The sequence below is a fragment of the Rheinheimera hassiensis genome, from assembly GCF_022436675.1.
GTDB classification, from domain to species: domain Bacteria; phylum Pseudomonadota; class Gammaproteobacteria; order Enterobacterales; family Alteromonadaceae; genus Alishewanella; species Alishewanella hassiensis.
In genome coordinates, this window is sequence record NZ_JAKUJZ010000006.1 from 1 (window position 1) to 57671 (window position 57671).

The window sequence follows — 57671 nt, forward strand, 5'->3', positions numbered from 1 at the left end:
TCCATTTTTTAATCAGACAACACTATTTGATCACAAACTCGATCGCGTGAAAAGAGGTTTTTCTACAGCCTCAACGCTTTGCTAATTGGCTGCCGCAGCGCAGCGTAGGCAGTCCAGTGGAGGCCATGTTTTTTTGTGGCCGGAACGAAATTAAGCAACTTGTTAAATTGCTTGCCCGATAAATACAAAAACTGTGATTACCAGAGCTATTAATGGCATTGGAAGCACCAATAACATAAGAATGGTCTTAACCCATTCTAAACCTCTGCTCACTAAGTACCACATTGGATCGGTAGATTCCCGAGAGCCTAAGCTTTTGAACGACAGCAAAAAACATACGATAAAAAAGCACTGTGCTGCGGCAAACCCCAACAGCAATCCGAACACTCCTGTTAAGCTTAATTGCTGACTTGTACTGCTGCCTGCAATATAAAAGAAACATACTAAGAAGAAGAAAAACGAAACTGCAAAAAACTTAGTTTTGTCAGAATGCTTTAGTGCAAGTTCATGCAATATTTCAGGTGATACCACTTACTACCTCGTGCAATTTAACGTTGTGTTCAACCGCAGTTTGTAAGTAGCGCATTGCGATAAACTTTGCGCAGCAATTCGCTAAATGCGCTACTTACAAACTGTCGAGTGGAGGCGCGGAGCGCCGGAGCGGTGTTGGAACACCTTGTTATGTGCTATTCAACAATATAAGCATTTTTTGATTTGAAGGAAATTCCTTCTACAGGCTCAAAATTGCTTACTTCAACACCGATGTTACACAGCTGATAAAAACTAATGTCTAAAATTTCCAACCCAGAAATGCACCCAGAAAAACCTTCTTCAATTTTAACTTCAGTTGGTTGATCAAAGCGTACTTTCTTAACCAAGCCGTTCTTTTCTAAATGTAGTTCAATAAACGATTGAGACTGATCTACTGGATTTATGCTCCATATAAAGCTAGCAAGATTGTATGAAAATGGCGCTTCTATTACTGGGTGTTGTTTTTTCAATATCGAAACCTCGGCAAAATGCTAAATCTAAGCGCCACATAACGCCAGTAGCAGGCACAAATATTGTGTTGTGGAGTTTGTGTAAAATGGGCGAAGCCCATACACAAACGGAGCGACGCAATATTTGTCGCTTGCCTACTTTTGTTAGGTGATTTACGCATATTTGGATTGCCTCCAAGAATTTGCAAATTCAAATAATTGTTGACGATTTACTGAAAAGTACTCTGACCAATATTTCTCGCACTTGTGAGGGTAGCCCAGCAAGTTGGCAAAACAACTACCTATAAGTTCGGAAACGAACACATCGGAAACATCCACATTTGGCCATTGTTTAGATATTTCCTGAACCTCCTCTGGAGAAAAGCCCAATAATGTTTGATATTCCCAATATGGATTATCTTTAGCTCCATTATCTACGAAGAAAGGACCGACAGCTGATGCATTTAGACATTCACCAATAACTGTTTCTAGCTCATTAGAAATTTCATGCTCTCCGCTTTTTTCAGGCGGAGTAATCCAAGGGCGGTACGAACGGAAATCACAAGTTGAATTCCAACAACAATATTGCCCTCCTGACATACCGAGATCACTCGAACATTTTGGACATTTATGAACTTCGCTCATATCTCTAATAGCACCTAACGCCAAGCTAAGCGGAAAAATACTGTTGGCCAAAATGCGCGAGGAACGAGCAGCAGCCAACTGTATTTTTTCCGTTTAAGCGCCTTGTTATATGTTGTTAACTATGCTGATAAATCAAACGTAACACAGCCCTGACCAGCAGCTGCGATTCTAACTAAATCTGCGGTTGATTTACCCGATGATAACGTCATTCCACCACCTGCGGCCGCAATGCGTACCAAATCTGCGGTTGATTTACTCATTTTTAAATCCTTCTTTGATGATTGAAAACATATAACGTTTGGTTAAGGGGCCGGCTTTAGCCGGTCCCGAGTGAGCGAAGCGAGCGACTTGAACCATTTGTTAGGCGTGTTCATTGGTGCTTGTAATGACTTTGAGCAAGTGGTTTAGAAGTGCAATGAAAACGGCTTTGTCTTCGTAATTGTTGAGACGATTACTAACTACTACAGTGGTTGGAAGGCACTCTATTTCATTTATGGTTTCTTGGATCAAGGCCCCAAGCTGGGAGTTATCGTTTTCTGATATCGCGCTGATGATGTCTTTAGGGTAAAAAGAAAAAGCATCAATGCCGCAGCAGCCAGCAACGCACTCGGTTTCCAAGGAGTTCCATAGGTCTGATGTTTTATGAATTATATGATCAATATTTATAGCTGACTCGTACCGCCCGGATAAATCAATGAATGCGATCCACTCGTTTTCTCCGATTCGGATGTCATTCTTATGCTCGTCGTGTGACATCTGGTACGCCTAACGCAAAGCACACGGGTGACGACCGCGCAGCGGTTGGCATCCCAGCGGCCACAGGCCGCGAGTGATGCGCCTTGTTAAATGGCTTCCAACTACAGTGCTCATGATGGAACCCACTCATTTTTTCCGTATTCAAAAGCCCACCAATCTGCATCACCTGGAGCAATCTCAACCAATATTTCTATCCGAAGATATTTTTCACTGGGCATATATTTTTGGGCTGCTTCTTTTGCCAATTCGAAAGTAGCATGAGATGAAACATTTTCCCCTGCGTAAAGCCTGAAACCGTCTGTGTTCATAATTGCCATTTAACGCCCGCCACAAACGCGAGCAACTTGTTGCGAGTCGAGCGGCCAAAGGCCGCGTTTTTGATGGCGTTTGTTATATTTTTTTCTGATGCTACGGTATGACGCATTTACCATATGCCTTAAAACCGTAACCTTTGTAGCCATAAGCTTGTTTAACCCACGCCGTATACCAAAAAACACTATTATGCTGCCTTATTTCAAGTTTTATAGAGTTACCAGCCAATTCAAAGCTTAGAAATGAAGCATTATCATTCGGCGGTGGTCGTTTAGGAACTATCGTTTCATCAGCTGTAAGCAAGCATTCAAGTAAATCTGAACTGAGCAACTTAGTTTCGCTATTTGCTATGGGCTCTTCTGTAACCTTACTGGTCTCGAAATAGTAAATAGGTTTATTAGTCTGACTTAGCCCACTTTTGAAATTTTCCAAACGTTCAAAAGATTCGTAGGTATCAGAAACAACAACATAAATAAAATAAAAAAATAGCAGCATAAACAGCCACCAGGGTGGCGCGCTTCTTCTCCACCATGGCAAATGTTTCTTTTCAAGCTTAGTTATCACACCAATACTCACAAAAAAATATAACGCATTACTAATGGGCTGCCGCTGCGCAGCGTAGGCAGTCCCGTGGAGGCCACGCTGTTTGTGGCCGGAACGAAATTAAGTAACTTGTTATATGGCATTTTTTTCACCAGCTTTCCGATACTCTGCTGTATCCATCTTTTTAATTTGCAAGTAACCTAAAAACAACGATATAGGACAAATAGTCATTATTAAAATTGTAGAAACTGTGCTCATTGACTCACCTGAGACGATGTATTCGATCCCAAGCACTACCATCAAGAAAACTAGTCCTCCATAGATGAAAAAATCTACCTTTCTCTGGATTTCTAATAGTGATGAATTGCTAAGTTTTTGCGAGCATTTAGGGCAATGAAATAATGTTTCCTTTTTTGTTTTTTCCAAGTCTTTCAATCGTAAGTAACCGAACTCCTCAGAACACACGGGACATTTCATCGAACTTTCCTAAATGACATATAACGCTCGCATTTGCGGCAAATTGGAGCGCAGCGGAAATTTGTCCGAAACATGCGCTTGTTAGGGCTTGCTCTTGATGCCGATTTGCTTTGCAAACTCGGGATCTATCCAAGCCGACTCTATTTGGCCAGGCTCTAGTTCAACTTCTTCTGGAGCGGAACACCTAGAAACAAAATCATCTACTGACTTAGAAAGAAACGCGTTCTCTCCTGTTTCGTGATCCCAGAAGCACACAGCCTCGTTACGCAGAACGAAATAGTTGCCGCAATCGTCTTCGGCAAGGACATTCGAAGTGGATAAGACTTCAGGAAATGGCTCCTTGGCTTTTCGGATTACGCCGTATTCAACGCCAGTTTCGCTTTTGAATATTTTACCAAATGCTCGATTCACATCTTAGCCCTAACGCCTTGCACAGCAGCATTTTTGGAAGAGCGCTTTTGTGGTACACAACCACAAAAAAAGCGATGGAAAAAATGTCAGCTGGTGCAACTTGTTAGGAGACACTGCTAATAGCCTCGAAATTTCGAATTAACTGCTCCAAAGGCAAATCGAAGCCAGTTAAATTTTTTCCGCTTAAATTTAGGTTAACGAGCCTGTTTTTCTGAACTAGTATTGGCACCACAACCTCCTTGAATTTTTCCCATGAGATACCTCTAGGTTCTACTTCTCCTAGAAGGTCAGGGTTAAGCTTCTTAAGTCTTTGTATTCTCGATTTGGAAGACCAAAGCGGCAAAGAAACACGGTTATCTTTTACATCAAACTCTAAGAAAGTCCCATCTGGATTTTCCGCAAACCAAAGATATTGATTGGCAGTAGCCTCCTGATAAAATTTCTCTATCTGCGCACCGACGCTCAACTTGAATATCTCCTAACGCCCGCCACAAACGCGAGCAACTTGTTGCGAGTCGAGCGCCCAAAGGGCGCGTTTTTGATGGCGCTTGTTAGGCATTTACAACACCTGAACTTGTTGCTGCTTGCTTGCCCAAGGCAACACCAAACAAAAGCGAAATAAACATACTCACATAATCAATTTGCCAGCCGCCCAAAAGAGCATCGCCAACCAGTAAAAACAGAATACATGATGAAATTAAAGAACTTAGAAAAATAACTATAAATGCATGTGTAAAAGCAAACTTACTCTGATTCTTCACTAAAAAATAAATGATCGTTGCTTCGACAAACATAGAAAGAAAAATAAAGCTCCAGTAAATCCAGCTTGGAATAATTTCACCAGCTGAATCATAGCGTCCCATTACATACCCCAGTGGAACACCCGAAGCAACAGAACATATAAAGAAGATCACTGTGTATCTAGCAATTCGTGCCCAGTTCACTTAACGTCCTTTTAAATGCCTAACGCTCGCAGCACAGGCCGAAACGCGCGCAGCGGTTGAGGTCCAGGCCACGCAGTGGCCGTTTGTGACTGCGTTTGTTATACGCATCATCGATGTCAAAATATGAAAACAGATTATTAAACATCACCCATTCCCATATCATCATCAAGAGCTTCTCCAACCTGATGAAGGCCAACAACTGTGCAGTTTTCTGCGATCCAATGTAAATCGGTTATCATCGCTTGAACAGCTTTACGATCTCCAGAAAGCTGCAGTAAAGCTGTCAATTCAGTAAGCTCGCTGCTTAAAATCATTACTCTATCGGCGATATCGTCGAACTTATTTTTGATTTCGTTCGGAGTCATATTTTGAATACCGTATAACGTTTGGTTAAGGGGCCGGCTTTAGCCGGTCCCAGTGAGCGAAGCGAGCGGCTTGAACCATTTGTTAGAGTGCTGTTAACGCGGAAAAATTATGGGCAATTTTTTGAAGCTCACCGGTTTCATGTGCCCAAATATAAATTTCTTGCCCGAATGATGTGCCTTCCTTTAGTAAAACTAGCTGGTCGCCGCTGCCATTACCTGCAATGGCTACTGCCTCTTTAGGGAACCCTGGCCAGCTTTTAAAGTGCTGTGTCTCTTTTATGATGTGATTTGCGGTGCGAGAGATGCGTTTTCTATCAGATGTGTCAGCTATTGGATACTGCTGCCAAACATCGTCTTCGAGCTCTAGCTCTCCACCATTTCGTTTGAGCATTGAGAGTCGGTACGAATCTGGCAGCGTTGCCCCTAATAGTTGCTCAGCTGTATGGATATAGCTTTCGGCTAAATCAAAGGGCATAAGAAAGTACTCTAACGCTTATTAGGCGGAACAATCCGTATTTAAACACGGACCTTTCCGCCTTTGTCAATTTAATGTAATGAACATTACACCGCTTACTTTGAACTTACAACAAGTTACAGGTACAACTGATGCTAAAGTTGCTGACAAATACGGATTAATCCGTCTAACAAAGCACAACCAGCTCTTGGGCACTACATGTATGCAAATACAGCATTTTTTCAGCCGAATATCAGCTAACTTACAGCTGTTGCCTGCAACAACATTCACGCACAAAAAAACCGCCAGCAGGCGGTTTTTCTAATCAACGGTTGTTAAATCAGCCTTTACGCCAGCTGGTTACGCCGTTTTTATCTTCTACGATAATACCTTTGGCCGTTAACGCATCGCGGGCGGCGTCTGCTGCTGCCCAGTCTTTATTAGCGCGGGCGGTGTTGCGCTTTGCGATCAGCGCTTCTATTTCAGCTACATCGTCATCAGATGCGCCTGATTGTAAGAAGGTCTCAGCATCGCCCTGCAGTAAACCCAGCACACCGGCTAACAGGTTTAATACGCCTGCCAGCTCGGCAGCCTTGACCGGTTCGGTTTCTTTAAAGCGGTTTACTTCACGCGCCAGTTCAAACAACACCGGTAAAGCTTCCGGCGTGTTGAAATCATCATCCATTGCCGCTTTAAAACGCACAATATACGGGCTGTTTAAATCAATACTGTGGCTTGGCGTGACATTACGCAGCGCGGTGTATAAGCGGCCTAAGGCAGCATGCGCCTGGGTTAAGTTCTCTGCCGAGTAGTTCAGCTGGCTGCGGTATTGGCTGGATAATAAAAAATAGCGTACCGCCTCGGCGTTGTATTCTGCCAGTACGTCTTTTACCGTAAAGAAGTTGCCTAAGGATTTAGACATTTTCTCTTTATCTACCTGCACCATACCGGTGTGGATCCAGGTATTAACGTACTTGTGGCCATGGGCACAGGTAGACTGGGCTATTTCGTTTTCGTGGTGCGGAAACTGTAAGTCTGAACCGCCACCGTGAATATCAAAATGCTCGCCTAAATGCTTAGCGCTCATGGCAGAACATTCAATATGCCAGCCAGGGCGGCCATTGCCCCACGGTGATTGCCAAAACGGCTCGCCCGGCTTGGCGCCTTTCCATAAGACGAAATCCAGCGGATCGTCTTTATTGTCGGCCACTTCTACCCGTGAGCCGGATTGCAGCATCTCCAGGTTTTGCTGGCTAAGCTCGCCATAGGCTTCGTATTTGCTCACATCAAACAACACATCGCCATCGGCCGCAACATAGGCATAGCCTTTGGCAACCAGGGTTTCAATCAGGGCGATAATTTCGGCCATATGGGTAGTAACGCGCGGCTCTATATCGGCCGGCATTAAACCCAGCGCAGCAAAATCGGCGTGCATGGCTTGGGTAAAGCGTTCAGTTAAGGCGTCGCAGCTTTCGTTGTTCTCGGCGGCACGCTTAATAATTTTGTCGTCTACGTCGGTAATATTACGCACATAGGTTACGTCGTAACCCAAAAAGCGCAGGTAGCGGTTTATTACGTCAAAGGCAACATAAGTGCGGGCGTGGCCGACATGACAGTAGTCATAAATAGTAATACCGCAGACATAGAGCCCTGCTTTACCGGGTTCAATTGGCGTGAACAATTCTTTTTTTCTGCTTAAGGTATTATAAATTTGTAACATGTCTTCCTCGAAGTCCTTTGACTAAAAAACGCTAAACCAGTGCAGCTGCTGCACCAGCGCGCTAGTGTATCACCGGCACCTTAACCCGGCTATCCTTGCTTTATGATTTGGCCTGACTACGTTAGAATAGCGCCACTTTGAACTAAGGACACCTTATTATGATTAGCTTACACACCAATTACGGCGTAATTAAATTAAACCTGTTTGCCGACAAAGCCCCTGCTACTGTGGAAAACTTTATCAGCTATGTAAAAGACGGTTTTTACGACAACACCATTTTTCACCGCGTAATTAACGGTTTTATGATCCAGGGCGGCGGTTTTACTGTCGATATGGAGCAAAAAGACACCAAAGGCCAGATTAAAAACGAAGCCAACAACAAAGTGCCAAATAAAAAAGGCACTATTGCTATGGCACGCACCAATGAGCCGCATTCAGCGACATGCCAATTCTTCATAAACATCGCCGATAACGACTTCTTAAACTTCAGCTCTGAAACCGGCTCCGGCTGGGGTTACTGCGTATTTGGCGAAGTGGTTGAAGGTATGGACGTGGTTGACGAGATTAAAAAAGTGGCCACCGGCCGCAATGCCGGCCACAGCGACGTGCCGGTAAAACCGGTAGTAATTGAAAAAGCTGAACTGCATGCTTAAGCCCTGTTAATGTCAGAGCTGATGCCAGAGCTGATGTCTGAGCAGCACACGCTGTTTATCGCCGATCTGCATTTAGCAGCAGATCGGCGTGATATTACCGCTGCCTTTTTGCGCTTTTTGCGTGAGCAAGCCATCCATGCTGATGCGCTGTATATTCTCGGCGATTTATTTGAAGTATGGATTGGTGACGATAACCCCGAGCCATTGCTTGATACCGTAGCTACCGCATTAGCCACGCTTAGCGCTCAGGTACCCATTTATTTTATTCACGGTAACCGTGATTTTGTTTTACGCCAGGGCTATGCCAACCGCGCCGGTATGCAGTTGCTGCCGCAGCAGCAGGTTATCGACTTGTACGGCACACCTACGCTGATTATGCACGGCGACAGCCTGTGTACGCTGGATATTGCCTACCAGAAATTTCGTAAATGGTGGAACCAGCCGTGGTGGCAGTGGTTATTGTTAAAAACGCCGATAGCCTTCCGCCAGGGTATCGCTGCTAAGGCACGGCGTAAAAGTGCTATGCACAAGGCACGCTACTCTTCTCAACAGCAGCAAGGGCAGCAACAGCCACAAATTATGGATGTTACCCCGGACGAAGTGCCCAAAGTGATGGCAGAGGCCGGGGTATTAAAGCTGATCCACGGCCATACCCACAGACCGGCGGTGCATAAGCTTGAGATAAATGGCCAGCCCGCAGAGCGCTATGTATTGGGCGACTGGTATACGCAAAGCAGTTATTTAAAAGTCAGCGCCAGCCAGTGGCAGCTGTATTTTAACCCCCTGGCAGACTAAACCCACTGCGACAAACTCATTACGGCACCGGCCACGGCTAACTACGGCAACTGCCGCGACTAAGCAGCCCGGCATGCTGATAGATCTGGTCGAGCAAACGCATATTATTAATCGCATCGGCGCCGCCGGTTAACGCTGTGGCACTGCCTTGCAGGCAATCTTGCACATGCTTTAGCTGATAATAATAGGTGCTATGGCCGGGCACACTGTATTGCCGCTCGGCCCCGGCAGTCATCACTTTTATACTGTTGCCCTGTTGCGGTGTAATCAGCCCGGTGACTTCAATACTGCCCAAACTACCTTCCAACACCAGGCTGGTATCGGGTGTGCGGCTTAAATGCTCTGCCATGCTGGTGCCGATATCGGCAATAGCGCCGTTGGCAAATTGCAGCTGCGCCTGCGAGGTTATATCAATTTGCTCACCGCCATTTGTCGCACTGGCTGTAATACAGTTAGCGCTTAACACTTGCGGCTCCTGCCCCGGCTCAGAGCCCATAACAGTACGCACCCAATGCAGCGGATAACAGCCTAAATCCATCATGGCGCCGCCGCCCAGTGCCGCTTCATGGCGCAGCGAACCGGCAAAATACGGGATCCGCACCGAAAAATTGGCACGTAGATGGCTGATAGTGCCAATAGTACCGGCCTGCACCAGGCGCATTACCTCAACAAACAGCGGATGAAAGCGGTAATGAAATGCCTCCAGCAGTACCTTGCCGGAGGTTTTTGCCGCCTGCACCATGGCTTTGGCTTCGGTTTCATCCATAGCAAACGGCTTTTCGCACAACACATGTTTGCCCTGTTGCAAGGCTTGTATGGTCCAATGCGCATGCTCTGAAGGTGGCAGGGCATTGTAAATCAGGTCGATATCGCTTCGCTCCAGCAAGGCCCGATAACTGTCGGCGACATGTAAGATGCCATGCTCGCCGGCATACTGCCGGGCCCGCGCTGTTGTCGATGCTGCCACGGCTTGCAGCACAAAGCCATCCAGTTGCTTCAGCGGCTGAAATATCGCTTTGTCGCTGATACGGGCAGCGCCTAATAAGCCAATGCGGATCATAGCTGTTCCTTATGCTGTTATTAAACCGGCGGTAGTAGCAGCTCTACCTGATAATGCTGGCCGGCAACAATGTCGCGAATAAGCGGCTCGGCCAATAAACGGCCATCGACACTTAGCTGTGCTACTTTGATGCCGCTTTGCCGGCGCATTAGGATAGAAAACTCTGCCCCACGAAATTGCCGCTTAAGCTTAACCTGCGGCCAATCGGTCGGCAGTTGCGGCTGCAGCAATAAGCCATCGGCACAACCTTTTACACCAAACAGCCCTTCAATTAATGCGCGATATACCCAGTGCACCGTGCCGGTATTAAATAACTGGCTGGAACGCCCGGCTGTGCGTGGGAATTGTTGGTAAGCACCGCGATAGTAATTCGGGATAAACACCGGTAACTGGCCGCGCTGCAGACAGTCTTGCTCTGTGCTGCCGGGTAGCATCTGGCGTAGCACCGCAAACGCCTTATCCGGCTGGTTAATCTGGTACAGCGCATACAGGTAAAACGCCGCCGCATGGTTATACACCGAGCCATTTTCAGCCGAGCCCGGGTGCTTTTGCGTTACACGGCCCACATCGTCGCGCATTGCAGTATAGGCCGGTGCCAGCATTTGCACGCCGTAAGGTGTGGCAAGTTGGTCATCAATTTCGGCCAGCATCAGCTGCAATTGTTCCGGATTAGCTGCACCACTTAACATGGCCCAGCTTTGTGGGTTCAGGTAAATACGGCCCTCGGCATCTTTACTGACGCCAAAAACCACATTGTCGTCGGTAATGCCGCGGCCATACCATTTGCCGTCCCAAAGATAATGGTTAACCGCCTGATTAAAGCTGTGTGCATCACTGCGGTATTGCTCAGCGCGCTGAAGCTCGCCCAGTTGCTGACAAATATCGGCCCAGCAGTTAAGCGCATACGCCGCAGCCAGTGACAACCAGCCTGATACACCACGACCTTTGTAGCCGACCATATTCATCGGATCGCACCAGTCGCCCTGCTCAATAAAGCTCAGGCCACGCTCGTCACGTTTATGCAGCAACCAGCTCATGGCGCGGCAAATATGTTCAAACACAGTGGCTTGCTCAGCGCTGTCGCCAAAGGCGAGCTGTTGCTGCAATAAGGCAGTGTCGTTGGTTTCGGCCAGATAAGCCGCTAAACACACCGGCAGCCAGACACATTGGTCGGTATGCGGCACCTGATTAATATATTTCAGCTCGGCGTCGGGGTGCAGCAAAATACCATCCGGCATTTCGCCGCTGCTGTGCTGCTGCGCCAGCGCCGTTAATAGCGCCGTGCGAAATGCCTCCGGCCGCACATAGCTCATGCCCATATTATCCTGCAGATAATTGCGGGTTTGAGGATCTGTGGTAAGCCGGTTTACATCGCCGTGGTAATACACCTGGCGCGGTAGCCAGTGGTTTACAAAGTTATCCAGCGCGCCATCCGGTGTTTCAATGGTTAAACAGCCCTGGCCCTGCGCAATATAACCACTGTACTGCTGCTGCGCTTTGCTAAAGCCATCCGGCGTTAAAAAATAACGCTGCCGCGCGGCGGCAATTTCGCTTTCATCCAGCGCCGGGCCAAATACAAAGCGGTAAACCTGCGTTGCAGCGCCTGCCAGTTGCAGCCGGTATTGCATCACACAAGCCGGGGTTTCATATAAGGCATCGCCGCCATCGAGTTCTGTTTGCTGCAAAGCAGCCGGTGCATGCAGGCCGCCCTCGCCTTCAAACGCTTGCTGCGCGCACTGCCAACTGGTGGGTACCTGCTCGGCCAATAAAAAGGTTTTATCTTTTAACTGTTTGTTTTTAAAGTAATCTGGGTATTTTTGATATGGCGTAACCGATGAGCATACTATGGCATTTAGCGCTGGCTCAAACTTTGCTGACTGATTCATCCACGACATATAGCCGACCGGAAAATACGGGTAGATGCTGAGCTCGCGTGGCTGTGCGCTCAGGTTAGTCACGGTAAGCTGCCACAGCTCATGCGGCTGGTCCGGGCTTAAACATAGCTGCCATTCCAGTTGCAGGCCCTGCTGCTGTAGCTGCCAGCGGATATCGCTTTTACCGGCAGAAAACACAAAGCTGTCGGCTTTGCTGCGCACCGGCTCGTATGGTACCGAGAACACCTCAGTACTTTGCTCGTCTTTAATATAGACAAAACGGCCAGGATGATGCGCGTAATACGGCTGCTCCGGCTGCATAAAGGTTTTGGCTTCAAGGTTAGGCGCATGAGCGTATTTGGCGGGCTCCGGCTGCATAAACTGCGCGGTGGCATAGCCACGGCAGTTAAGTTGTACCATTAACTGCTTGTTCCATAAAAACGCCGCCGCCAGCGGCATGGTAGTGGGGCTGAATAAGTCATAACGCTGATTATTATCACCAGGTTGCATGCCTGTGGCTGCCATCAAAATAGTACTCCGGATAAAATTAACTTATAGCGGTGCGGCTTCTGCCTTGCGCTGTTGCAAATCAAACTGAATTTTTGCCAACTGTGTATTGTCCAGGCTGTAATAGCGCATAACAAAGGCTGCCAGCAGCGCAATAACACCCGGGATCACCGAAATCAGCAGCACTATGCCGGTTTGCGAGCCACTGCTTTGTTGCTCGTTGGCTACATAACCAATCGCCGCCAGCAACCAGCCAATTAAGGCCGAAGCAATAGCGCCACCGAGTTTTTGCGAAAACGTGGCAGCAGCAAAGGTCATGGCGGTAGCCCTGCGCCCGGTGCGCCATTCATTGTAATCGGCCGTATCGGCATACATTGAAAATGCCAGTGGTGACTTTGGCCCCAGCACAAAACCAATCGCCAGATTCAGTGCAAAAATAGCGCCTACGGCATCAGCAGGTACAAAGTACAAACTGATGGAAAGCATCCCTGCTAAGGACATCAGTAGCACCATCAGGCGTTTTTTATCGATAAAGCGTGTCATCAGCGGTGTGGCGGCCGCCCCCAGTGCCAATGCCATCATATAAGAGGATAAAAACTCGCCAACTAAGTCGGGCCGCTCTACATAGTATTTAAAGTAGTACACCCCGCTGCCGGCACGCATGGTAATGGTCACCATAATGATCAGCGCCAGCGCGAACAACACCAGCCAGGGTTTGTTATTTTTTAAATCGGTTAAATCCTGCCGCACCGCATTAGGTTGCAGGCTTAGCGGCGCGATCCGCTCTTTGGTGGTAAGAAAAGTAACTAAAAACATCAGCGCAGCGGCAATACCAAATACCAGCATCGTCAGCTGCCAGCCCAGCACGTCATCGCCCTGCCCCAGCAGCGGCACTAACTTGGGCGTTAAATAAGTTACCAGGATACCGCCGCTAAAACCGCCGATAAAACGAAAGCTCACCAACGTAGTACGCTGCTGGCTGTCGCTGGTAATCACACCGGATAAGGCCGAGTAAGGAATATTAATCGCGGTATACACCAGCATTAACAACGTATAGGTGCCGTAAGCCCACACCAGTTTACCGGTTTCGCCTAAATCCGGCGTACTGTAGGTCAGCACTCCGGCACCGGCCAGCGGCAGCGCCAGCCATAACAAATAGGGCCGGAATTTACCAAAGCGGCTACGGGTACGATCAGCAATTGCCCCCATTAACGGATCGGTAAAGGCATCGACTATTTTGGTGACCAGCATCATGGTACCGGCCGCTGCGGCGGAGATACCAAAAACATCAGTGTAGTAAATCAGCAAAAATGCTGAAATATTAGCCCAGTAAAAGTTAAAGCCCATATCACCAAGGCCGTAACCGATTTTTTCGCGCAGCGGTACCGCTGTGGCTGTATTTTGCGTTGCTGTAACTGTCATACCCTGTTATCCATTATTATGAATTGTTATGGCATCAGCTCTGCGGCTGAATATGATAGCGCAATCAGGTGTTGCTTTACGCTGCTAAAAACTGTGTTATCTGCTGCACCAACCTCGCTGCGGGCAGCATTATATCCAGTATGGTTATATCATTTTCATTGTCGCAACTTTGCATGGTCAATAACTGGCTTTGCAGCATAGCCGGCGGCATAAAATGATTTTGCCGCTGCGCCAGGCGCTGTGCCAGCAAAGTGGCATCACCCTGCAGATAAAAGAAGTGGGCGTTATCTGCACTGCTGCGAATTTGCTGACGGTGGCGGGCAATTAAGCCGGAATAACTTAACACACAAGGCTGCTTTGCCGCTTTGCAGGCGCTAAGCTCGTTACACAGTGCCTGCACCCAGCTTTCACGTAAATGATCAGCCAGCGGTATGCCACTGGCCATCATTTGTTTGGCCTCGGGGCTGTGAAAATCGTCGCCTTCAATAAAGCGCCAGCCCAGCTGCTGCGCCAGTAACTGGCCAACGGTCGACTTACCGCTGCCGGCTACGCCCATAATCACAATAGTTCTGCTTACTGTAGCGCGCATAATAAGCTGCTGTTTCCTGTTAGTGTTGCTTGTTGGCTTAGAGCTTAAACCAGCACCAATGATTGCGCAACCATTTTGACTAACAACCCGCAATACAGTATTGTCATGTAAAAGATCGCAGAGCTAAGCTTATGAGCAGAAAGCCAAATTTAAAAGACGTTGCCAAGGTAGCTGGTGTAAGCGCCATCACGGTATCGCGGGTATTGACAGATCCAACCAAGGTATCTGACAAATTACGCAATAAAGTAGAAAAAGCCATTCACGATATCGGCTATATCCGCAACCATGCCGCCAGTGCGCTGGCGTCAAAAAAATCCGGCGTGCTGGCGGTGATTATTCCGTCGCTATCCAATATCGTATTTAACGATGTACTGCAGGGCATTTATCAGGCGGTTAAAGCAAAGAATTTGCAGGTATTACTCGGCGACTGCCATTATTCGCCGCTGATCGAAGAACAGCTGATTGCCACCCTGCTAAGCCAGTCGCCGGAAGGCTTTATCGTTACCGGTACCGCGCAAACCGATTACGCCCGTAAGCTGCTATTACAGGCCGATATTCCGGTGGTACAAATTATGGAGCTGACCAACCAGCCAATAGATATGAACATTGGCTTTTCGCATTATCAGGCCAGTTACGATATGACGAAACATTTGCTGCAACAAGGCTATCGCGCCCCGGCCTTTATCGGTGCCCGCATGGACCCACGCACCCAGCAGCGGCTGGCGGGCTTTAAACAAGCTATCGCTGATTGGCCACAGCCGTGTCGCAGTTTTGTACAAACCACAGTACAGCCGTCGTCGATTAAACTTGGCGGCCAGTTATTACAGGCCGTGATTGCCGAGTCCGATAACCAATGCGACGCGGTATTTTGCTGTAATGATGACCTGGCGCTGGGCGCCTTGTTTGAAAGCAAACGGATGAATTTAAACGTACCCAAAGATATCGCCATTTGTGGCTTTAATGACCTGGAAGCCTCAGCATTGGTAGAGCCGGCCATTACGTCAGTGGCGTCACCGCGTTCTGAGATGGGCCGCCAGGCAGTAGAAATGCTGTTTAGTGCCGCCGGTAAGGGCCGCCATGCGGTAGCGCCGGTTGATGTCGGTTACAGCATTAGGGTGCGCAGCTCAACCTGAGCTGCGCTATAAATAACAAAGCCGCTGATGTCAGCGGCTTTTTTTATGGCTAATTTTACTTAGCTATTCCGGTTTAGTTAGTCAAAGCTCACTTTTACCCGCACACCAAAAGTACGCGGCGATTGCCACATATAGTTAGGTACCGGGTTGCTGTTCCAGCGGCCCTGATCGCTTTTTATCGCTTTGTCAGTCAGATTATTAACAAAAGCTTCCAGGCTCCAGTTGCCGGCAGATGGCTGATAAACCACGCTGGCGTCGAGCTTGGTATACGCATCCTGGCGGTCGATATCTGCAGCATATGGCAGGTTACGGAAACCTTCCGGCCGATCGCCACGGTTAGCCGGATCAAACCAAACTTCTGACGAATAGCTGGCACGTAAGCGTGGCCGCACTGTGGCACCATTGCTTAACTCGAAGAAATGCTCGTAGCTTAGCGACATACTGAACTCCGGCGCCTGCACCAGGTGGTTACCACTGAAATCCAGCAGATTAGGCAGGTTCGGGTTACCGGCTGACGGGTTAAAGGCTATGCCATCAGCGCCGTAGCTGGAATCGGTTGTCAGGAACTCATCATACTTCGCATCCAGATATGACATAGTACCATTTAACTCACCATTGCTGCCCACCAACCATTTAGCTTCTACTTCCAGGCCGTTAATAGTGGCCTTACCGGCGTTGGTTTTACGCAGTAAGTCGGCACCGGTTTCGGTAGTAACATTACTGGTTACCTGTAAATCGGTATATTCGGTAGTAAATAACGCAGCAAATAGCTGCAGCGTGTTATCAAGGAACGAGCCTTTTAAGCCCAGTTCAATACTGGTATTTTCTTCCGGGGCTACATAAGCACTGGTGCCGGCCGCGTCATTGTTATTGCCGGCGATAATGGCGTCTAAATCGGCCTGGGTAAACGGGCCTGTACCGGTATAACGGCCGCCATCCTGAATAGTGCCGGACTTAAAGCCGGTAGCATAAGAGCTGTACAGCATTACTGTGGGCGAGAAGTCCCATTCTAAACGTGCCATACCGGTGGTTTTATCCCAGCTTGGGCTGGTATCGTTGTAGGTATCTACCCAGCACTGCCCCGGCTGTACCAGAAATTTGTTTGGTGCCAGCCCATTTAGCAGATTATCCGGATCAAGCAGGCCGACATAATCACTGTTTAGCGGCAGGTTTTCTGTGCGTTTAACATCAGGGCACATAATATTACGGCCGCCTCTGTCCCAACGCTCATCTTCGGTGTAACGCAGGCCCAGGCTAATACGGAACACATCAGTCAGTTTATAGGTGCTTTGCGCATAGATACTGTTTGATTTTAAGCCACGATCCGGCTGACGGTAAGTAGACCATAAATTCGGGTTAGGTGTGTTGCCACCTTCGTAATCCACATCCGGGTGCACAATATCAAAAATGGTGCTGTTGTTTTCTTTAAAGTAAAACATGCCAACCATCCACTGCAGACGGGCGCTGTCTTCGTTTTTCAGTTGTAGCTCATGCTGAGTGGCTTCGTGGGTACACTCCACACAGCCGCCCCATTCATATTTGTTTTCATCCCAGCTTCTGTCCCAGACAGATTCACGGGAAGAATCGGTATAACCGCCGATATACGACACTGTAATGCCGTTGTCAAAGTTGTAGTTTAACCGGGTGCGCAGGCTGTCGATAACAAAATCATTAAAACCCGGTTCCTGAATATAAGCCGAGCGATCTGAGCCACCACTTACAGTAGGAATGTGGCCGGTACCCTGATCGATGAAGTTTTCATACGACAGGAACCAGTCAAAGTTGTCATTCGGTTGCCACAAGGCACTAAAACGCGCTGCGGCTAAATCGGTAGAACCATATTTTTTGCCCATTGCAGAGCCCGGTGCCATATCAACCACGCCGTCAGATTTATCCACTGCAGCCGCTACACGGATAGCCAGTGTATCTGTCAGCGGTAAATTAACCATGGCGCGGGTGGCACGCCGATCGTAATTACCCAGGGTAAATTCGGCATTGGCTTCAAAGTAGTCCAGCTTAGGTTTGGCAGTGTGCAGATTAACCACGCCGCCGGTAGCGTTACGGCCAAACAAGGTGCCTTGTGGCCCGCGCAGAATTTCAGCGCCTTCTAAATCAAACATCAGCGCTGAGGCGCCCTGCGAACGGGCAGAATAAACGCCGTCAACGTGAAATGCCACTGCCGGGTCGCCGCTTTCAGTTTGATCAGACGAGCCGATACCACGCAAATACACCATCGGCGTATTTTGTGTGCCGTTTTGCGCTATATGTAAACTGGGTACCGTACCTTGCAAATCATCCAGTTGCAGTACGTGGTTGTCGTCCAGCGCATTTTGGTCAAAAGCGGTAACCGCTAGTGGCGTTTCACGGATAGTCGTTACCCGCTTCGTGGCCGTAACCTGGATAACTTCGATCGCCCGCGCTTCGCTACTGGTGCCTGGTGCCGGCTCGGTGCTTTGTGCATAGGCATTGCCCGCCCCTGCCGCGAGCATCGCAGCAGAGATAAGAAGATAGCTTTTTGTTAATTTATTAACAGGTCTTAAATTACTAACTGGTTTTAGTTTGCTGATTGGCATAATTGTTTCTCCCCCCGGAGTTATTGTCGTTACTGCAGCTCAAGCACTTACACAGGGCTCAGTTATTTCTATCAAACAAATGTTTGCGCTACCATTTAGCTGCAAGTTATGCAAAAAAAACCTACAACAGGCCAATTAAATACAGCAACTTATTGACGTAAGCATCGCCAAAACTGTCACTGACACAAAATGATTGCGCAACCATATTTCAATAATTGTGCTAAATTAGAGCGAAAGCAGGTGGCTTGTCAAGGAAAAAAGCCGCTATTGCACCAGCAACTGTCACACTACGCTGATAGCGGCTACAGGATTACTGTGATAATCCAGTGTCTGAAGATAAAACTTTCAAAATAAACTCAATAGCTTGCGGTGACTGGTAAGAGTTATGCTGTGAGGCAACCACATATTCTGCCTGCGCTTGTGGTAAATGTGCACTGCTATAGGGCACCACGCTATCGTTCAGCGCCGGGCAACTGGCAAAATCGGCACAGCGACCCACGTTGTTATTACCGATCACGGAATACACCGGCACTTGCAGTGGCAGTAATGTTAGTTGCTGAACCAAAGGGTGCTTTGGCGATAGCACATCGACACTGTTCGGGCCAAAGCCGTGCATATAACCGCGCATCGCTGGTTTGATATCTTTGTTGGTTAATGCCAGCCACATATTACCAAATACGTTTTTTACCGCTTTGGGCAGCGTAATCATCGCCGAAGCCAGCCGGCCAATCCAGCTGTCGGCAGTAGCGGCACCGCGATGCGGCGTATCAATAAACACCACCGCTTTTACATAAGGCTTTGCAGCAAAGATAAAAATATCCTGCAAGGTCTGGCGTATATCAGCATCGACCGGCAGTTCAGCTGCTGGCCGGTAAAAAGTGGTATCCCACAACGCTGTACCGCTGTTTTGCACAAAGGTTTTACTGATAATACCACCCATGCTATGCCCCACCAGTACCATATTATTGGCGGCCACAGCCTGCAGATCAGGGGAAATATGTTGTAGTAAATCATCGGCATGTTTTCTTAAACGCATGGCGTTAAAAAACGGTGGCGGGCCGGAAGGGTAAAATACATGCCAGACCTGATACCGTGCCGACAACTGCGGGTTAGAGAATATCGCCCAGCTTAAACGGCGCCATATCAACGGGCTGGAATTTAAACCGTGTAACATCAAGACAGGAATTTTATCTTTGCTTAACGGCTCTATGGCATAAATACCGAGCTTTTCCTCTACTTTGTCAGCATTAAACAGGCCGGTTTTTTCCAGCTGGTCGGCCACTGCCACTTCAACTAAACATAAGTACGCCGAGGCTGGATCATAATTCAGCGGATAGTGCTGCTGTGCTAACGGCCACTGTTGCTGCTGTTGCATATAAACGCCGCGTAATGTCAGCACCGGCAACACCGGGTTGCTAAAATCCAGCTTAACGGGCATCACAGTAAGTGGCCGGAAAATGCCTTCCGGTGGAAAATAACGATCCCGTTCAGAGCAGGTATTTTCACGCTGCCCCACCACCGTAATACCTAAGCCATTGTCCTGCTGGCGCAACATATAAGGGTCGTAGGCTTGCAGGTCAGCAGCTACAAAAAACTGCTCAAACGCCAGGCCATTTTCATCTTTGTCTACCTGTAGCTTAAGCTGCAAATTTAACGGCCTGGTGTCCTGCCCGGTTATAGCAGCCCTGACCAGCGGCATTAAAGCCCGGTTGTAGTAGCCCATGGCCTGTTGGCGCTGCTCACCCGTCAGTGGCTGTGCCAGCCAACGCTCTGCACAACTTAGCTGCAACAAAAACAGCTGATACCCCGGCGAGCGCTGAGCAGTAAGCTGCAAGCAGTAATCGGCCACTGCTTCATCAGCAACCTGATTTAAGCCAATATACTGATAGGCCAGAAAGCCGGTTACGGCCTCTTCCGGCAGCTGTGCTGGTTTTTTCCAGTAGATATATTTGCCCTGGCTGCAGCCCTGAAGTGCCACAACCAGCAGCAGAATTAACAGTTGAGATAAACGGTAACGCTGTAACATTATTGCCTCTGAGATTTAAAAACAGGCTGAATTTCCGCTATGTAATATAACTATAGCTTTGTTCTGTTTCAGATTTCTGCGTGATAAAAACTCTTTCGGCTGTAATAAGCTGATACTGAAAAGCACTATATTAATTAGTGGCTCAGGCCGGTATACCGCTGTGAAATTTAAAATCAGCATCCGGCGAACTGATAAGCTCAGCTTCAATTGCTGCAAAAAACGCTATACGCTCACTGATATCCTGCCCGGCTACTTCTGTCGCCAGTGTCAGGTAATCCTGATAATGCCTGGCTTCAGATCGCAGCAAGGAAATATAAAAATCGGCAATAGGTTTTGGCAAAAGCGGAGCTAACTTTGCAAAGCGCTCACAGGAGCGTGCTTCAATAAAAGCACCACAGATCAGCTTGTCTACCATTGCCTGAGGCTCATAGGTCCGAACATGGCGTAACAGCCCACGGGCATACCGGCTGGAGGTAATTTTTTCGTACACAATCCCGTTTGCAGCCATCACCTCCAGCACCTGGTAAAAATGATGTAGCTCTTCTTTGATTAGCAGTACCATTTTATCAATCAGATCCTGTGCGTAGCCGGAGTCAGCCTTAGGCAACATCGACTTTTTCAGGCTAAGTCCGGCCAGTGCTTTCCAGTCGCCGTGCTGACGGTAGGTAAAGTCTTCATAGGGTTTAAGCCATTGCAGTAAAGCTTCACCACTTTGCTCATCGCTGGCGTAACGGCGGATCAGGTACATAGCTGATTGCGCCGCTTTTAATTCACAAATCAGATGATCCTGTAACAGTAGCGGCAAGCTTTGTGGTTTAGCGGCCACCGCCAGCCACTGTGCAGGGGTTTCACATTGCAAAAACTGTTTTACCGGGCTTAATAACTGCGTAATTTCGGCGCTGAGCATGCTGTTTGTTCGTCGTTCAGAGGTGGCCCGCATTATAACGGATAGCCCTCTTGCTACCAAGCGATGATAGTTGCCGGAGCTGCTTGGTCAAATTTCAATCAGAATGCTTGACGAAGCGCATTATATTGGTCATAACTGATGTAACGGTTATTACAAATAGCCCGATAATACAGACGTAGTGACAAGGATAATAATTATGATATTGAATCACTTATGGGGACTGTATGCTCATCCGAAAGAAGAATGGCATACAATAGATGCACGACATGAAAGTTTTCGTTATAGCCTGATCCACATTCTGCTGGTTGCACTGATACCCTCTGTTTGCGCTTATTATTCCGCCGTATATCTGGGCTGGAGTATAGGTGTAGGTAACCGTATTATGCTAACCCCCGACAGCGCACTGATGATGTCGGTTGCCATGTACATTGCACTTATCGCCGGTGTATTTGCACTGGCAGTACTGGCGCACTGGATGGCCCATACCTTTGGCGCAGAACCCACTTACACCCAAACTCTGGAGTTGGCTGCCTATACATCAACGCCATTGTTTATGGTAGGTTTTGCCGGTTTGTACCCGGAGCTTTGGGTAGTGATGGTAATCGGTTTGATAGGTTTGGCTTATTCAGTATATTTGCTGTATGTCGGCGTACCCATACTGATGCATATCCCGGAAGAGCGCGGCTTTATCTACGCCAGTTCGGTGGTTACCTGTGGTCTGGTGCTGCTGGTGTGTATTCTTACTGCCACAGCAATATTGTGGAGTTCCGGCTTCGGCCCGGCATTTACGCATTAAACTGTTACTAAAGCAGAAATAATAAAGGGAGCTTAACGCTCCCTTTATGTTATGGCTACGGCTTAACCTTCGTTATAGGTTTCCAGGTTTGTGGCCATCGCAGCGCCGGATTTTTCCTTAGCGCTATCGCTGCGCATTTGGTCCAGCCGGTTCAGGTATTCCTGATCAATATCATTGGTAACGTAGTTACCGTCAAATACCGAGGTTTCAAAGCGTTTAATTTCCGGGTTTTCCAGCCGTACAGCTTCGATCAGATCCGGCAATGACTGAAAAATCAGGCCGTCAGCGCCAATAATATTGCAGATGCTTTCCACATCATGGCCGTGCGCAATCAGCTCATTTGCCGATGGCATATCAATACCATACACATTAGGAAAGCGGATTTCCGGTGCCGCCGAAGCAAAATATACTTTTTTCGCACCGGCTTCACGTGCCATATCAATAATTTGCTGTGACGTGGTGCCACGTACTATAGAGTCATCGACCAGCAGTACGTTTTTACCTTTAAACTCCTGCTTAATAGCGTTGAGTTTGCGTTTGACCGATTTTTTCCGCGCTTCCTGACCAGGCATAATAAAGGTGCGGCCAATATAACGGTTTTTCACATAACCCTGACGGTATGGCAGGCCAAGCACAGTGGCTATTTGCAGTGCAGCATCGTTACTGGTTTCAGGAATAGGAATAACCACATCAATATCCAGGTTAGCCCATTCGCGTTTTATCTTCTGCCCCAACATAGTGCCCATCGCCACGCGGGAGGCATATACCGAAATATTGTCGATGGTTGAATCTGGCCGGGCAAAATAGACATATTCAAAAATACACGGCGTGTAGCTTGGGTTCTCAGCACACTGGAAGCTGTGTAACTCGCCCTGCTCGGTGATATACACCGCTTCGCCCGGAGATACATCCCGCAGTACGGTAAAGCCGTCAGCATCCAGTGCAACGCTCTCAGATGCCACCATATACTCAGTGCCAAGATCTGTTTCGCGCTTACCCATTACTAACGGGCGGATACCATTTGGATCGCGAAACGCCAGTAAACCGTGGCCGATAATCAGCGCCACAACCGCATAGCCACCTTTGACTTTGCGATGCACATTGGCTACAGCACGGAAAATATGCTCAGCTTGCAACTCCATTACACCGCTGTTGTGCAGCTCATGGGCCAGCACATTTAACAACACTTCAGAGTCAGACGTGGTGTTTACATGGCGGCGGGCGACACGGAAAATATCTTCTTTAAGAATATGCGAGTTAGTCAGGTTGCCGTTGTGCGCCAGCGCTATGCCAAAGGGGCTATTGACATAAAACGGCTGCGCTTCAGCTGTGCTCGAGGAGCCCGCTGTCGGGTAACGCACATGGCCAATACCAATGTTTCCCGCCAGCCGTTGCATATGGCGGGCTTCGAACACATCTTTTACCAGCCCATTCGCCTTGCGCAAGCGCAGCGTGTTGTGGTCAACGGTAACGATACCCGCAGCATCCTGCCCGCGATGCTGCAACACAGTTAAACCATCATAAAGTGCCTGATTAACCGGATATTTCCCAACGATACCAACAATACCACACATGGATTTTCTTCCTCGCCAGCGTTAAGGCTTTTGCATAAAACTGGAATGATTCTGCAAATATTCGAAGAACCATTCAATAATAAAACCGAATTCAGGGATCAGAGTTGATTGCTGCCACCAGTCGGCACTTGCCACCGGGGTAAAAGCGTCCATAAAAAATAATATAGCGCTGACTACCAATACGCCGCGCAGCGCGCCAAATACCAGGCCCAATACTCTGTCTGTGCCGGACAAACCGGTAGACTGCACCAGTTTGCCAATAAGAAAATTAACTAAAGCGCCCACAATCAGGCTGCAGATAAACAAAATGGCGATAGCACAGGCATTACGCAGGGTTTCATCCTGCATGGAGGTAAATAAACCGGCCAGATGGGGGTAATATTGGCTGGCAACAAAAAATGCCAGGATCCAGACAGCCAGTGAAATAGCTTCTTTAACAAAGCCACGTACCAAGCTAATAACTGCAGATAACGCTATGATTGCCAGAATGGCAAAATCAACCCAGACCATTTGCTACCAAAGGTTGTTTGATGACGGCGCGCATTCTACCAAACACAGCGACTGCTTGGCTAATTATTTTCGGTTGGCTGATAACTCATTACTGATAACCGCTCAATACCGGTTAATTGCTGCAGTTTAGGTAGTTGCTGTTCAAGCCGCTCTTTTCTTAGATCGGGGCCTACCAGCACGCTGGTCAGCTTTACGCCCTGCGCATTGCTGATATCGCGGGTAAAGGTAACAAAACCAGCCTGGCGTAATTTAGCTACCAGCGCATTGGCATTTTGCGGTTTGCTGAAACTTCCCACTCTTACCACCCAGCCAGCCTGAGCCAGCGCTTCATTCACCGGCCGTGTTGTTGCGGGTTTGTCTGCTGAAGGGGCTGTTACCTGGGTATAACGCTGCGACGGTAAGCCATTGTCATCTTTTGCTGTTTGTTCTTCGGTATCTAACGCAAGCTCATCCACCGGCTCAGGTGTTACCTCTGAGCGCGCTTGTTCAAATGCTTGCTGATCAAAAGCTTGCTGCTGTGGCACGCTTTTAAATTCAGGACGATTTGGGATGACTTTAAAATCGTCTTTCACAACCTGCTTTTCACCATCAAGTAAATCAGGCAGAAAAATGATACCGGCCAGTACCAGGATCACTGTACCGAGTAAACGATGTTTAAATGCGGGTGTCACTTTGCCTCCTGATGGCATGACAGCACTGCTGACACTGTAATAAACGAACCAAACACAACCAATAACTCATCATTTTGCAGCCTTTGCTGCAACTGCTGATAAGTGCTTTGCGTATCATCATGCAGTTGGGTTACCACACCATGCGGTGCCAGCACCTTATCAAGTTGCTCTGCAGTTGCGCCCCTTACCCCTTTGAGGCTGACAAGATGCCATTGTTCAAACAATGGCGTCAAGGGCAGTAATGTCTGCTCAATATCTTTATCTTTTAACATACCCACGAACGCCAGTATACGCCGGAAACGTGGTTTAAGCAGCAGCAGTTGCTGGGCCAGGTAACGAGCCGACTGCGGATTGTGTGCTACATCGACAATAATGGCAGGCTGTTGTTGCAGCCATTGCATCCTGCCTGCCAGTGTCAGATTGGCCAACACGCTGCTTAATTGCTGTGCTGAGGGCAGCATATTAAGCTGCTCCAGCACCGCCAGACTACAGGCAGCATTTTGCACCGGCAACGCAGGTACCGGCAGGTTATCAAACTGCTGGCTTACACCTTGCCATTGCCAACTTTGGCCCTGTTGCTGATAATCGTACTGGTAATGATAGTCGCGCTGTACCAATACCGTTTTACACGCCAGCTCTGCCGCTTTATGCAATACAGATGGTGGCGGGTTAAGCTCACCAATAATGGCGATACCATCGGCTCTGAACACACCGGCTTTTTCACGGCCAATGCTGTCGCGATCATTACCCAGCCAGTCCTGATGATCCAAATCTATCGTGGTAATAACGCTGATATCCGGTGAAATAATATTGGTCGCGTCCAGCCGCCCGCCTAACCCAACTTCGATTAGGCAGTAATCTGGCTGCTGTTGTTGTAACAAACGAAATGCTACCAGCGTGGTAAATTCAAAATACGTCAGGGCAATGTCCTGGCGCAACGCTTCAACAAAAGCAAAAGCACTGATCCAGTCAGCGTCAGCTACATCCTGGCCATTAATGCGTAAACGCTCGTTAAATTGCAGCAGATGTGGCGAGCTGTATACGCCAACCGTTTTGCCCTGTGCCAGCAGCAGCTGCTCTATACAACAGGCGGTGGTGCCTTTGCCGTTAGTACCGGCGATAAGCACTTTTTTACCCGGCAGATGTTGCAGGTCAGCTCTGGCCGCAACAGCGTATACCCGATCCAACCCCAGCTCTATCTGGTGCACGGGATGGCTTTGCTCAATATAACAAAGCCAATCGGCCAGGCTCTGGCACGATTGGCTGTTCAGTACTGTTGTAGTTGACATAACACCTTAAGCGGCGTTGTGCTCCGATACCGGAGCAGGCAGCTGCATAAACTTCGCGACTAATCGCGCAATTGTATCGCGCATTTTGCGCCGGTCAACAATCATATCAATAGCACCGTGTTCGAGCAGGAATTCACTGCGCTGGAAACCTTCCGGCAGCTTTTCACGTACCGTTTGTTCAATAACCCGTGGGCCGGCAAAGCCGATTAATGCTTTGGGCTCGCCAATGTTTACGTCACCCAGCATAGCCAGGCTGGCCGATACACCGCCCATAGTCGGGTCGGTTAACACTGAAATATATGGCAGACCGGCTTCGCTCATTTTCGCTAGTGCGGCGCTGGTTTTTGCCATCTGCATCAGAGAAAACAGTGCTTCCTGCATACGGGCACCGCCGCTGGCAGAGAAACAAACAAAAGGCACTTTGTGCTGTAATGCGTGTTCAACACCGGCGACAAATTTGGCACCCACCACTGACGCCATAGAACCGCCCATAAACTCAAACTCAAATGAGGCGGCTACAATCGGCATACCTTTTAAGGTGCCATGCATTACAACCATGGCATCTTTTTCATTGGTGTCTTTTTGTGCCGCCGCAATACGGTCTTTGTAGCGCTTGCTGTCTTTAAACTTGAGTAAATCCTGCGGTTCAAGCTCCGCTGCCAGCTCTTTAGTGGTGTTTGCATCGAAAAAGCTGGTTAAGCGTGAGCGGGCTGAAACCCGCATATGATGGTCACACTTGGGGCATACGCCAAGATTACGATCTAAATCTGCTTTGTATAATACCGCTTCACAGGATGTGCATTTGGTCCAGACACCTTCCGGGATATTTCGACGCGCGGAAGAAGAGGATGTTCTGGGCAGGATTTTTTCTAACCAACTCATAAATGTTTCCTATAGGTAACAGCACCGCGTACTCGCCATGCCGTAAATACGTTAAAAAACGCCGAAATTCAGTAAACCGGCGCTATTAAAGCACAAAACTAATACTACATAATATAAAAAACTGGTCTTAGTAGTACAAGCCGTAAGGCCGTCAAACCGCCTTTAATCCGGCAAAAACAGGGGGCCGGTTACTGCCTTGGGTAAGGCGAAATGCGCTGGGTAATCTACATCTACCAGATAAAGCCCACCGGGTTTAGCCGTTGCAGCCGCAAGATTACGATCTTTGGCGGCTAACAGCTCAGCAATCCAATATGGCGGGCGACTTTTCATGCCTACCTCCAGCAAGCTGCCGGTAATGTTGCGTACCATGTGGTGTAAAAACGCATTAGCTTTAATATCCAGAATAATGTAATCACCCTGCCTGCTAATACGTAAGTGATGTACATTACGAAACGGGCTATGCGACTGGCATTGCATAGCACGAAACGAGCTGAAATCCTGCTCACCCAGCAAATATTCGCCAGCCTGCTGCATCAAATCTGTATCCAGGTTTTGATGATAGTGGCTTAAACCAGCGCGTAAAATGGCCGGGCGGAACTTATGGTTATAAATAATATAGCGGTAACGGCGGGCTGTGGCGCTAAAACGGGCATGAAAATCATCGGGTACTGCTTTGGCCCAGCGCACTGCGATTGCATCAGGTAACTGGGCATTAGTACCCATTACCCAGGCTTTATCATCACGTACAGCAGTAGTATCAAAATGCACGACCTGCCCGGTGGCATGTACACCAGCATCAGTGCGCCCGGCACAAAACAATTCTACCGGCTGGTTAGCCACTTTAGACAGTGCCATTTCCAGTTCCTGCTGTACGCTGTTTACTTCACGCTGGCGCTGCCAGCCATAAAACCCAGACCCGTCGTACTCAATACCTAACGCAATGCGCATGCCATCCCCCTGTTAAACGGCGGCGATTATACCGCAACCGCCATTAATATGCAGTGTTGGCGATTATTCGGCTTGCTTTAGTTTGGCCGCTTCGGTTTTAACATTATCCGGCGCGTCAGAGGCAAGAATGTCATCCAGTAACATAGCAGCGCTTTCTTTGTCATCGATCTCGATATAAGCCCGTACTAAGTCAAGCTTAGCTGCGTAGCCGTTATCTTCTCTGTCAACATCGCGCTGCTCGTGCTCGCCGATAATATCGGCAAACTCGTCCAGCCCTACATCAACATTGAGCTTGTTAAACCGCTCCGGGTCCAGCTCTTGCTGGTCGGCACTGGCCAGCAACTTGTCAATTTCAACAAAATCGTCATCGGCAAAATCAAAATCTTCAACCACAGGAGCAGCTGTTACATCAGTGTCATCTGTCAGGTTGAAATCTGCCACATCCTCTGCAGTAGCATCGGTCAGTTCCAGATTATCTGCCATCGCTTCCAGTTCGGTCATCAGTGTATCAAACTGTGCCTCTGGCAGCGGATCCAGCTCTATTTCAACAGCCTCGTCGGGCAACGGCCCGTCAGTGTCAGACAACTCAAAAGCCGAGTCAAACTCACCAAGCAAATCATCATCGGCCATCTCCAGTTCAGGGTATTGCTCAAGCATCTTGCTGGGGTTTTCTACCGATAATGCCGCCTCTGTCGGCCGGCTGACAGAGGTGTCATCCAGTGCCGTCAGATCAAGGCTCTGCAAGGTTTTATTTTCGGCATTTAAGGCATCAGCATCATCAATCAGCGCATCATCCAGCTCACTCAGCCCGGTATCTATTGCTGTAGTATCAAGCGTTGCAGTATCAAGTGGCGTCGCATCCTGAGCTGCAGTGTCAAGCTCGTCAGCCCGTTCGCTGTCCGGCTCTGACGGCGATGGCTCAAGCCCGATATCCTGCGGCGTAACAGTATTAGTAGTAGCATCTTCAGCTGCCACGTCGTCAAGCGTGTCTACCTGGTCGAGCAGTTCACTCAGTTCTGCATTTAACAGCGCTTCATCATCATCTGTCAGTTCATACTCTGGTATCACTTCAAGCTGCGCAGCTTCGCTTTCCGCTACCAGGCTCTCGGCAAACTCTTCCAGCTCTGAACTGTCAAAGCTTTGCTCTGGCTCTGCCAGCAAAGCGTCATCCAGGGTAATATCTGCTTCAGTTGCAGCAACGCTGGTTTCAGTATCAGCCTCCGGTTCGGTTGGCTCCGGAGTCTTCCGGGCCAATGCTGCCAGCATATCCTGCTCTTGTCCGGCTAATTCAACCAGCTCGTCGTCTTCATCCAGTGCTACTTCTTCTATCAGATCATCAATATCAAATTCGTCAAACGTTTCTTCATCTGGAGTACTATCGCCGCTCATGTCCGGCTGAGTGTCAGGCTCGCTTAATATATCGTCCAGACCATCGTCGTTATCAGCCAGCTCAATAATAGCGTCGTCGTCATCATCTGCAGCAAAAAGGGCCGCCAAATCATTGTCAGACAAAATATTATCGGCATCAAATGTCTCATCCGGCTTTGTTGGCTGCTCTGCTGATTTGCTGTCTGCCGTTGGTAACAAACTGTCATCTTCAAAAGTCAGTGCATCGTCAAACTGCAACAGATCGCTGTCTGCACTGCTGTCTGCCGTTAATATGGTGTCATCTACAAAGGCATCTTCGAGCAGCGCATCATCAATTTCGAACAGGCTTTCATCCAAATCATCATTTTCTTCCAGCGGCGGCAGTGGTGAATGATAAGTAGGATCTGTCTGGGGTTCTGTTCGGGCTGCATTAATGACTTCTTCAGTTTTTTGGCCGCGTTTTTTTACCCACATCAACACACTGAACAACACCAGCAATGCCGGTATACAGGCTGCGAGGATCCAACTTAGCGGGTTTTGCAGCAGGCTTTGCCAGTCAAAACTTTGCTCTGCCGCCACTTTTGCCGCGGCGTCTTCGTCAGCTTTAGCTTGCAGCAGCTGTGCCTGTTGTTGCACTAAAAGCTCAATTTGCTGCTGAATTTCACTATCCTCACCCAGCTGTACTTTGAGTAATTCCAGCTCTTGCTGTAACTTGGTTAAACTGGTTTTTAGCTGCAAATTCTCCTGCACCATGGTTTCAACCAGTTGCGTTGAATCAGCAAACTGGCTGCGTAAGCCATCAAGCTGCTGGCGTTGCTGTTCGTCCAACCGTTTTAACTCTGCCTGCCATTGCGGCGGTGTCGCACTGACATCAACACTGCTGGTGCTTGCGGTAGCCACTGGCTTTGGCGCGGCAGCTTTTTGCCGCTGAGCCCAGATTTTGTCGTCCTGCTCGGCTTTTTGTCTGGCAATGGCAACATCAACCTGCTGAATTTCCTGCAGCGATGGCAGCACCAGGATTGCGCCGGGTTTTAAGTGATTAAGATTATTCTCAAGAAAAGCATCAGGGTTTTTCAGGTATAGCGCGTACATCACCTGATACAGGCTGATATTGCCAGCAGGTTTAACCCGCTCAGCGACCCGCCATAAGGTGTCGGCCGGGCTTAACGGGCCAATTTGCTCAGCTGGTGCGACGGTATCGGAATTACGCGGCCCGCGGATTTGCGAAGGAGTAACCGCATCTGAACCTCGCGGCCCACGAATTTGGGTTGTATTCTCCTGTGCCTGCAAGGATGACGAAAAATTGACAAGCACAGTAATCAGTAAAACAAATAACCAAGGCATTAATGTCCCCTACCCCAAAATCAGGCGCATTTACAGAAGAAATCGGCAGCAGCTGTAGTAATCTTTAGCGCTAACTGCAAACGACCTGCAAACACTGTTCCAACTATATGTGGTAACTAAATGCTGAAAATATAAAGCAAGGCGGCCATTCTGACCAGTGTTAAAAAAACGTAGTGAAATTAACCGGGCATAAAAACAACAAGGCCCCATGCGGGGCCTTAGTATAATTAGAGATAATCGCGGATCAGATGCTCTGCAATCTGAATGCTGTTTGTTGCGGCGCCTTTGCGGATATTATCTGCTACAACCCACAGATTTATACCATTTTCATGCGATAAATCCTGACGGATACGGCCAACAAATACGTCATCTTTACCAGCCGCGCTACATACCTGGGTTGGGAAATCAGCATTGTTTTCCAGTAACACTACGCCAGGCGCTTCGGCCAGCAACGCTTTTACCTGCTCAACGCTGATGGGCATACGGGTTTCAATATGTACCGCTTCGGCATGGCCGAAAAACACCGGTACCCGCACCGCAGTGGCGTTAACAGAAATGCTGTCGTCACCGAAAATCTTCTGCGTTTCCCAGTGCATTTTCATTTCTTCTTTGGTGTAGCCGTTATCCATAAACACATCAATTTGCGGGATCACGTTAAAAGCGATCTGCCGGGCAAACTTGCCTTCATCTTCTATAGGCCGGCCATTCATCAGCTGCGCGGCTTCACGGGCTAATGCTTCTACAGCATCCTGGCCTGCACCACTTACCGACTGATAAGTTGCTACGTTAATACGGCTAATGCCCACAGCGTCATGAATTGGTTTTAACGCCACCAGCATCTGGATAGTGGAGCAATTGGGGTTGGCGATAATATTGCGGTTACGGTAATCGGCAATAGCATGGGCGTTAACTTCTGGCACCACCAGAGGAATATCCGGCTCATAACGGTAATGTGAGGTATTGTCGATCACCACACAACCGGCATCAGCAGCCTTGGGGGCATAAATTGCTGATACGCTGCCACCGGCAGAAAACAAACCAATTTGCGCTTTTGACCAGTCGAAGGTTTCTGCGTCAATAACCTTAATTTTTTTGCCTTTGAACGTCACGGTACCACCAGCAGAGCGGCTGCTGGCTAATGGGAACAGTTCAGCAACCGGGAAGTCGCGCTGCTCCAGAATTTCGATTAAATGTTGTCCTACCAACCCTGTTGCACCTAAAACGGCAACATTATATTGCGAAGCCATGACAGTCCCTCTAATTATTGTGCGAGGCTAAAACCTAATTGCGGCAAGTAGCCTGGTATCACCTTGCCACACAGTTGTAATGAGCTGAATTCACGCCGCGCCGGATATGACTTTCTTAGCCAGTCAAACCCGTTACGCTGCAGGTAATGGCGCAGTATTGCATCATCACGGCGCACATCATATAACAGTCTTGCTAAATTTTGGACATCTGGAAGCCCAAAATCTGCGCTAATTTGCAATTTTTCCATTGCTGGCACTGCAAGCAACTGGCTTAACTGCTGTTTTACCGGCTGGCCAAACAATTCACAGCAGCGCTGATATAACATTTCTGTACCGCGGGCTTTGCCTTCAACACTATGCCCGGCAATATGTGCGGTGGCGATATCAACATAAGGTAGCAACGCCGTAAGGATATCCGGCTCTTGCTCCCATACATCCAGCACTACCGCTCTTTTTTGAGCCGTACTACTCAGCTCGCTAAGTAATGCCTGATTATCAATCACAGCACCGCGCGACGCATTAATGACAGCGCAATGGGGCTTAAGCTGCTGCATTGTTTTAGCATTCAGTAGATGCCGGGTAGCAAAAGGGCCATTGCTAATAAGCGGCGTATGAAAACTGATAATATCAGCTTGCTGACACAAGGTTGCAAAATCGGTATGGGCGAAATCCGCCTCTTGCTGCGCCCGTAGCGGATCGCACTGCAATATGGTGATATTAAGCGCCTGTAATGCCGTTACCAGCCGACGGCCAATATTGCCCACGCCAACTACACCAATGGTTTTTTCAGTTAACTGCCACTGATATTTATCTGCCAGATACCACAGGCTGCTAAGTACATATTCGACCACAGATTGCGCATTACAGCCAGGCGCACTGGAAAAACTGATATTACGCTGTGCCAGATACGGCTGATCAATATGATCCATACCAATGGTGGCAGTGCCGACAAAACGCAGGTCCGGGCACTGGCTTAGCAAAGCCGCATCAACCTGTGTTACCGAACGCACCAGCAAAATATCAGCCCCGGCCAGTTGTTCAGCCTTCACGGTACGGCCGTTAAACAAGCTGACATCCCCAAACTGAGCAAAAAACGGCTGCACCAGTGGCATGTTCTCATCAGCAAAAATGCGCATAAGGTTTTCCTGCAAATATTTTGCGCCAGAGTGTAACAAATAGCACAAAGCCAGCCTATCGAAACAGGCTGGCTTTATTGGATAAAAGGGTAAATTGTCGGGTTACGGCAGGGCAACTTCAAACGTAAAAGTAACAGATTCACGCACTTTATCTGCCAGCGCCGTAGCGGTATCGGCTGAATAAGACGCTTCAATTAAATAGCGCCCGGCGTGCTGTGGGGTAAAGCTAAACTGGCCTTTATTGTCGGTTTCAAACTCAACACGGCCAGCGTCGTTACGATACAACTCGCCTTCATAAGACAACACACCTTTTACGCCGGCTTGCGGTTTGCCGTCCAGATGAAATACAAATTGCAGTGCTTCTTCCGCTACAACATCGGCCGGATGCGTATTGCTGCTGATTTCCAGCCCGGCGTTTTGTAGTTTCAGCACCGTTTGTGTCGGGCTATTTACTGTAACATAAGCAAAATTGCGGCTGCGCATTTGTACTGTTTCTACCTTTGTGGCTCCGGCTGGCAGTTGTGCGGTACGCTCCTGTTTATTAGCCATCAGACGTTTGCGTTCACCGTTGAGCTCATAGCTGGTGAAATAACGCAGTGGGTTAGCCATTTCCAGCCGGTAAGTGCCATCGCCAGCTAGCTGCACATCCGCCATAGATTTGCGCTTACCCTGATATACGGTAGTCACGTCCTGCGCTTTGCCATCCGGGGTGTACAGTTTCAGGCTGGTTAAACCAATGCCTTTATCCGGTACAAATGTCATATTGGCCGCAGAAGCATCAACGGCTATCCAGCTGTCTTGCTTAGATAACACGTAGTGGCTGGGTACCAGCCATAATGTGTGGGCGCTGACACTGGCACTGATACATAATGCCGACATAACTAACGCTGCTTTTTTTAACATTTTAATATTCCTTAATAGTCTGTTAATTCAGGTATTACTCAGCGCAGTATTGCGCTGATATCGCCAAGCTCACCGTCGGCGGCTATTTCAATAACGGCATTCTTCGCTGGCAGGGTAAATTCATGTTTTGCCAGGCTACGGCCCCCCTGTTCGCGGGCGGCTTCAACGAAAAGCGTATACTTACCGGCAGGCAGGGCGCCGCCGTCATCATTGTTACCATCCCAGTGCAAGGTGTAGCTGCCAGGTTTCTGCGTGGCACCGCTTACAGCATCAACCAAAGCCGTATTGCTGCGGCCAATTTTGCGCCAGAAACGGCGCAAATCTTTTAACCAGTCTGGTTTTTCTACCCAAAGGGCAATCAGTTTTACCGGCTGCTGCTGCGCATCTTCGACCCAAATAGCAACGTAAGGCCGGTGGTATTGGCTGGTTTCTATTGCCGGCAGCTCCAGCGTAATATCACTTTGTGCAGCCTGTAACGTAGCGTGCCCCAACAAGGCCGCAGCACATACACATAAACAAGCACCGGTTAACTTCATAATATTCCCTCTGCAATACGCCAACACCGGCGCTAATGTAATGACAAGATATACGCAAACAAACTGATAAAAATGCCCAGCATCGCCAGGATATTGCCAATGCTGCGCCGCGAGGCTTGCTTGAGCATCAGATAAAACCCGGTCAGAGCAAAAATAATGCAGGCAACCGCCGTAAGATCAATCAGTAGCAGCCAGCTAAGGCCGGCATTACGGCCTTTGTGCAAATCGTTCAGCAATGCCAGATAACCGTTAAACTCCAGGTCCAACTCGGCCGTGTTGGCGGCAAAGTCAACTACCACTGAGGCATACCCCGCCGGCCGCTTGAAATCCAGCTCCAACAGGCCGTCGTCAATATCAAACTGATAACTGAATACCGAAGCCTTCACCTGATGTTCATTGCGTAGCCAGTTCCTGAACTGCAAAGCAATAGCTTCTTGTTCGCTGTCTGACTGGGGTAAGTCGACGTATTGCAAGGCGTCGGGTAACGGCAGCAGTTGCTGACGGCTGCTTTTGCCTGCAGTGCTGTACAGCAGATCCGGGTGGTTCAGGGTGATACCGGTAATGGCAAAAAACAGCAGCAATACCAACACTAACATCGAGCTGTAGCTGTGCAGTAACCGCATAAATTTTGCCAGCACAGGGCCACGACCACGTTCTATCATTACAACACTACCGGTAAAAAAGTTACCGGCATAATACTGATAATAATTCGTATTTGCAATAAAAACCAAGGCGTAAAAAAGGCGCATCTAAGCGCCTTAATATTGGTCAACGGTTTAACAAAATGCATTAATAGCGCGCAAGAAACTCGGCGCGGGTGCGGCCATCATCTTTAAAAATACCGCCCAGTGCAGTGGTTTGCGTTTTGGAATTTACATCCATCACGCCACGCGATTTTACACAGTAATGCACAGCTTCCATCGTTACTGCTACATTGTTGGTTTGCAGCAAAGTTTGCAATGCCACCAAAACTTGTTGCGTTAAACGCTCCTGCACCTGAGGGCGCTGGGCAAAAAAGCGTACTATACGGTTAATTTTCGACAAGCCAATAATGCGTTTTTCCGGAATATAGGCCACCGTCGCATAACCATCAATAGTGACAAAATGATGCTCACAGGTACTGGTAAAGCTGATGTCCTTTACCTTAACCATTTCCTTTACCTGCATTTTATTGTCAATTAATGCAATTTTGGGAAAGTTGGCATAATTAAGGCCGCCAAAAATCTCATCAACATACATTTTGGCAATCCGGTGCGGCGTTTCGCTTAAGCTGTCATCGCGCAAATCCAGACCCAGCGTACTGACGACTTCTGCCATCAGGCTGTTTATCTTGTCGTACTTCTGATCGCGCGACAAACCATTGTCCAGCATCGGGGTTTCGAGCCCCAAAGCTTCTAACGCGCTTCTAACCAATACTGCTTCTTCTGATAACATAACTATATCCAAACCGGCTGTTAGACCAACAATACGTGCCGTCAAGGCCGATAGTTTAAGAGGAAAGTCATTTTTTTGCCATTTTTATGATCAGCAAAGCCCTGCGACAAAGAAAACCGCAAGGCTTTAAACAGCAGAACGGCTTATTGCACCAGTGACAGGGCTTCAAGTAACTCGCGTGGTTCCACTTCCGGGCCGTTTAAACTTTCGTCCCAGTTAGTGCCAATTAACACACCATCGTCGTACATTTCTTTTAACCAACCATCGCAAAATACGTCCAGCGGAATGGCCTCTGGTTTGTACACTGCCCATTCTTCAGAGCAATGCGCTTTGGCTGATGCTTCATCTGACCAGAACGGCATTACGTCTGTGTCTTCAAATTCTACCGATTCAACTACCAGCAGATCTTCACCATCTGCTAATACATAAACCACACCATGGGTTTTAGCTTCTTCAACGAAACGCTGAAAACTTGGATCTTGCGCAAATTGACTCATATTCATTTCCACCCGGGTAAAGTACTGGTTGCTATTAGACCAGAAAGCGCGGCGTAAAAGCGAGTTTTATCTTATACGCCCTGAGCGCGCCTTTCCCTGTCCGGTGAAAATAACGTACAATTGCTGGCACTATTACCAGCAATGATAAGCAGATAAACCATGGCTCAATATATCTACTCAATGCATCGTGTGTCGAAGGTGGTTCCACCTAAACGCACTATTTTAAAAGACATTTCTTTATCTTTCTTTCCTGGCGCCAAAATTGGCGTACTGGGCTTAAACGGCTCGGGTAAATCTACCCTGCTACGGATTATGGCCGGAGTCGACAAAGAGTTTGAAGGCGAAGCCCGGCCACTGGCTGGCACTAAAATTGGTTACCTGCCGCAAGAACCGCAGTTGGATCCAAGCAAAACAGTGCGTGAGATTGTTGAAGAGGCCGTCAGCGACGTTAAAAATGCGCTGACCCGTTTAGACGAAGTTTACGCCGCCTATGCTGATGAAAACGCTGACTTTGATGCCCTGGCTCGTGAGCAAGGCGAGCTGGAAGCGTTAATTCAGGCCAAAGAAGGCCATAATCTGGACAATACGCTGGAGCGCGCCGCCGATGCACTGCGCCTGCCGCCGTGGGATGCCAAAATTGAGCATTTGTCTGGTGGTGAACGCCGCCGCGTGGCTATTTGCCGCTTACTATTAGAGCGCCCGGACATGCTGTTGCTGGACGAACCGACCAACCACCTGGATGCCGAATCTGTTGCATGGCTGGAGCGCTTCCTGCACGATTACCCTGGCACAGTGGTCGCTATTACCCACGACCGTTATTTCCTTGATAACGTTGCCGGCTGGATTTTAGAGCTGGACCGTGGTTACGGTATTCCGTGGGAAGGTAATTACTCGTCCTGGCTGGAACAAAAAGATGCCCGTTTGCAACAGGAAGAAAAATCTGAAAACGCCCGCCAACGCTCAATTAAGCAAGAGCTGGAGTGGGTGCGCACTAACCCTAAAGGCCGTCATGCTAAGAGTAAAGCGCGGATGGCCCGCTTTGAAGAGCTACAGAGCCAGGAATTTCAAAAGCGTAACGAAACTAACGAGCTGTTTATTCCGCCAGGGCCGCGTCTGGGCGACAAAGTGCTGGAAGTTAACCACCTGCGTAAATCTTTTGGCGATCGTTTATTAATCGAAGATTTAAGCTTTAGCATCCCCAAAGGCGCCATCGTTGGCATTATCGGCCCGAACGGCGCCGGTAAATCTACACTGTTTAAAATGATCAGTGGTGCAGAGCAGGCCGACTCCGGCGACATCAGCGTCGGTGATACGGTACAATTGGCCAGTGTTGATCAGTTCCGCGACAGCATGAACCCGAAAAACACCGTATGGCAGGAAATTTCCAACGGCCAGGATATGCTGCAAATTGGCAGTTTCCAGATCCCGAGCAGGGCTTATGTTGGCCGCTTTAACTTCAAAGGTAATGACCAGCAGAAATTTATCGGCGAGCTATCGGGCGGTGAACGTAACCGCGTGCATTTAGCCGCGCTGTTAAAAGCCGGTGGGAACATGTTGTTACTGGATGAGCCTACCAACGATCTGGACGTAGAAACGCTGCGCGCGCTGGAAAATGCTCTGCTCGATTTCCCTGGCTGCGCTATGGTGATTTCGCACGACCGTTGGTTCCTTGACCGTATCGCCACGCATATTCTGGATTACCGTGATGAGGGCAAGGTGAATTTCTTTGAGGGCAACTACTCAGATTATGAAACCTGGTTAAAAGCCACCTATGGTGCAGATGCGCTGGAACCACACCGGATTAAATACAAAAAAATCTGATGCTTTGTAACGCCCGCCAAACAGCGGGCGTTTTTTATTGCAGCGGATGATAGGTCGATGACATGACCTGTTGATAAAGCGCAGTCGCAGCCACCTTGTGATGCGCCTGCTTTAGCCTTGTTACCAGCTCAGCCGATGTTTGTATATTGGCAGCCAGCCAGGTTTGCTGTGCCAATTCAGGAATCGCATAAACAAAACGGATGTACTCTTGCGGCAATTTCAGACTGGCCGCCATATCAGCCAGTGCTGCGGGATCATCAATAACTAAATCAACCTTGCCATTAATCAATAATTGCCACGATTCAGTAATATCGGCAGCCAGCACCAATTGCTGCCCTATAGCAAAGCCATTGTTCATTAAAAAGTTGGCAGATAAATCATCGCGCTGAACGGCAATAGTTAATGTCTTAGCATCCTGCAGCCTTTCAATTGTAATATCGGTACGATGGCTTAGTGCAACAAAGCCAAAATGATATGCCGCAACAGTTCCGATCCAGTGAAACTCGGCCTCACGCTGTGCCGTGCGGGCCATATTGTAAATAAGTACATTGGGCCGGCTTCTGGCAATACGTAGTGAACGTGCCCAGGGATACATTTCAATCTGTGTTTCCAATTTGGCTTCTGTTAAAACCGCCTTTACCAGTGCAGTGCTAAGCCCCGCTACTTCTCCGTTCTGCATCGTCTGATGCGGTGGCGACAGCTCGGTAACAACCCGCAATGGTGTAGCCGCGAAGATGGCACCATTTATACAGAACAGCAGCATAAAACAAAGACTTACTTTAACCACTTTAACGCTCTCAGGGGCATGTCTGCATAATAGCCTATTGCTTTTTGATGCCAAGCACCAGAGTGGCCGATAAAAAACCAACTAATTTTTAGTCAATTTCACCAGATCAAGTTGGTGACATTTTAAAAACTCAAATACAGAGCAAAAAGAAATAAGCCAAAAAACAATATAAATCAATAAGATAATTTAATACAAAATTCTGGCATGCTGTTTGTAACAGTAAGAGTGTTGTTAACCCTAACCAAAGACAAAAAGGACGAAATGATGAAAACGTTAACTGCTCTTACCCTGGCTACTGTTATTACACTAGGTTTTGCTGCACCGGCTCAGGCCAACAATATTACTGATAGCTTAACTGAGACTGTTACTAACCAGCTTGCAGAACTGGCGGGCAATATTAAACAGCAGGCAAAAGCATCACTGGAAAAAACCGCAACAGAACTGTTTTTTGCAACCGGCACTGAACAAGCTGAGCGGTACGTTGTTAAAGCAGCCGAGCAGACACCTGCCAGCAAAAAATAAGGCCGTCTTATGCAGTTAAGAAATATGCAGTTAAGTACTGAGACCGCTTACGCCAGTTGTATAGCGTAAGCGGCAAGATATTACTGCTCTGACCACACTGCTAACTCATTGCCATTTGGATCGGCAAAATGAAAACGGCGCCCGCCGGGAAAAGTAAATACAGGCTTAACGATAGTACCGCCAGCGGCAATTACCTTAGCTTCTGTCTGCTGCAAGTCTTTACTGTACAGCACGACCAGCGCAGCACCGGTTGCCACGGTGGATTGTTTTGCTGAACGGTAAAAGCCGCCATCCAGGCCTGAATTAGCAAAAGCTACATAATCCGGCCCATAATCAGCAAACACCCAGCCAAAAACCTGCCCGTAAAACTGCTTTGCTGCCGCTAAATTATTTGCCGGAAGCTCTACATAATTAATTTTTTCATGCCCACTCATTGTTTAAGCTCCCAGTTCTCACCCATTTATACATTAATGTAATGCAAGCCATAAGCGCTAACAAGATACCAGAAACAGAAAAGCCACGCGGGTTGGGGTCGCGTGGCTTTTCTGCTGTAAAACAGCCTGGTTTATTTATTTCTTACCAGCGAGCTGGTGTTGAGAGCCTGGCCCATTTTCGCCAGCAAGTAGTTAATACGGCGAATAAGCAAAGCACGGCCAACTGCATTGCTACGCTTACCAGTAACGTTATGTTTATCTGCTGCAGTACTTAATGTTGTCATGCTTCACCTCTGTATTTAGCTTTGCCTATATGCTGCACATTATGCCGACTTTTTGCACAAGCGACGAACGAGATAAATTGCAGCAAAGGCATTAGTAAAACTAATGCCTAAATAAATCAAAATTCATTGTATGTTCAAAAAAATGTCACTGAATGAAAAGCCAAAAAATCTTACCCATAGTTTTTATGCATATAAAATAGCAAACTATGCACTAAGGTTACGCCATAAACCTTAACCATGTTAGGCCGATAAGGCTTTAGCCAGAATAGCCACCGTATACCTTTGCTTAGTTATTCTAATCAAAAATTACGTCGCCAAAGCTGACAGATGCGAAAACTCGGCTTTTTAGGGTTTCTAGTAGGCTGAGGCTTTGTTATATGCTAAATTAGTTGCGAAAGGTTCTCATTTACATTTTGGAGTTTAGTATGAAAAAACTTTTATCTGCAACATTTGTCGCTGCTGCTCTGTTAAGTTCTGCGCTGGTTCAGGCCGATGAGCGGCCAGATCATTATAAAGGTAAGCCTTCAGATACACTGGAACAAGCTGTAGCCAACTTCAGTGAATATAATCAAAAACTAAAAACCGTATTGGCAGGAGAGCTGACACCACTTGCCATGGTAGAAATTCACGAACTGACCTACACCATCGAAGTAGCGCTGGAAAAAATTCATGCTGAAACCGGCAAATTAAAAGACGTACTGGAAGAGGTACACGTTGCTTCTGAACATATGGATACAGCAACGGCTCAAGATCGCGGCGATGCCTATATTAAAGCAGCTCAAACACTGGTGAAGTAATTAAATAGCAAGCCCGGTTAATCCGGGCTTTATGCTTTAAAACGCTTGATTATTTTTTGGTAAGAATTTCTTCAGCATTAGCTGCTGCCCATTCATTCCACGCATCTACTTTAGCATTAAAATTTTCTACCGCTTGCGCTGTTGCATCAGCAATTAAACCATCAATTTGCTTAGCGTATTTCTTATCAACGTTAGTTACAGGAACTACGTCGATACCGCGCTCCTGCAGGCCTTTCTTCATGGTATGAGTACGCAACAGCTGTAGCTGGCCGTTCTCAACATAAAAATACTGGCTGTCTTTATTGATAGTTTTGAACTTAGGTTTGGTAGGACGCTTATCCGCTTTAGCCGGACTATCCTGCGTATCTGTGCTGATTAAATCATTATTTAATTTGTAGCCCAGTTGCTCCATCGTAAAGCCCTGAGCTTTAGCGAACTGTTCTAATTGAGTGATTAGCTCAACTTCTACCTGACGCTCAGCTAACACTGCATTCAGAGTTTCAATAACGTCGGTCAGTTTAACCAGTGTCAGTTCTTTTGCTGCTTTCTTTAGTTCACGTTTATCTAATAAAATTGACATTGCCATCTCCTTTAATAATTTATCGCCAAAGGATAAGCAATTTATCTAATAAAATAAAGATATAAAAAACACTTAAACAACAAAAACAATATCATTCATTCAGCTTCAGTTAAGATTAAATCAATATTGTCCAATTTTTGTTCCATTAACAGGGTTTGTTGCTTTGATTATACATTCAATTTAAGCATATTTTCTATATTTTCTATATTTTCGCTATGAAGATTAAACTTGCTCGCCGTAATTCCAGTGCCTGAGGTGTTGCTAAAGGGAAGGTATAGCAGCACTTAACTGACAACAGTGCTGCTATATTTGGCCATTGCTAAAGCGAATATGCCGAATCAGCTAATAACGTATAGCCTCAGCTGCGGCCATATTTATCTTCAAACCGCACAATATCATCTTCCCCCAGATAACTGCCTGACTGCACTTCAATCAGCTCTAACGGAATTTTGCCGGGATTTTCCAATGAATGAATCACACCTACCGGGATATAGGTTGATTCATTCTCAGTCACCAGAAACTCGTTATCACCATTGCGTACTAACGCAGAGCCACTGACAACTACCCAGTGTTCTGCACGATGATGATGCATTTGTACTGACAGTTTAGCGCCGGGTTTTACCGTAATATGTTTAACCTGATAACGTGTGCCATTATCTACCGAATCATATTTGCCCCATGGCCTGAATACTTCCCGGTGCAGATCCACTTCAGTGCGGCCATAACTTTGCAATTTTGCTACGATGTTTTTCACACCCTGAATATGTGTTTTACTGGCCACCAGAACTGCATCTTTAGTTTCAACCACCACGACGTCATCCAGGCCAATAACAGCCACCAGCCGCTCTTCAGCATTAACATAGCTGTTTTGGCATTGTTCCAGCAGTACATCGCCACGACACGCATTACCCTGCTCATCTTTGGCCATCACCTCCCACAGCGCATCCCAGCTGCCAACGTCACTCCAGCCGGCATCAAGTGCGACCATAGCGGTATTGGCTGACTTTTCCATCACGGCATAGTCAACAGAGTCAGACGGGCTGGCACAGAATGCCGCTTTATCAAGCCGGATAAAATCTAAATCTCTGGCCGCATTTACCAGTGCTTGCTCAGCGGCACTGATAATAGCCGGAGCATATTGCTTTAATTCAGCAAGAAAGCTGCTGGCTTTAAACAAAAACATACCGCTGTTCCAGAAGTACTCGCCAGAGTCGACAAACTGCCTGGCGGTGGCTAAATCCGGCTTTTCACAGAACTTAGCCACCGCAGCTACGTCGGCTGGTAGGCTACTGTCAGCAATATCGGCACGGCGAATATAGCCATAACCGGTATGGGCACTGGTCGGCACTATGCCAAAAGTAACCAGTTTGCCTTGCCTGGCGACCGGTGCTGCCAGTTCCACCGCGCGGTGAAATGCTGGAATATCTTTAATAGCATGGTCGGCAGCCAGCACCAGCAGCAGCGGATCGTCGCCATCTGCTATAGCCTGCATAGCGGCAACCGCTATTGCCGGAGCCGTATTGCGCCCTACCGGCTCCAGCATGATTGTTGGCGTGGTCGCGCTTAGTTCGCGCAGCTGCTCTGCTACCATAAAGCGGTGATCTTCGTTGCAGATCACCATGGGTGCTTGTAAACCCGCCAGGCCTTTTAGCCGCAAAATCGTATTTTGCAGCATACTTTTATCATTTAGCAGTGGCAGAAATTGTTTTGGCTTTTTTGCCCGCGATAAGGGCCACAACCTTGTGCCTGAACCACCTGACAGTATTACGGGGATCATTTTTGCTTCCTTTTGTTGAACTTAACGTTATAAAACAACCTTTGCCACAGTATAGCGAGATTGCTTTCATTTCGTCAGCCGCTGGCATTAACTTAATCTGCATGGTAAATTTTCGTGCAATACCGTTTCATTTCAGCTGGTCGGTGCTCTAAAAGCAGGTAAGATCGGCTATCTTGTCGCGATTTTTCTGATCAGGGTAGGTTTATGCCAGATTTTAAACAGCTGTTTGTCAATAATAGAAATTGGGCAGACCGGATTGAAAAAGAACAACCGGGATTTTTTAAACAGTTATCCGAGCAACAAGCACCGGAATATCTGTGGATTGGTTGCTCTGACAGCCGCGTACCAGCCAATGAAATTGTAGGCCTGTTACCAGGCGAGTTATTTGTGCACCGCAATGTGGCTAATCTGGTACTGCATTCTGATATGAATTGCTTATCAGTGCTGCAATACGCTATTGATATTCTTAAAGTAAAACACATTTTAGTCGTTGGCCATTATGGTTGCGGTGGTGTTAAAGCTGCGATGACCAAGCAACGGGTTGGCTTTGTCGATAACTGGCTGCGTAACGTTAAAGATGTTTACTCTATGCACCGCGACGAGCTGGAGCAAGTTGCCGACGACAGTGAGCGGCTAAACCGGCTGATTGAGCTAAACGTGATGGAACAGGTACGTAACCTGTGCCACACCAGCTTTGTTCAGGAGGCCTGGGAGCGAGGCCAGCCATTAACTATTCATGGCTGGGTATATAGCTTGCGCAATGGCCGGGTAAAAGATTTACGTGTCAGCCACTCCTGCGCCGATAAAATTGACGATATTTATACACTGGATCTGGCCGACTGCCATATCAGCGAAAAATAGCTATTTAAAAATAATTTGTTGCTGCGCCACTGGCTTATAGGTGGCGCGGTGGCCCTCTACCCAACTGCCATTTTGCAGATAGTTTGATTTCACATCCAAAGTACCGTCAGGCATTATCCGGCTGAATGATTTTACCTCCGTAATGCCATTCTGGTTATTTTGCATTTTTTCCTGCGCAATAATTTCTCCTACCTGTGCATCAAAAGTCATGGTGCCATGAGTATAAAAACCGGCAGTGGTGAAGTAGTAATACGCCAGGCTTTGCTGATTTTCATCCCAGAAAATAAAAGATTCGCCGCCATATTGGCCATCATTAATGGAATGCACCGTTTTTATTGCCTGGCCATTTAGCGCCCTGCTCCACAATGAACGGTCAATTACCTTGGCATCCGCTCCTGGCTGGCTTAAATCGCCTTGCCAGTGCTGGTTGAGGTATGGCCTTAATGGCTCAAGCTTTGGATGAAGCGCGGCCTGTTCAGCCGCACACAATGCAGAAACACACAGTAACAGCATACTTAAAAAGATACGGCGCATATTGTATTACTCAAAGATGACTGTCAGCCAAGTATCAGAGAAAAGGCTGCCAATGTAAAACCGCAGTTTATAGGATCACGGTTTTGTTGCCATGCACAAACACTCTGTCTTCCACCACCAGCTGTAATGCTTTACTCAGTGCTGCTTTTTCTACATCACGCCCGGCCCGTGCCATATCAACAGCACTGAAGTTATGATCCACCGGCGCAACTATTTGCTGAATAATCGGGCCTTCATCTAAGTGATCATTTACAAAGTGTGCCGTAGCACCAATAATTTTCACACCGCGCTCAAACGCCTGTTGGTAAGGGTTAGCGCCAATAAACGCCGGTAAAAAACTGTGGTGAATATTAATAATCCTCTCAGGAAACTGCGCCACAAATGCCGGCGTTAAAATACGCATAAACTTAGCAAGCACTAAGTATTCCGGCTGGTAGGGTTTTATTACTTCCAGTAAAGCTGCTTCATGCTCGGTGCGGCTTAAACCTTTATGGCAAATATGATGGTAAGGTAAATCAAAACGGGCAGCCAGTTGCTCCAACTCAGGGTAATTTCCCACTACAGCAGCAATATCCAGTGCCAGCGAGCCATCAAATACCTTGATTAAAATATCACCCAGGCAATGCGCTTCTTTTGTTACCAGCACCACCACCCGCTTGGCACGCTGGCTAACCAGGCTGCGCTCTGAGCCCTGAGGTAAGGCCCGGTCTAAATCGAACAACAAGGTAGCGTCGTTAAATACGCCTTCGAGTTCAGTGCGCATATAAAACCGGCCGCTTACGGGATCAACATACTCGGTATTGCGGATAATATTCAGCTGGTGTTTGTAGCAAATATTGGTGATCTGCGCGATAAGGCCTTTGGAGTCGGGGCATTCCGTTAATAAAATTTTGCGTTCCATATCTCACATCTGTTGTTTTTTATTCCTGCTGTTGTTTTACCGCATCTTGACCTACAGCGTCAAAGACATTTAGACGTCTTCTAGTTAACTTGTTGTTTCGACAAAAAACCGCATAATACCCGCAGTCGCTTTTGATCAGTAAAGCTTTGGAGTGTATGGCGTCTTATCAGTTTAATGTGGTGGGTTATATTCAATCACCCTACAAGCAAAAATTTGCTATTCCGCGTCAGCCGGGATTGATACCGGAAGCCAGCGGCTACCTGGTATTGGAAAGCGATTACAGCGATGACGCCATTTTGCGCGGTATCGACAGCTTTAGCCATTTATGGCTGCTGTTTGTGTTTCATGAAACAGCCGATAAAGGCTGGTCACCGATGGTTCGTCCGCCACGCCTGGGTGGTAATACCCGTAAAGGCGTGTTTGCTACCCGTGCTACTTTCAGGCCCAACCCGATAGGGTTATCCGTAGTAAAGCTCGAAGGCGTTGAGCGCAAAAACGGTAAACTGATGCTGAAACTAAGCGGTATAGACCTGCTTGACGGCACCCCGGTGGTGGATATTAAACCCTATTTGCCATACTCCGACGCATTGCCTGACGCAGCAGGCGGTTTTGCCGATGCAGCTCCAGAAACAGCCATGACGGTTAGTTTTAGTGAAGCCGCCAGCATATTTTGCCAAAAGCAAAGCCAATACCCTGATTTACAAGTATTTATAGATAAAGTGTTAAAGCAAGACCCCAGACCGTCTTATAAAAAGCAGCGCGACGGTGAACAAAGTTATGGTATGACACTGTATAACTACAATATTAAATGGACCGTGAACGGAGAACATAACCATGTTACTGAAATCCATCAGCTACTTGAGTAGTGTGGCAGCTGCAGCAACCTGTGTTGCCGTATCCGCAACACCCCTGCCCGATTTACCCGAACCGGTAAGCAATAACGCCGTTGCCAGCACCTCTGTGCGCGGTAAAACCTATATTGCCAGCTTTATGGGGCTGGGCCCCGGCAAACAGCATAGCGACATTCACAATAAAGTGTGGATGCACACTGTAGGTGAATTTAACTGGCAAAGCCTGCCTGCGGTGCCCAGCACACAAAAAGTAAATGGTCGTATTGCCGCCAGTGCAGTGGCGCTAAACAGTAACTTTTTTGTTTTCGGTGGCTTTAGCGTAAATGCTGATGGTAGCGAAAGAACAGCTGTAGACAGTTACCGTATTGACCCGATCACCAAGCGCTACACCAAGCTAAACGACATGCCGGTGCCGGTAGATGATGCTGTAGCCCTGACGTACCAAAACCGTTATATCTATCTGATAAGCGGCTGGAGCGATCATGGCAGTGTCAATTTGGTGCAGGTATTTGATAATTTTACCCAGCGCTGGTCGCAAGCGACACCGTTTCCGGGCAAACCAGTATTTGGTTTAGCAGCCGCTATGGCAGACAACCAGATGTTGGTATGTGATGGGGTAACATTAGAATACTACGCCGATAAAAAACGTGAGTATAAAAGCGAACCGGCTTGCTATTTAGGCACTGTAGGCAGTAATGCTAACCAGATCGACTGGCGGGTTATTGAACATCCAACCGGCACCGCACGGTATCGCATGGCGGGCATTAATATCAAAGTGGATGGTAAAGATATGCTGGTGTTTATCGGCGGCAGCACGAACCCATACAATTACAATGGCGTTGGCTATAACGGCACAGCCTCAGAGCCCGATAGTAAGGTGTGGGTATTTTCTCCCGGGGAAAAACGCTGGCTAACAGCAGCAAATACTACGCCGGTAATGGATTTAAGAAGCCTGATAGAGATAGATGGCGAGGTATACTCTGTCGGTGGTATGACAAGCGACCAACAGGTTAGCGGCAAGCTGATTAAGCACCCGATAAAACTCCAATAGAATTGCCTCTGCCGCCTTGCTAGAATGGCGGCAATTTTTTCAGCTCCCATACGGAATTATGATGCGCAGCAGTCAGTACTTACTATCCACCATCAAAGAAACCCCGGCCGATGCCGAAGTGATTAGCCACAAGTTAATGTTGCGTGCCGGCATGATCCGCCGTGTTGCATCGGGCATGTATACCTACTTACCCACCGGCGTGCGGGTGCTGCGTAAAGTAGAACAAATTGTGCGTGAAGAGATGAACAAAGCCGGCGCGATTGAAGTGCTGATGCCGATGGTGCAACCGGCAGAGCTGTGGCAGGAATCTGGCCGCTGGGACAAAATGGATGCCGAGCTGCTGCGCTTTAAGGACCGCCACACCCGCGATTTTGTGCTGGGGCCAACGCATGAAGAAGTAATTACTGATCTGGTACGGCGCGAAATTACCAGCTATAAACAGTTGCCACTGAGCCTGTATCAAATTCAGACTAAATTCCGTGACGAGCGCCGGCCACGCTTTGGTGTGATGCGCGCGCGCGAGTTTTTAATGAAAGACGCTTACTCTTTTCATTTAAGCCAGGACAGCCTGCAGCAAACCTACAATGCAATGTATCAGGCTTATTGTAATATTTTCAGCCGCTTAGGGTTAGACTTCCGGCCGGTACTGGCCGACACCGGTGCTATCGGCGGCAGTATGTCTCATGAATTCCATGTGCTGGCAGCATCGGGTGAAGACGCTATCGCGTTTTCAGATGAAAGCGATTATGCCGCCAATATCGAAATGGCCGAAGCTTTAGCACCACAGGGCGAGCGTGCAGCTGCTACGCAGGCTTTAGCAGAAGTGGCTACGCCTAATGCCAAAACCGTAGCTGATGTCGCAGCCTTGTTACACCAGGATATGGCGCTGGTAAGCAAAACCCTGATTGTGTACGCCGCTAAAGCCGATGACAAAGCGCCACAAACACTGGTAGCACTGGTACTGCGTGGTGATCACGAGCTAAACGAAATTAAAGCCGAAAAACTGCCGCAGGTACAAAGCCCGCTGGTATTTGCCAGCGAAGAAGAAATCCTTACTGCTATTGGTGCTGGCCCTGGCTCACTGGGCCCGGTTAGCATGCCCATTCCGGTTATTGTTGATCGCAGCGCCGCTCACCTGAGCGATTTTATCTGCGGTGCCAATAAAGACGGCTATCACTTAACCGGCGTAAACTGGGAGCGTGATATTAAAGATTACAGCGTGGCAGATTTACGCAATATCGTTGAAGGTGACGCCAGCCCGTGCGGTAAAGGCAAACTGGTTATAAAACGCGGTATTGAAGTCGGCCATATCTTCCAGTTGGGCGATCGTTACTCACAGGCGTTAAAAGCCGGAGTGCTTAATGAAGATGGCAAACACCAGATCATGACTATGGGCTGCTATGGTGTGGGTGTGTCGCGTATTATCGCCGCTGCTATTGAGCAAAATAACGATGAATACGGCATTATCTGGCCCGATGCGATAGCGCCGTTTCAAATTGCCTTAATACCAATGAATATGCATAAATCAGTGCGGATTGAAGAGGCCACAGTACGTTTATACAACGAGCTGACGGCAGCAGGCTTTGAAGTGCTATTCGACGACCGTAAAGAGCGGCCAGGTGTCATGTTCGCAGATATGGAGCTAATGGGTATTCCGCATAGCATCGTCGTTGGTGAGCGTAACCTCGACAACCAGCAGGTGGAGTACAAAAACCGCCGCAGCGGTGAGAAAGAAATGCTCGACATTTCTGTCGTAGTTGAAGCCATGGCACATAAACTGGCAAAATAAACGTTGGTGTAAAAACAGAAAAGGCAGCGAGTTCGCTGCCTTTTTCATATCTGCTGCCAGATTAGAACAACAGGTTCTTGCCGAAGAAAATCGTCGATACCGTATTGACAAAAATCACCGACAGGATCAGCGGGATAAAGGTACCCAGCGAGAAGTTAACGTATTTTTGCAGCAAAGAGCCTGCAAAGGTGCTGTTGCCCTGACTGATTTCCGCGTCCAGATTATGTTTCTTCCAGCGATAGATCACGAACAAACACAACAGCAAGCCGTTAAGTGGCAGTATGGTTTCGTAGAAGATGTCATACACCACGTCAAAGAATGATTTTACTAACGGCTTTCCTTCGGCGTCTAAGCCATAGCTGGTTAGACTGGTAAAAATGTCTACCCGGCCAAATGATAAAGCACTGATCACAGCCAGTATTATCATGGCTCCACCTAGAGTGTATAAAGCTGTGCGCCGGCTTACGCCTTTTTGGTCCATTAAACTACATACCGGCACTTCGATAATAGACACCAGCGAGGTTAGCGCCGCAAAAAACACCAGCAGGAAAAAGAAACCGGCAACAAAACTGGCACCAAAATAGCCAATATCCGCCTGCATGGCTAAGAAGATTTTTGGCAGGAAAGTGAAAATCATACTGATGCTGGACTCAGACAAGGTGCTCAGCTGTATATCCGGATTAAACGAGAATACCGCCGGCAGTATCAGCAAGCCAGAGCAACAGGCTACCAGTACCGACAAGCCTGCCACCATTTTACCGGCGTGCACAATATTGTTGTTTTTCTGAATGTAAGAGCCATAGGTAATTAAGATACCCATTGCCAGCGACAGCGAGAAAAAGGCCTGGGCCAGGGCACCGTTTAATACCTTGCCGGTCAGTTTATCAAACTCGGGAATAAGGAAAAACCTTACGCCGAGCATAGCGTTATCCAACGTCATCACATAAATAACCAACGCAATAAGCATAATAAACAGCATTGGCATTAATACCCGTGCGGCTTTTTCAATACCCTGCTTGACCCCGCCTTGCAGGATAAAAAAAGTTAAGCCAATTACCACGGCCATATAGACAAACAGTTCGTTGCTGTTAATAAAAGCACCAAAACTGTCTGGCCCGGCAAGTTGGTTTAACTGCCCCATCACCGACTTGCCCAGATAACCGAATATCCATACTGTGATCACCAGATAAAACACACCAATCATAAAAGGCGTGATCACCGACATCCAGCCAACCGTGCGCCATGCACGGTTTTGGCCAATTTCAGTATAAGCACCCAGCGGATTTTGTCGCGTATGACGGCCTAAGCTCATCTCGGCCAGCATCACCGGTAAACAGATAAAAAATACAAAAAAGGCATACATGATTAAAAAGGCGGCACCGCCATTTTTACTGGCCATCACCGGAAAGGCGACCAGATTACCAATACCTACGGCTGAACCGGCTGCTGCCAGCACAAAGCCCAGGCTTGAGCTGAATTGTTCACGTTTCATTGCTACGCGGACTCCCTGAATTTTTCTTATTAGAATACCGGGGCTTTGCCCGGTTATTGTTATAGCGCTCTGCATGCTAACAGGCTGTTGCAGCAAATCCTAGCCTGTACTGCTCCGATGCGTTCAATGTCGTTGGAACAACGTTCAGGATCTGCTAAGGTGCGCCAGTTAAAATCAGCGCTGCAGAAGGACTTTTCCATGTTTTATATGATTTACTCTGAAGATGTTGCCAGCAGTTTAGATAAGCGTTTGGCTACCCGCCCGGCACACCTGGCACGTTTAGAACAGCTAAAAGCTGAAGGCCGCCTGTTATTAGCCGGGCCTTTACCTGCGATTGACAGCCTGGATCCTGGCAGTGCAGGCTTTAGCGGTTCATTAGTGGTAGCAGAATTTACCTCTTTAACCGAGGCGCAAAGCTGGGCTGATGCCGATCCTTATCTGGCTGCGGGCGTTTACGCCCGGTCAACGGTTAAACCTTTTAAGAAAGTTCTGCCTTAAGGCCAACATTACAAGGAGACTGGCATGAGCCATATTTTACTAACCGGTGGTGCTGGCTATATTGGCAGCCATACCGCGCTGGAACTGCTGAACGCTGGTTATAATGTGTTGAGCTTTGACAACTTCAGCAATAGCTCAGACGCGGCTTTACACCGGGTAGAGCAGCTTAGCGGCAAAAGTATTATCAGTATTACCGGTGATATCCGTGATGAGCAGGCACTGCGCCAGCTGTTTACCGACTACAATATCAGCGCTGTAATACACTTTGCCGGATTAAAAGCGGTGGGTGAATCTACCCAAATACCGCTGCATTATTACGACAACAATGTTGCCGGCACTGTGACCTTGTGCCGCGTAATGCGCGATTTTGCAGTGAAAAAACTGGTGTTTAGTTCATCTGCTACTGTATACGGCGATGCTAAACAAGTGCCCATCCCGGAAACAGCACCGCGCTCAGCCACCAACCCTTATGGCCAGAGTAAGCTGATGATCGAACATATTCTGGAAGATTTAGTCCGCGCTGAACCCGACTGGGGCATTACCCTGCTGCGTTACTTTAACCCGGTGGGAGCGCACGACAGCGGCCGTATCGGTGAAGACCCTAACGGTATTCCAAATAACCTGATGCCGTTTATCTCCCAGGTCGCCGTGGGTAAACGCGACAAACTCAGTGTATTTGGTGATGACTATTCAACCCATGACGGCACCGGCGTGCGTGATTATATTCATGTAGTTGATTTGGCCCGTGGCCATGTTAAAGCGCTGCAGTATCTTGAACAGCACAATGGTATTGAAGCCATAAACCTCGGTACCGGCACAGGTTACAGTGTGCTGGATATGGTAAAAGCGTTTAGCCAGGTCAACAACGTAGCAGTGCCATACCAAATAGCGCCGCGCCGCGCCGGCGACATAGCAGTATGCTACGCCGAGCCAACTAAAGCCAAAATGCTGCTGGGTTGGCAGGCAGAAAAAACACTGGATGATATGGTCGGTGACAGCTGGCGCTGGCAGTCGGCTAACCCTAATGGCTATAAAGGCTAGCTGATTAGCCCCAGCTCCAGTGCCAGCAATACGGCCCGGGTGCGATCCCGCACCCCTAGCTTGGCAAGAATGGCTGAGCACTGATTTTTTACTGTACCTTCTGATTTATAAAGTGCGGCGGCAATTTCTTTATTGCTGTAGCCCGCCGCCATTAATTGCAAAATCTCTAACTCTTTATCACTTAGTGGTTCCAGTTGCACAGGCATAGTGAAGCTGGTTTTATTGCCACGCACGCTGCCCAACAGGCGCTCAGTAATATTGGGCGCAAACCAGCTACCGCCAGCCGCTAAAGTGGCTATAGCCTGCACTAAGGTGTCCAGCGATACATCTTTTAATAAAAAGCCACGAGCGCCCAGTGCAATACTTTTTAATACCAGCTCGTGTTCATCAAAAGTGGTGAGAATTAACACCGGGATGCAGATACCCGCCTGCTGTAATGCTGCCAGCGTTTGCACCCCATTCATCACCGGCATTGATAAATCCAGCAAAACGACATGGGGTTGTAGCGTTATACAGGCATTCACTACACCAGAGCCATCTGCGCACTCACCCACAACCGCTACTTTGCCCGATAACGCCAGCAGGCTGGTTATGCCATCGCGGATCAACTTCTGATCATCCACCAGCAACACTTTATGCATTTTCACTCTCAATATAAGGCAGCGTTATAGTAAGCTGAATGGCCTGCTGCTGTTTACCCAGTTGCAGGTGCCCGTCACACTCGGCCAGCCGCTCTTGCATACCTTTAATGCCATTGCCCGGCTGCCAGTGTGGCGCCAAACTGCCGTTATCATAAATAACCAGCTGTAACTGTTGCTGTTTTACACTGGCAATAAGATGGATCTGGCTGGCACCGCTATGCTTCAGGCTGTTACTGATAGCTTCTTGTACCATGCACAGTAAATGCTGTGCCTGATGTAAATCATTGAGCGTAATGTCGGGTGGGATCTGCAGCTTTACTTCAAGCCGCTCTGGCAACAGAGCAAGCAACGGTGTTATTGCATCCAGCAAGGTGACACCGGCATACTGGCGCATGGTGCTTACCGCCTCTCTTACGTCTGAAAGCAATAGTTTTGCCAGTTGATGGCATTTATCCACCTGTATCTTAGCTTCGCCCTCTGTGATATGGCTGGCTACCTGCAGCTGGATAGTTAGCGCAGTTAAATGGTGCCCTACCACATCGTGCAAGTTACGGGCAATACGGGTGCGCTCACTCTGGCGAGAAGCCGCCTGTAATAATTGTTGGGTCGCCAGCAATTGCTGATGCTTTTGTTCCAGCTCTTCTTTGGCCGCTTCAGCATCGCGGGTGCTGCTTTGCACTAACAAGGCAAACAGATGGAAACTGCCGTACAGCAAGGCAGTGATCCACACAGTATTGCCACTTTGCCAGGCAACGATAATAAACCAGCTCGCCACAACGATTATCACAATCAGCATAGCCTGCACGGTACGCATCACAAAAGGCAGCATCGCCGCCCAGATCACGGTCAGAATCGGCAAAAATTCAAAATACCGCCCAGGTAACAGCCACAGCAGTGCAAATGCCAATAGTAGCTGTAGTGTCAATAGTGGCGGGCCAAAACGGCCACGTAGGCCAAAGTCAGACTGTTCACGCGTAAGCACTATAAACAAGCCGCCGTAAATCAGAAACAACAAATGAATCAGCCACTGGCTTTGGCCGGGCTGAACCCTTTGCAAAATAAAAATACTGATGCCATACACCATTAGCCAGGTCAGGACACCCGCAAGCGCGGCAAAATCAAATTTTGTTTTCATAGCGTCATTATGCGCAGCTTCAAACCAACTGCAATAGGCCAAAAGTCATATTAAAAAGTCCTGACTTTTGGCACCTGTGCCGGGGTTGCTGCAGCGTTATGCTGCATCAACCAACCAAGGAGGATGACCATGTCACTTATTCATACCACACTGCTGTATCTGCATATTGCGCTGGGTGCCGTTGCCTTGCTGCTATACTGGCTGCCGGTTATCGCCCGTAAAGGCAGTAAGCTGCATATTAACGCTGGCAAAGTGTTTTATTATCTTATGCTTATTGTTTCCGGCTCAGGCATAGTAATGAGTCTGATGGGTTTATACGACCCTGTCAGCATTTACACTGCCGGCAAGCAAATGACCGCTGCGCAAATTGAACGCATGTTGGTATGGCGTATTCCGCTATCGCAGTTTTTACTGCTGCTAAGCTTACTTACCTGGGTTACCGTGCGCCATGCTATTGGCGTGCTGCATGCCAAAAACGATCGCAGTATGCTACGCCGCTGGTTTTATCAAGGCCCTGTGTTGATATTGTTCCCGACAGCATTATATGTGGCGTATCAGGGCATAACAGTGGGCATGCCGCTATTGATTATCTTTGCTGTAGTCAGCCTGGTTACCGCCAGCACCATCAGCCTTTATGTCTATAAAAAAGAAATAAAACCGCGCGCCTGGATTATTGAACACTTTAGTAGCATGGTAGGTAGCGGCATTGCTGTTTACACCGCGTTTTTTGCTGCGGGTGGCCGCCGTATGCTGTCACACTGGCTACCCGAACAATGGCAACTGGTTAGCTGGCTGGCGGCACCGGTTATTGGGGTAACCGTCATGATTCTTATGACTGGTTATTACAAACAACGATACAAGGCTTCGTAATTACTGACGATAAAATTGTCAATTTAGATAAGAGTAAGCTTCCCTTAATTTAATACATTAACTATGTTTATTACAGTTAGAAAACATACAAGGCCTGCACTTTGCGTGCAATGTTTGCAATCAGATGTATGAACTACCTGCTGATGTCAGCATTTTTCTTTACATCACCAGTGCAGGCAAGAACAGTAATTTATGCACTACCCTATGACAATAGAGATGTGACACAAGACTATCACGTACTATTGTTAAAAAAGGCGCTGAGTTATTCCACAACCCCTTACACCCTGCAGCCAGCAACAGAAACCATGGCGCAAAGCCGGGTATTGCGTGAAATAAGCCAGCAAACTGGCATCGTAGATTTGTTCTGGAGCATGACCAGCGCAGAGCGCGAAAAATTATTAATGCCTATTCGGGTGCCACTAAATAGAGGTCTGTTAGGTTGGCGCCTGTTACTGGTAAACGAAGATGCACCATTTTTATCAACACAACGTAATAAGCGAAACACCCTGTTTGTGCAAGGCCATGACTGGCCGGACAGTCAGATTTTAAAAGCAAATGGCTATAAAGTTCATACCACTAATGACTATAAAGCCATGTTTACCATGGTTGAAAAGGGCCGTGTCAATGCACTGCCCCGCTCAGTCATCGAGATTACGGAAGAGCACAAAAATATCGCAGCCAAGCTCTTCATTGCGTCGGATTTAATGCTGTATTACCCCGTTGCAGAATATTTTTTTGTCGCCAATGACGATACAAAATTAGCGGCAGCGCTAGAACACGGTTTGACAGAAATGTACAAAGATGGCAGCTTCATTGAGTTATTTGAACAGCAATATGGTGCCATTCTTAGCCAATTGGCTCAGCAAAAACGTAAAGTGATAAAATTAAACAACCCACTTTTGCCCACCGCGACACCGCTGGATAAGTCGGAATACTGGCAGCTCTTACCCAAACATTTCGAGCCAACCATCTGGTAGCTCCGCATTGCCATTAAGCACTTTCAGCTTTACAACACAGCATTTATTTCTTAATGTCGGACAGAATTAAAAACCGGGCACATTCGTATGCTGGCTGTTAAAAATAAGGTAATTTGGATAACTGGTGCATCCGGAGGCATTGGCGAGGCGCTAGCCCGGGAGTTGGCAGCAGACGGCGCCAGGCTAGTGTTAAGTGCCAGACGCCAGAATGAGTTGGAGCGAGTAGGCGCCAGCTTACCCAATGCCACACAGCACCTGCTACTGCCGTTGGATATTACCGATAGTGCTGCCGTTACGTTAGCCCTTCACACCATTAAGCAACAGATTGGAGGCCTCGACTGGTTAATTAATAACGCCGGTATCAGCCAGCGTGCACTTATTACCGACACCACAATCGAGACTGAGCGTAAGCTGTTTGAAGTCGATTATTTTGCCCAGATTAATTTAACCCGCGCCGCCTTACCACTGTTGCTGGCCGATGGCGGTGGCAAGGTGGTGTTTGTCTCGTCTGTCGCAGGTTTAGTTGGCACCCAGTATCGCGGTAGTTACTCCGCGGCTAAAGCGGCACTGCATTTATGGGCCAATAGCCTGCGCGCCGAAATGTTCGGGCAAGGCTTAAGTGTGGCCACTATCTTCCCAGGCTTTGTTAAAACCGATGTATCGCGCAATGCCCTAACCGGCGATGGCAGTGCTCTTGGCCAGATGGATGACGCCCAGGCCAATGCCATGAGCGCAGAAGCCTTTGCCGAAAAAGCAGTAAAAGCGCTGCTAAAAGGTAAAAACTATATTGTGATAGGCGGCCTAAAAGAGCGCTTAGCTGCGCTGGTGTCCAGGCTATCGCCGGAGCTGCTGTATAAAATGATACGTAAAAGCAAGGTGCGATAACCAGAAAGGTGAGCAGAATATCGATATCAGACATTATCCAGCCTTGTTTTAGTAAGTGCCTTCAAGTGCAACCAGTGCAACACTTAACCGGGTAACTCAACCGGTTTTTATTACCTGCATAAGTCAGTAGATATTCACCACCATCAATATTAACAATTAATTAATTTACAGTTATCAGCTAACACCGTAAAATGCGCCAATTTATTTCAAAAGGAATTTATATGGCTCTTGCAGCATTACGGTTCGCTGGCAACTACCAAGAACAGAAAGTTAAACAGCTTTTCCCCGATACTAAGTTAGAAAAAATGTACGCGCAGTTAGATAGCGATCCTGAATTCTATGGCGCTGGTGTAACGTTTATCGGTTATAACTCTGAGCTGTCAAACTACGTGATTACCGGCATTGAGCGTGAATCACTGTTTTTTGCCAGAGTACTGCGCAATAGTTGTAGGGCCGATGGCAAAACCATTTATATTCGGGAAATAAAACTACCTAAGCACCAATCGGCTGAAAAGGCGCTACAGACTGCAAAATCAAGCATTGGCTCTGAATTAAAAGGTGCTGGCGTTAGCTGCGCCGGCGCCGCAATAGGCTGGGTTTTACTTGTTGTTGAGGCTGGTGGTGGCACAGTGACAGTAGGTGCCGCTTGGGCGGCAATGCCGTTAACACTAACGGCTACTGCTGCCGCAACATTCCAATGTGGTACTGGCATCGGTCGCTCTTATAATGCAGTCTCCGGTAATGCCCACTATAACGACTATCTGGATGAGTCGCCGTTATTTAATGCATTGATTATAGCAACCGACATTTTGCAACTAGGCGATGTAACCAAAACATTGGGTAACCAGGCCATACTGGCGGC

62 protein-coding genes (1 of these 62 running past the window's edge) are annotated in these 57671 nt (G+C 47.9%); 17 read left to right on the forward strand and 45 right to left on the reverse strand.

Going from position 1 to position 57671, the window contains the following annotated elements:
• Positions 1-162: 162 nt before the first annotated feature.
• The 14 genes from MJX74_RS13400 to cysS all read right to left on the reverse strand — a co-directional run bounded on the left by MJX74_RS13400 (position 163) and on the right by cysS (position 7607).
• Complete coding sequence (locus tag MJX74_RS13400; RefSeq protein ID WP_240223331.1) at positions 163-531, reverse strand: hypothetical protein; 369 nt, start codon at positions 529-531, stop codon at positions 163-165.
• A gap of 155 nt (positions 532-686) precedes the next feature.
• Positions 687-1001 (reverse strand): hypothetical protein, encoded by a 315-nt coding sequence (locus MJX74_RS13405; RefSeq protein ID WP_240223332.1) that lies wholly within the window; start codon positions 999-1001, stop codon positions 687-689.
• Positions 1002-1154: 153 nt separating this feature from the next.
• Positions 1155-1703 (reverse strand): hypothetical protein, encoded by a 549-nt coding sequence (locus MJX74_RS13410; protein WP_240223333.1) that lies wholly within the window; start codon positions 1701-1703, stop codon positions 1155-1157.
• A 41-nt stretch (positions 1704-1744) separates the two neighbouring features.
• The gene (locus tag MJX74_RS13415) at positions 1745-1885 is read right to left on the reverse strand and encodes a hypothetical protein (protein ID WP_240223334.1); all 141 of its coding nucleotides are present in this window, start codon (positions 1883-1885) and stop codon (positions 1745-1747) included.
• A 100-nt stretch (positions 1886-1985) separates the two neighbouring features.
• Positions 1986-2381, reverse strand: coding sequence for a DUF6331 family protein (locus tag MJX74_RS13420; protein WP_240223335.1), 396 nt, complete (start codon positions 2379-2381; stop codon positions 1986-1988).
• Between the two features lie 110 nt (positions 2382-2491).
• The gene (locus MJX74_RS13425; protein WP_240223336.1) at positions 2492-2698 is read right to left on the reverse strand and encodes a hypothetical protein; all 207 of its coding nucleotides are present in this window, start codon (positions 2696-2698) and stop codon (positions 2492-2494) included.
• A 91-nt stretch (positions 2699-2789) separates the two neighbouring features.
• A complete protein-coding gene (locus MJX74_RS13430; protein ID WP_240223337.1) occupies positions 2790-3269 on the reverse strand; it encodes a hypothetical protein in 480 nt (159 codons plus the stop codon).
• Between the two features lie 99 nt (positions 3270-3368).
• Complete coding sequence (locus MJX74_RS13435; RefSeq protein WP_240223338.1) at positions 3369-3713, reverse strand: hypothetical protein; 345 nt, start codon at positions 3711-3713, stop codon at positions 3369-3371.
• An 81-nt stretch (positions 3714-3794) separates the two neighbouring features.
• Positions 3795-4124, reverse strand: coding sequence for an SMI1/KNR4 family protein (locus tag MJX74_RS13440; protein WP_240223339.1), 330 nt, complete (start codon positions 4122-4124; stop codon positions 3795-3797).
• Between the two features lie 103 nt (positions 4125-4227).
• Positions 4228-4590: a DUF2750 domain-containing protein gene (locus MJX74_RS13445; protein ID WP_240223340.1), complete on the reverse strand. Its 363-nt coding sequence runs from the start codon at positions 4588-4590 to the stop codon at positions 4228-4230.
• An 85-nt stretch (positions 4591-4675) separates the two neighbouring features.
• Positions 4676-5068, reverse strand: coding sequence for a hypothetical protein (locus MJX74_RS13450; protein ID WP_240223341.1), 393 nt, complete (start codon positions 5066-5068; stop codon positions 4676-4678).
• A 137-nt stretch (positions 5069-5205) separates the two neighbouring features.
• Entirely contained in the window at positions 5206-5433 is a 228-nt protein-coding gene (locus MJX74_RS13455; protein ID WP_240223342.1) for a hypothetical protein, read from the reverse strand.
• 82 nt (positions 5434-5515) lie between these two features.
• On the reverse strand, positions 5516-5908 hold the full coding sequence (locus tag MJX74_RS13460) for an SMI1/KNR4 family protein (RefSeq protein ID WP_240223343.1): 393 nt from the start codon (positions 5906-5908) through the stop codon (positions 5516-5518).
• A 319-nt stretch (positions 5909-6227) separates the two neighbouring features.
• Positions 6228-7607, reverse strand: a complete 1380-nt coding sequence (cysS, locus tag MJX74_RS13465) for a cysteine--tRNA ligase (protein ID WP_240223344.1) — start codon at positions 7605-7607, stop codon at positions 6228-6230.
• A gap of 158 nt (positions 7608-7765) precedes the next feature.
• On the opposite strand from cysS, the gene MJX74_RS13470 reads away from it, so the two are divergent.
• Positions 7766-8260, forward strand: coding sequence for a peptidylprolyl isomerase (locus tag MJX74_RS13470; RefSeq protein WP_240223345.1), 495 nt, complete (start codon positions 7766-7768; stop codon positions 8258-8260).
• Positions 8261-8269: 9 nt separating this feature from the next.
• Positions 8270-9055, forward strand: a complete 786-nt coding sequence (locus tag MJX74_RS13475; protein WP_338052279.1) for a UDP-2,3-diacylglucosamine diphosphatase — start codon at positions 8270-8272, stop codon at positions 9053-9055.
• 37 nt (positions 9056-9092) lie between these two features.
• Here the strand turns inward: MJX74_RS13475 and MJX74_RS13480 are convergent, their stop codons facing one another.
• From MJX74_RS13480 to MJX74_RS13495, 4 genes are all read right to left on the reverse strand, one after another.
• On the reverse strand, positions 9093-10115 hold the full coding sequence (locus tag MJX74_RS13480) for a Gfo/Idh/MocA family protein (protein WP_240223346.1): 1023 nt from the start codon (positions 10113-10115) through the stop codon (positions 9093-9095).
• 20 nt (positions 10116-10135) lie between these two features.
• Positions 10136-12514, reverse strand: a complete 2379-nt coding sequence (locus tag MJX74_RS13485) for a GH36-type glycosyl hydrolase domain-containing protein (RefSeq protein WP_240223776.1) — start codon at positions 12512-12514, stop codon at positions 10136-10138.
• 27 nt (positions 12515-12541) lie between these two features.
• Positions 12542-13918 carry an MFS transporter gene (locus tag MJX74_RS13490; protein WP_240223347.1) on the reverse strand — a complete coding sequence of 459 codons (1377 nt, stop codon included), beginning with the start codon at positions 13916-13918 and terminating at the stop codon, positions 12542-12544.
• 76 nt (positions 13919-13994) lie between these two features.
• Complete coding sequence (locus MJX74_RS13495; protein WP_240223348.1) at positions 13995-14507, reverse strand: gluconokinase; 513 nt, start codon at positions 14505-14507, stop codon at positions 13995-13997.
• A 131-nt stretch (positions 14508-14638) separates the two neighbouring features.
• Here MJX74_RS13495 and MJX74_RS13500 point away from each other — a divergent pair, with 131 nt between their 5' ends.
• Positions 14639-15640 carry a LacI family DNA-binding transcriptional regulator gene (locus MJX74_RS13500; protein ID WP_240223349.1) on the forward strand — a complete coding sequence of 334 codons (1002 nt, stop codon included), beginning with the start codon at positions 14639-14641 and terminating at the stop codon, positions 15638-15640.
• Between the two features lie 77 nt (positions 15641-15717).
• Here the strand turns inward: MJX74_RS13500 and MJX74_RS13505 are convergent, their stop codons facing one another.
• From MJX74_RS13505 to miaE, 3 genes are all read right to left on the reverse strand, one after another.
• A complete protein-coding gene (locus MJX74_RS13505; protein WP_240223350.1) occupies positions 15718-18213 on the reverse strand; it encodes a TonB-dependent receptor in 2496 nt (831 codons plus the stop codon).
• A 310-nt stretch (positions 18214-18523) separates the two neighbouring features.
• Complete coding sequence (locus MJX74_RS13510) at positions 18524-20239, reverse strand: esterase/lipase family protein (RefSeq protein WP_240223351.1); 1716 nt, start codon at positions 20237-20239, stop codon at positions 18524-18526.
• Positions 20240-20381: 142 nt separating this feature from the next.
• Entirely contained in the window at positions 20382-21146 is a 765-nt protein-coding gene (gene miaE / locus MJX74_RS13515) for a tRNA isopentenyl-2-thiomethyl-A-37 hydroxylase MiaE (protein ID WP_240223352.1), read from the reverse strand.
• A gap of 196 nt (positions 21147-21342) precedes the next feature.
• On the opposite strand from miaE, the gene MJX74_RS13520 reads away from it, so the two are divergent.
• Positions 21343-21942 (forward strand): Yip1 family protein, encoded by a 600-nt coding sequence (locus tag MJX74_RS13520; protein ID WP_240223353.1) that lies wholly within the window; start codon positions 21343-21345, stop codon positions 21940-21942.
• 62 nt (positions 21943-22004) lie between these two features.
• On the opposite strand, the gene purF is transcribed toward MJX74_RS13520, so the two are convergent.
• The 14 genes from purF to MJX74_RS13590 all read right to left on the reverse strand — a co-directional run bounded on the left by purF (position 22005) and on the right by MJX74_RS13590 (position 36281).
• Positions 22005-23516: an amidophosphoribosyltransferase gene (purF, locus tag MJX74_RS13525; protein WP_240223354.1), complete on the reverse strand. Its 1512-nt coding sequence runs from the start codon at positions 23514-23516 to the stop codon at positions 22005-22007.
• Between the two features lie 21 nt (positions 23517-23537).
• Positions 23538-24026 carry a CvpA family protein gene (locus MJX74_RS13530; RefSeq protein WP_240223355.1) on the reverse strand — a complete coding sequence of 163 codons (489 nt, stop codon included), beginning with the start codon at positions 24024-24026 and terminating at the stop codon, positions 23538-23540.
• Positions 24027-24085: 59 nt separating this feature from the next.
• On the reverse strand, positions 24086-24697 hold the full coding sequence (locus tag MJX74_RS13535; protein WP_240223356.1) for an SPOR domain-containing protein: 612 nt from the start codon (positions 24695-24697) through the stop codon (positions 24086-24088).
• Positions 24694-25986, reverse strand: coding sequence for a bifunctional tetrahydrofolate synthase/dihydrofolate synthase (gene folC, locus MJX74_RS13540; RefSeq protein ID WP_240223357.1), 1293 nt, complete (start codon positions 25984-25986; stop codon positions 24694-24696). The genes MJX74_RS13535 and folC overlap by 4 nt, the downstream gene beginning before the upstream one ends.
• A gap of 6 nt (positions 25987-25992) precedes the next feature.
• Entirely contained in the window at positions 25993-26868 is an 876-nt protein-coding gene (gene accD, locus MJX74_RS13545; RefSeq protein ID WP_068229837.1) for an acetyl-CoA carboxylase, carboxyltransferase subunit beta, read from the reverse strand.
• 162 nt (positions 26869-27030) lie between these two features.
• Entirely contained in the window at positions 27031-27816 is a 786-nt protein-coding gene (gene truA, locus MJX74_RS13550; RefSeq protein ID WP_240223358.1) for a tRNA pseudouridine(38-40) synthase TruA, read from the reverse strand.
• A 63-nt stretch (positions 27817-27879) separates the two neighbouring features.
• Complete coding sequence (locus MJX74_RS13555) at positions 27880-30528, reverse strand: FimV/HubP family polar landmark protein (RefSeq protein WP_240223359.1); 2649 nt, start codon at positions 30526-30528, stop codon at positions 27880-27882.
• A 227-nt stretch (positions 30529-30755) separates the two neighbouring features.
• Positions 30756-31775 carry an aspartate-semialdehyde dehydrogenase gene (locus tag MJX74_RS13560; RefSeq protein WP_240223360.1) on the reverse strand — a complete coding sequence of 340 codons (1020 nt, stop codon included), beginning with the start codon at positions 31773-31775 and terminating at the stop codon, positions 30756-30758.
• A 14-nt stretch (positions 31776-31789) separates the two neighbouring features.
• The gene (locus MJX74_RS13565; protein WP_240223361.1) at positions 31790-32911 is read right to left on the reverse strand and encodes a 4-phosphoerythronate dehydrogenase; all 1122 of its coding nucleotides are present in this window, start codon (positions 32909-32911) and stop codon (positions 31790-31792) included.
• Positions 32912-33013: 102 nt separating this feature from the next.
• Positions 33014-33814, reverse strand: coding sequence for a DUF4198 domain-containing protein (locus MJX74_RS13570; protein WP_240223362.1), 801 nt, complete (start codon positions 33812-33814; stop codon positions 33014-33016).
• Between the two features lie 38 nt (positions 33815-33852).
• Complete coding sequence (locus MJX74_RS13575) at positions 33853-34350, reverse strand: DUF2271 domain-containing protein (protein ID WP_240223363.1); 498 nt, start codon at positions 34348-34350, stop codon at positions 33853-33855.
• 32 nt (positions 34351-34382) lie between these two features.
• Positions 34383-35099, reverse strand: coding sequence for a PepSY-associated TM helix domain-containing protein (locus tag MJX74_RS13580; RefSeq protein ID WP_240223364.1), 717 nt, complete (start codon positions 35097-35099; stop codon positions 34383-34385).
• A gap of 40 nt (positions 35100-35139) precedes the next feature.
• Positions 35140-35784 (reverse strand): GTP cyclohydrolase I FolE, encoded by a 645-nt coding sequence (gene folE, locus MJX74_RS13585; protein ID WP_240223365.1) that lies wholly within the window; start codon positions 35782-35784, stop codon positions 35140-35142.
• Between the two features lie 143 nt (positions 35785-35927).
• The gene (locus MJX74_RS13590; RefSeq protein WP_068229814.1) at positions 35928-36281 is read right to left on the reverse strand and encodes a DUF2750 domain-containing protein; all 354 of its coding nucleotides are present in this window, start codon (positions 36279-36281) and stop codon (positions 35928-35930) included.
• A gap of 159 nt (positions 36282-36440) precedes the next feature.
• Between MJX74_RS13590 and ettA the strand changes: the two genes are divergently transcribed.
• On the forward strand, positions 36441-38102 hold the full coding sequence (gene ettA, locus MJX74_RS13595; RefSeq protein WP_240223366.1) for an energy-dependent translational throttle protein EttA: 1662 nt from the start codon (positions 36441-36443) through the stop codon (positions 38100-38102).
• A 34-nt stretch (positions 38103-38136) separates the two neighbouring features.
• Here ettA and MJX74_RS13600 read toward each other — a convergent pair whose 3' ends face one another.
• On the reverse strand, positions 38137-38865 hold the full coding sequence (locus tag MJX74_RS13600; protein ID WP_240223367.1) for a substrate-binding periplasmic protein: 729 nt from the start codon (positions 38863-38865) through the stop codon (positions 38137-38139).
• A gap of 288 nt (positions 38866-39153) precedes the next feature.
• On the opposite strand from MJX74_RS13600, the gene MJX74_RS13605 reads away from it, so the two are divergent.
• Positions 39154-39411 (forward strand): hypothetical protein, encoded by a 258-nt coding sequence (locus MJX74_RS13605; protein WP_240223368.1) that lies wholly within the window; start codon positions 39154-39156, stop codon positions 39409-39411.
• 80 nt (positions 39412-39491) lie between these two features.
• On the opposite strand, the gene MJX74_RS13610 is transcribed toward MJX74_RS13605, so the two are convergent.
• Complete coding sequence (locus MJX74_RS13610; protein ID WP_240223369.1) at positions 39492-39845, reverse strand: VOC family protein; 354 nt, start codon at positions 39843-39845, stop codon at positions 39492-39494.
• Between the two features lie 131 nt (positions 39846-39976).
• A complete protein-coding gene (locus MJX74_RS13615; RefSeq protein WP_240223370.1) occupies positions 39977-40129 on the reverse strand; it encodes a hypothetical protein in 153 nt (50 codons plus the stop codon).
• A gap of 425 nt (positions 40130-40554) precedes the next feature.
• Between MJX74_RS13615 and MJX74_RS13620 the strand changes: the two genes are divergently transcribed.
• On the forward strand, positions 40555-40926 hold the full coding sequence (locus tag MJX74_RS13620; protein ID WP_240223371.1) for a DUF6746 family protein: 372 nt from the start codon (positions 40555-40557) through the stop codon (positions 40924-40926).
• 49 nt (positions 40927-40975) lie between these two features.
• Here MJX74_RS13620 and MJX74_RS13625 read toward each other — a convergent pair whose 3' ends face one another.
• Both MJX74_RS13625 and MJX74_RS13630 read right to left on the reverse strand, forming a co-directional pair.
• Positions 40976-41506: an H-NS family histone-like protein gene (locus MJX74_RS13625; RefSeq protein ID WP_240223372.1), complete on the reverse strand. Its 531-nt coding sequence runs from the start codon at positions 41504-41506 to the stop codon at positions 40976-40978.
• A 358-nt stretch (positions 41507-41864) separates the two neighbouring features.
• Positions 41865-43283 (reverse strand): mannose-1-phosphate guanylyltransferase/mannose-6-phosphate isomerase, encoded by a 1419-nt coding sequence (locus tag MJX74_RS13630; RefSeq protein ID WP_240223373.1) that lies wholly within the window; start codon positions 43281-43283, stop codon positions 41865-41867.
• A gap of 204 nt (positions 43284-43487) precedes the next feature.
• On the opposite strand from MJX74_RS13630, the gene can reads away from it, so the two are divergent.
• Complete coding sequence (gene can / locus MJX74_RS13635) at positions 43488-44144, forward strand: carbonate dehydratase (RefSeq protein ID WP_068229795.1); 657 nt, start codon at positions 43488-43490, stop codon at positions 44142-44144.
• On the opposite strand, the gene MJX74_RS13640 is transcribed toward can, so the two are convergent.
• Positions 44145-44678, reverse strand: a complete 534-nt coding sequence (locus tag MJX74_RS13640) for a hypothetical protein (RefSeq protein WP_240223374.1) — start codon at positions 44676-44678, stop codon at positions 44145-44147.
• A gap of 67 nt (positions 44679-44745) precedes the next feature.
• A complete protein-coding gene (gene purU, locus MJX74_RS13645) occupies positions 44746-45579 on the reverse strand; it encodes a formyltetrahydrofolate deformylase (RefSeq protein ID WP_240223375.1) in 834 nt (277 codons plus the stop codon).
• 131 nt (positions 45580-45710) lie between these two features.
• Between purU and tsaA the strand changes: the two genes are divergently transcribed.
• The 3 genes from tsaA to MJX74_RS13660 all read left to right on the forward strand — a co-directional run bounded on the left by tsaA (position 45711) and on the right by MJX74_RS13660 (position 49270).
• Positions 45711-46445: a tRNA (N6-threonylcarbamoyladenosine(37)-N6)-methyltransferase TrmO gene (gene tsaA / locus MJX74_RS13650; RefSeq protein ID WP_240223376.1), complete on the forward strand. Its 735-nt coding sequence runs from the start codon at positions 45711-45713 to the stop codon at positions 46443-46445.
• Complete coding sequence (locus tag MJX74_RS13655) at positions 46414-47481, forward strand: Kelch repeat-containing protein (RefSeq protein WP_240223377.1); 1068 nt, start codon at positions 46414-46416, stop codon at positions 47479-47481. Before tsaA ends, MJX74_RS13655 begins: the two co-directional genes overlap by 32 nt.
• Positions 47482-47542: 61 nt before the next feature.
• Positions 47543-49270 (forward strand): proline--tRNA ligase, encoded by a 1728-nt coding sequence (locus MJX74_RS13660; RefSeq protein WP_240223378.1) that lies wholly within the window; start codon positions 47543-47545, stop codon positions 49268-49270.
• Positions 49271-49331: 61 nt separating this feature from the next.
• On the opposite strand, the gene MJX74_RS13665 is transcribed toward MJX74_RS13660, so the two are convergent.
• The gene (locus MJX74_RS13665; RefSeq protein WP_240223379.1) at positions 49332-50762 is read right to left on the reverse strand and encodes a sodium-dependent transporter; all 1431 of its coding nucleotides are present in this window, start codon (positions 50760-50762) and stop codon (positions 49332-49334) included.
• A gap of 198 nt (positions 50763-50960) precedes the next feature.
• Here MJX74_RS13665 and MJX74_RS13670 point away from each other — a divergent pair, with 198 nt between their 5' ends.
• Both MJX74_RS13670 and galE read left to right on the forward strand, forming a co-directional pair.
• Positions 50961-51260: a YciI family protein gene (locus tag MJX74_RS13670; protein ID WP_240223380.1), complete on the forward strand. Its 300-nt coding sequence runs from the start codon at positions 50961-50963 to the stop codon at positions 51258-51260.
• A 24-nt stretch (positions 51261-51284) separates the two neighbouring features.
• On the forward strand, positions 51285-52301 hold the full coding sequence (gene galE / locus MJX74_RS13675; RefSeq protein ID WP_240223381.1) for a UDP-glucose 4-epimerase GalE: 1017 nt from the start codon (positions 51285-51287) through the stop codon (positions 52299-52301).
• On the opposite strand, the gene MJX74_RS13680 is transcribed toward galE, so the two are convergent.
• Both MJX74_RS13680 and MJX74_RS13685 read right to left on the reverse strand, forming a co-directional pair.
• Positions 52298-52942 carry a response regulator gene (locus tag MJX74_RS13680; protein ID WP_240223382.1) on the reverse strand — a complete coding sequence of 215 codons (645 nt, stop codon included), beginning with the start codon at positions 52940-52942 and terminating at the stop codon, positions 52298-52300. The genes galE and MJX74_RS13680 overlap by 4 nt on opposite strands.
• Complete coding sequence (locus MJX74_RS13685) at positions 52935-54077, reverse strand: sensor histidine kinase (RefSeq protein ID WP_240223383.1); 1143 nt, start codon at positions 54075-54077, stop codon at positions 52935-52937. Before MJX74_RS13685 ends, MJX74_RS13680 begins: the two co-directional genes overlap by 8 nt.
• A 129-nt stretch (positions 54078-54206) precedes the next feature.
• Here MJX74_RS13685 and MJX74_RS13690 point away from each other — a divergent pair, with 129 nt between their 5' ends.
• The 4 genes from MJX74_RS13690 to MJX74_RS13705 form a co-directional block, all read left to right on the forward strand.
• Positions 54207-54947, forward strand: a complete 741-nt coding sequence (locus MJX74_RS13690; protein ID WP_240223384.1) for a DUF2306 domain-containing protein — start codon at positions 54207-54209, stop codon at positions 54945-54947.
• Positions 54948-55075: 128 nt separating this feature from the next.
• The gene (locus MJX74_RS13695) at positions 55076-55924 is read left to right on the forward strand and encodes a type 2 periplasmic-binding domain-containing protein (protein ID WP_240223385.1); all 849 of its coding nucleotides are present in this window, start codon (positions 55076-55078) and stop codon (positions 55922-55924) included.
• Positions 55925-56011: 87 nt separating this feature from the next.
• The gene (locus tag MJX74_RS13700; RefSeq protein ID WP_240223386.1) at positions 56012-56809 is read left to right on the forward strand and encodes an SDR family oxidoreductase; all 798 of its coding nucleotides are present in this window, start codon (positions 56012-56014) and stop codon (positions 56807-56809) included.
• Positions 56810-57030: 221 nt separating this feature from the next.
• Positions 57031-57671, forward strand: partial view of a hypothetical protein gene (locus MJX74_RS13705; protein ID WP_240223387.1) — the 5' portion only. Its footprint extends 346 nt past the window's final position; only the first 641 of its 987 coding nucleotides appear in the window; it begins with the start codon at positions 57031-57033; its stop codon lies beyond the right edge, outside the window.

Coding starts and splice junctions, on each gene's coding strand:
- MJX74_RS13415 (WP_240223334.1), bottom strand. CDS start 1,885: ATGAGTAAATCAACCGCAGATTTGGTACGCATTGCGGCCGCAGGTGGT.
- MJX74_RS13420 (WP_240223335.1), bottom strand. CDS start 2,381: ATGTCACACGACGAGCATAAGAATGACATCCGAATCGGAGAAAACGAG.
- MJX74_RS13425 (WP_240223336.1), bottom strand. CDS start 2,698: ATGGCAATTATGAACACAGACGGTTTCAGGCTTTACGCAGGGGAAAAT.
- MJX74_RS13435 (WP_240223338.1), bottom strand. CDS start 3,713: ATGAAATGTCCCGTGTGTTCTGAGGAGTTCGGTTACTTACGATTGAAA.
- MJX74_RS13455 (WP_240223342.1), bottom strand. CDS start 5,433: ATGACTCCGAACGAAATCAAAAATAAGTTCGACGATATCGCCGATAGA.
- MJX74_RS13460 (WP_240223343.1), bottom strand. CDS start 5,908: ATGCCCTTTGATTTAGCCGAAAGCTATATCCATACAGCTGAGCAACTA.
- cysS (WP_240223344.1), bottom strand. CDS start 7,607: ATGTTACAAATTTATAATACCTTAAGCAGAAAAAAAGAATTGTTCACG.
- MJX74_RS13470 (WP_240223345.1), top strand. CDS start 7,766: ATGATTAGCTTACACACCAATTACGGCGTAATTAAATTAAACCTGTTT.
- MJX74_RS13475 (WP_338052279.1), top strand. CDS start 8,270: ATGTCAGAGCTGATGCCAGAGCTGATGTCTGAGCAGCACACGCTGTTT.
- MJX74_RS13480 (WP_240223346.1), bottom strand. CDS start 10,115: ATGATCCGCATTGGCTTATTAGGCGCTGCCCGTATCAGCGACAAAGCG.
- MJX74_RS13485 (WP_240223776.1), bottom strand. CDS start 12,514: ATGGCAGCCACAGGCATGCAACCTGGTGATAATAATCAGCGTTATGAC.
- MJX74_RS13490 (WP_240223347.1), bottom strand. CDS start 13,918: ATGACAGTTACAGCAACGCAAAATACAGCCACAGCGGTACCGCTGCGC.
- MJX74_RS13495 (WP_240223348.1), bottom strand. CDS start 14,507: ATGCGCGCTACAGTAAGCAGAACTATTGTGATTATGGGCGTAGCCGGC.
- MJX74_RS13500 (WP_240223349.1), top strand. CDS start 14,639: ATGAGCAGAAAGCCAAATTTAAAAGACGTTGCCAAGGTAGCTGGTGTA.
- MJX74_RS13505 (WP_240223350.1), bottom strand. CDS start 18,213: ATGCCAATCAGCAAACTAAAACCAGTTAGTAATTTAAGACCTGTTAAT.
- MJX74_RS13510 (WP_240223351.1), bottom strand. CDS start 20,239: ATGTTACAGCGTTACCGTTTATCTCAACTGTTAATTCTGCTGCTGGTT.
- miaE (WP_240223352.1), bottom strand. CDS start 21,146: ATGCTCAGCGCCGAAATTACGCAGTTATTAAGCCCGGTAAAACAGTTT.
- MJX74_RS13520 (WP_240223353.1), top strand. CDS start 21,343: ATGATATTGAATCACTTATGGGGACTGTATGCTCATCCGAAAGAAGAA.
- purF (WP_240223354.1), bottom strand. CDS start 23,516: ATGTGTGGTATTGTTGGTATCGTTGGGAAATATCCGGTTAATCAGGCA.
- MJX74_RS13530 (WP_240223355.1), bottom strand. CDS start 24,026: ATGGTCTGGGTTGATTTTGCCATTCTGGCAATCATAGCGTTATCTGCA.
- folC (WP_240223357.1), bottom strand. CDS start 25,986: ATGTCAACTACAACAGTACTGAACAGCCAATCGTGCCAGAGCCTGGCC.
- accD (WP_068229837.1), bottom strand. CDS start 26,868: ATGAGTTGGTTAGAAAAAATCCTGCCCAGAACATCCTCTTCTTCCGCG.
- truA (WP_240223358.1), bottom strand. CDS start 27,816: ATGCGCATTGCGTTAGGTATTGAGTACGACGGGTCTGGGTTTTATGGC.
- MJX74_RS13555 (WP_240223359.1), bottom strand. CDS start 30,528: ATGCCTTGGTTATTTGTTTTACTGATTACTGTGCTTGTCAATTTTTCG.
- MJX74_RS13560 (WP_240223360.1), bottom strand. CDS start 31,775: ATGGCTTCGCAATATAATGTTGCCGTTTTAGGTGCAACAGGGTTGGTA.
- MJX74_RS13565 (WP_240223361.1), bottom strand. CDS start 32,911: ATGCGCATTTTTGCTGATGAGAACATGCCACTGGTGCAGCCGTTTTTT.
- MJX74_RS13570 (WP_240223362.1), bottom strand. CDS start 33,814: ATGTTAAAAAAAGCAGCGTTAGTTATGTCGGCATTATGTATCAGTGCC.
- MJX74_RS13575 (WP_240223363.1), bottom strand. CDS start 34,350: ATGAAGTTAACCGGTGCTTGTTTATGTGTATGTGCTGCGGCCTTGTTG.
- MJX74_RS13580 (WP_240223364.1), bottom strand. CDS start 35,099: ATGCGCCTTTTTTACGCCTTGGTTTTTATTGCAAATACGAATTATTAT.
- folE (WP_240223365.1), bottom strand. CDS start 35,784: ATGTTATCAGAAGAAGCAGTATTGGTTAGAAGCGCGTTAGAAGCTTTG.
- MJX74_RS13590 (WP_068229814.1), bottom strand. CDS start 36,281: ATGAGTCAATTTGCGCAAGATCCAAGTTTTCAGCGTTTCGTTGAAGAA.
- ettA (WP_240223366.1), top strand. CDS start 36,441: ATGGCTCAATATATCTACTCAATGCATCGTGTGTCGAAGGTGGTTCCA.
- MJX74_RS13600 (WP_240223367.1), bottom strand. CDS start 38,865: ATGCTGCTGTTCTGTATAAATGGTGCCATCTTCGCGGCTACACCATTG.
- MJX74_RS13605 (WP_240223368.1), top strand. CDS start 39,154: ATGAAAACGTTAACTGCTCTTACCCTGGCTACTGTTATTACACTAGGT.
- MJX74_RS13610 (WP_240223369.1), bottom strand. CDS start 39,845: ATGAGTGGGCATGAAAAAATTAATTATGTAGAGCTTCCGGCAAATAAT.
- MJX74_RS13615 (WP_240223370.1), bottom strand. CDS start 40,129: ATGACAACATTAAGTACTGCAGCAGATAAACATAACGTTACTGGTAAG.
- MJX74_RS13620 (WP_240223371.1), top strand. CDS start 40,555: ATGAAAAAACTTTTATCTGCAACATTTGTCGCTGCTGCTCTGTTAAGT.
- MJX74_RS13625 (WP_240223372.1), bottom strand. CDS start 41,506: ATGTCAATTTTATTAGATAAACGTGAACTAAAGAAAGCAGCAAAAGAA.
- MJX74_RS13630 (WP_240223373.1), bottom strand. CDS start 43,283: ATGATCCCCGTAATACTGTCAGGTGGTTCAGGCACAAGGTTGTGGCCC.
- can (WP_068229795.1), top strand. CDS start 43,488: ATGCCAGATTTTAAACAGCTGTTTGTCAATAATAGAAATTGGGCAGAC.
- MJX74_RS13640 (WP_240223374.1), bottom strand. CDS start 44,678: ATGCGCCGTATCTTTTTAAGTATGCTGTTACTGTGTGTTTCTGCATTG.
- purU (WP_240223375.1), bottom strand. CDS start 45,579: ATGGAACGCAAAATTTTATTAACGGAATGCCCCGACTCCAAAGGCCTT.
- MJX74_RS13655 (WP_240223377.1), top strand. CDS start 46,414: ATGTTACTGAAATCCATCAGCTACTTGAGTAGTGTGGCAGCTGCAGCA.
- MJX74_RS13660 (WP_240223378.1), top strand. CDS start 47,543: ATGCGCAGCAGTCAGTACTTACTATCCACCATCAAAGAAACCCCGGCC.
- MJX74_RS13665 (WP_240223379.1), bottom strand. CDS start 50,762: ATGAAACGTGAACAATTCAGCTCAAGCCTGGGCTTTGTGCTGGCAGCA.
- MJX74_RS13670 (WP_240223380.1), top strand. CDS start 50,961: ATGTTTTATATGATTTACTCTGAAGATGTTGCCAGCAGTTTAGATAAG.
- galE (WP_240223381.1), top strand. CDS start 51,285: ATGAGCCATATTTTACTAACCGGTGGTGCTGGCTATATTGGCAGCCAT.
- MJX74_RS13680 (WP_240223382.1), bottom strand. CDS start 52,942: ATGCATAAAGTGTTGCTGGTGGATGATCAGAAGTTGATCCGCGATGGC.
- MJX74_RS13685 (WP_240223383.1), bottom strand. CDS start 54,077: ATGAAAACAAAATTTGATTTTGCCGCGCTTGCGGGTGTCCTGACCTGG.
- MJX74_RS13690 (WP_240223384.1), top strand. CDS start 54,207: ATGTCACTTATTCATACCACACTGCTGTATCTGCATATTGCGCTGGGT.
- MJX74_RS13695 (WP_240223385.1), top strand. CDS start 55,076: ATGAACTACCTGCTGATGTCAGCATTTTTCTTTACATCACCAGTGCAG.
- MJX74_RS13700 (WP_240223386.1), top strand. CDS start 56,012: ATGCTGGCTGTTAAAAATAAGGTAATTTGGATAACTGGTGCATCCGGA.